The sequence below is a fragment of the Micromonospora sp. DH14 genome, from assembly GCF_029809455.1.
In the GTDB taxonomy this organism is placed as follows: Bacteria; Actinomycetota; Actinomycetes; order Mycobacteriales; family Micromonosporaceae; genus Micromonospora; species Micromonospora parva.
The window spans coordinates 1-56,385 of record NZ_JARVKT010000016.1 but is presented as its reverse complement, the minus strand read 5'-3'; the positions used below and the strand labels follow the sequence as shown (position 1 = coordinate 56,385).

At 72.3% G+C, this 56,385-nt stretch carries 48 protein-coding genes, 2 tRNA genes and 3 pseudogenes; 24 read left to right on the top strand and 29 right to left on the bottom strand.

All coding sequences use genetic code 11. The annotated features are described in order from the left end of the window. The first annotated feature begins 55 nt into the window (after positions 1-55). The gene (locus tag QCZ28_RS21075; protein WP_279518250.1) at positions 56-637 is read left to right on the top strand and encodes a helix-turn-helix domain containing protein; all 582 of its coding nucleotides are present in this window, start codon (positions 56-58) and stop codon (positions 635-637) included. A gap of 409 nt (positions 638-1,046) precedes the next feature. Here the strand turns inward: QCZ28_RS21075 and QCZ28_RS21070 are convergent, their stop codons facing one another. Continuing rightward, a complete protein-coding gene (locus QCZ28_RS21070; RefSeq protein ID WP_030336096.1) occupies positions 1,047-1,289 on the bottom strand; it encodes a DUF6458 family protein in 243 nt (80 codons plus the stop codon). A gap of 148 nt (positions 1,290-1,437) precedes the next feature. Here QCZ28_RS21070 and QCZ28_RS21065 point away from each other — a divergent pair. Together QCZ28_RS21065 and QCZ28_RS21060 are read left to right on the top strand one after the other, a co-directional pair. Then, positions 1,438-1,510 (top strand) — tRNA-Gly (locus QCZ28_RS21065). Positions 1,511-1,540: 30 nt separating this feature from the next. Further along, positions 1,541-1,615, top strand: a tRNA-Val gene (locus QCZ28_RS21060). Here the strand turns inward: QCZ28_RS21060 and QCZ28_RS21055 are convergent. Then, complete coding sequence (locus QCZ28_RS21055) at positions 1,586-1,918, bottom strand: hypothetical protein (protein WP_279518249.1); 333 nt, start codon at positions 1,916-1,918, stop codon at positions 1,586-1,588. The genes QCZ28_RS21060 and QCZ28_RS21055 overlap by 30 nt on opposite strands. A gap of 216 nt (positions 1,919-2,134) precedes the next feature. Here QCZ28_RS21055 and QCZ28_RS21050 point away from each other — a divergent pair, with 216 nt between their 5' ends. Beyond that, on the top strand, positions 2,135-3,028 hold the full coding sequence (locus tag QCZ28_RS21050) for an NlpC/P60 family protein (RefSeq protein ID WP_279518248.1): 894 nt from the start codon (positions 2,135-2,137) through the stop codon (positions 3,026-3,028). Here QCZ28_RS21050 and QCZ28_RS21045 read toward each other — a convergent pair. From QCZ28_RS21045 to QCZ28_RS21025, 5 genes are all read right to left on the bottom strand, one after another. Beyond that, a complete protein-coding gene (locus QCZ28_RS21045; RefSeq protein WP_279518247.1) occupies positions 3,025-6,315 on the bottom strand; it encodes a BTAD domain-containing putative transcriptional regulator in 3,291 nt (1,096 codons plus the stop codon). The two genes, QCZ28_RS21050 and QCZ28_RS21045, sit on opposite strands and share 4 nt — an antisense overlap. A 130-nt stretch (positions 6,316-6,445) precedes the next feature. Continuing rightward, positions 6,446-9,205, bottom strand: coding sequence for an FtsX-like permease family protein (locus QCZ28_RS21040; RefSeq protein ID WP_279518246.1), 2,760 nt, complete (start codon positions 9,203-9,205; stop codon positions 6,446-6,448). Then, positions 9,202-12,369 (bottom strand): permease, encoded by a 3,168-nt coding sequence (locus tag QCZ28_RS21035; RefSeq protein WP_279518245.1) that lies wholly within the window; start codon positions 12,367-12,369, stop codon positions 9,202-9,204. Before QCZ28_RS21035 ends, QCZ28_RS21040 begins: the two co-directional genes overlap by 4 nt. A gap of 7 nt (positions 12,370-12,376) precedes the next feature. Next, positions 12,377-13,099 carry an ABC transporter ATP-binding protein gene (locus QCZ28_RS21030; protein ID WP_030336090.1) on the bottom strand — a complete coding sequence of 241 codons (723 nt, stop codon included), beginning with the start codon at positions 13,097-13,099 and terminating at the stop codon, positions 12,377-12,379. After that, a complete protein-coding gene (locus QCZ28_RS21025) occupies positions 13,096-14,028 on the bottom strand; it encodes an ABC transporter ATP-binding protein (protein WP_279518244.1) in 933 nt (310 codons plus the stop codon). The genes QCZ28_RS21030 and QCZ28_RS21025 overlap by 4 nt, the downstream gene beginning before the upstream one ends. 294 nt (positions 14,029-14,322) lie before the next feature. Between QCZ28_RS21025 and QCZ28_RS21020 the strand changes: the two genes are divergently transcribed. The 3 genes from QCZ28_RS21020 (at position 14,323) to QCZ28_RS21010 (ending at position 16,386) form a co-directional block, all read left to right on the top strand. Next, positions 14,323-14,841 (top strand): sigma-70 family RNA polymerase sigma factor, encoded by a 519-nt coding sequence (locus tag QCZ28_RS21020; protein ID WP_279518243.1) that lies wholly within the window; start codon positions 14,323-14,325, stop codon positions 14,839-14,841. Beyond that, positions 14,838-15,302, top strand: a complete 465-nt coding sequence (locus QCZ28_RS21015; RefSeq protein WP_279518242.1) for a hypothetical protein — start codon at positions 14,838-14,840, stop codon at positions 15,300-15,302. The genes QCZ28_RS21020 and QCZ28_RS21015 overlap by 4 nt, the downstream gene beginning before the upstream one ends. 91 nt (positions 15,303-15,393) lie before the next feature. Beyond that, positions 15,394-16,386 (top strand): NAD-dependent epimerase/dehydratase family protein, encoded by a 993-nt coding sequence (locus tag QCZ28_RS21010; RefSeq protein WP_279518241.1) that lies wholly within the window; start codon positions 15,394-15,396, stop codon positions 16,384-16,386. 15 nt (positions 16,387-16,401) lie between these two features. Here QCZ28_RS21010 and QCZ28_RS21005 read toward each other — a convergent pair whose 3' ends face one another. Next, the gene (locus QCZ28_RS21005) at positions 16,402-17,376 is read right to left on the bottom strand and encodes a nitroreductase (protein ID WP_279518240.1); all 975 of its coding nucleotides are present in this window, start codon (positions 17,374-17,376) and stop codon (positions 16,402-16,404) included. A gap of 192 nt (positions 17,377-17,568) precedes the next feature. Here QCZ28_RS21005 and QCZ28_RS21000 point away from each other — a divergent pair, with 192 nt between their 5' ends. After that, the gene (locus QCZ28_RS21000) at positions 17,569-18,207 is read left to right on the top strand and encodes a response regulator transcription factor (RefSeq protein WP_279518239.1); all 639 of its coding nucleotides are present in this window, start codon (positions 17,569-17,571) and stop codon (positions 18,205-18,207) included. Between the two features lie 15 nt (positions 18,208-18,222). Here the strand turns inward: QCZ28_RS21000 and QCZ28_RS20995 are convergent, their stop codons facing one another. From QCZ28_RS20995 to QCZ28_RS20960, 8 genes are all read right to left on the bottom strand, one after another. Next, positions 18,223-19,953 (bottom strand): GAF domain-containing sensor histidine kinase, encoded by a 1,731-nt coding sequence (locus tag QCZ28_RS20995; protein WP_279518238.1) that lies wholly within the window; start codon positions 19,951-19,953, stop codon positions 18,223-18,225. Positions 19,954-19,994: 41 nt separating this feature from the next. Further along, entirely contained in the window at positions 19,995-20,978 is a 984-nt protein-coding gene (locus QCZ28_RS20990; RefSeq protein ID WP_279518237.1) for a nitroreductase, read from the bottom strand. Positions 20,979-21,118: 140 nt separating this feature from the next. Continuing rightward, positions 21,119-21,976 (bottom strand): universal stress protein, encoded by an 858-nt coding sequence (locus QCZ28_RS20985; protein ID WP_279518236.1) that lies wholly within the window; start codon positions 21,974-21,976, stop codon positions 21,119-21,121. Between the two features lie 11 nt (positions 21,977-21,987). Further along, positions 21,988-24,381, bottom strand: a complete 2,394-nt coding sequence (locus tag QCZ28_RS20980; protein ID WP_279518310.1) for a phosphoketolase family protein — start codon at positions 24,379-24,381, stop codon at positions 21,988-21,990. 66 nt (positions 24,382-24,447) lie between these two features. Continuing rightward, complete coding sequence (locus QCZ28_RS20975; protein WP_279518235.1) at positions 24,448-25,308, bottom strand: universal stress protein; 861 nt, start codon at positions 25,306-25,308, stop codon at positions 24,448-24,450. Between the two features lie 102 nt (positions 25,309-25,410). Then, a complete protein-coding gene (locus QCZ28_RS20970) occupies positions 25,411-27,174 on the bottom strand; it encodes an FtsX-like permease family protein (RefSeq protein WP_279518234.1) in 1,764 nt (587 codons plus the stop codon). Between the two features lies 1 nt (position 27,175). Beyond that, positions 27,176-27,904, bottom strand: a complete 729-nt coding sequence (locus tag QCZ28_RS20965) for an ABC transporter ATP-binding protein (protein WP_279518233.1) — start codon at positions 27,902-27,904, stop codon at positions 27,176-27,178. After that, on the bottom strand, positions 27,901-28,443 hold the full coding sequence (locus QCZ28_RS20960; RefSeq protein WP_279518232.1) for a PadR family transcriptional regulator: 543 nt from the start codon (positions 28,441-28,443) through the stop codon (positions 27,901-27,903). The genes QCZ28_RS20965 and QCZ28_RS20960 overlap by 4 nt, the downstream gene beginning before the upstream one ends. A gap of 127 nt (positions 28,444-28,570) precedes the next feature. Between QCZ28_RS20960 and QCZ28_RS20955 the strand changes: the two genes are divergently transcribed. The 7 genes from QCZ28_RS20955 to QCZ28_RS20925 all read left to right on the top strand — a co-directional run bounded on the left by QCZ28_RS20955 (position 28,571) and on the right by QCZ28_RS20925 (position 34,950). Next, a complete protein-coding gene (locus QCZ28_RS20955) occupies positions 28,571-28,807 on the top strand; it encodes an HTH domain-containing protein (protein ID WP_030336062.1) in 237 nt (78 codons plus the stop codon). Continuing rightward, positions 28,807-29,385: a Clp protease N-terminal domain-containing protein gene (locus QCZ28_RS20950; protein ID WP_279518231.1), complete on the top strand. Its 579-nt coding sequence runs from the start codon at positions 28,807-28,809 to the stop codon at positions 29,383-29,385. The genes QCZ28_RS20955 and QCZ28_RS20950 overlap by 1 nt, the downstream gene beginning before the upstream one ends. 93 nt (positions 29,386-29,478) lie before the next feature. Beyond that, complete coding sequence (locus QCZ28_RS20945) at positions 29,479-30,483, top strand: diacylglycerol kinase family protein (RefSeq protein WP_279518230.1); 1,005 nt, start codon at positions 29,479-29,481, stop codon at positions 30,481-30,483. After that, positions 30,476-31,477: a YihY/virulence factor BrkB family protein gene (locus tag QCZ28_RS20940; RefSeq protein WP_279518229.1), complete on the top strand. Its 1,002-nt coding sequence runs from the start codon at positions 30,476-30,478 to the stop codon at positions 31,475-31,477. The genes QCZ28_RS20945 and QCZ28_RS20940 overlap by 8 nt, the downstream gene beginning before the upstream one ends. A gap of 69 nt (positions 31,478-31,546) precedes the next feature. Continuing rightward, a complete protein-coding gene (locus tag QCZ28_RS20935; protein WP_279518228.1) occupies positions 31,547-33,037 on the top strand; it encodes a phosphatase PAP2 family protein in 1,491 nt (496 codons plus the stop codon). A gap of 11 nt (positions 33,038-33,048) precedes the next feature. Continuing rightward, complete coding sequence (locus QCZ28_RS20930; protein ID WP_279518227.1) at positions 33,049-33,858, top strand: endonuclease/exonuclease/phosphatase family protein; 810 nt, start codon at positions 33,049-33,051, stop codon at positions 33,856-33,858. A 66-nt stretch (positions 33,859-33,924) separates the two neighbouring features. Further along, positions 33,925-34,950, top strand: a complete 1,026-nt coding sequence (locus QCZ28_RS20925) for a hypothetical protein (RefSeq protein WP_279518226.1) — start codon at positions 33,925-33,927, stop codon at positions 34,948-34,950. Between the two features lie 11 nt (positions 34,951-34,961). On the opposite strand, the gene QCZ28_RS20920 is transcribed toward QCZ28_RS20925, so the two are convergent. Further along, positions 34,962-35,090 (bottom strand): hypothetical protein, encoded by a 129-nt coding sequence (locus tag QCZ28_RS20920; protein WP_256443305.1) that lies wholly within the window; start codon positions 35,088-35,090, stop codon positions 34,962-34,964. Between the two features lie 71 nt (positions 35,091-35,161). Beyond that, positions 35,162-36,124, bottom strand: a complete 963-nt coding sequence (locus QCZ28_RS20915) for a TIGR03557 family F420-dependent LLM class oxidoreductase (protein ID WP_279518309.1) — start codon at positions 36,122-36,124, stop codon at positions 35,162-35,164. A 374-nt stretch (positions 36,125-36,498) separates the two neighbouring features. Between QCZ28_RS20915 and QCZ28_RS20910 the strand changes: the two genes are divergently transcribed. Next, a complete protein-coding gene (locus QCZ28_RS20910; protein ID WP_279518225.1) occupies positions 36,499-37,830 on the top strand; it encodes a cellulase family glycosylhydrolase in 1,332 nt (443 codons plus the stop codon). A gap of 54 nt (positions 37,831-37,884) precedes the next feature. Here QCZ28_RS20910 and QCZ28_RS20905 read toward each other — a convergent pair whose 3' ends face one another. After that, positions 37,885-38,205 (bottom strand): multidrug efflux SMR transporter, encoded by a 321-nt coding sequence (locus QCZ28_RS20905; protein WP_279518224.1) that lies wholly within the window; start codon positions 38,203-38,205, stop codon positions 37,885-37,887. 228 nt (positions 38,206-38,433) lie between these two features. Here QCZ28_RS20905 and QCZ28_RS20900 point away from each other — a divergent pair, with 228 nt between their 5' ends. Further along, complete coding sequence (locus QCZ28_RS20900) at positions 38,434-38,715, top strand: hypothetical protein (RefSeq protein WP_279518223.1); 282 nt, start codon at positions 38,434-38,436, stop codon at positions 38,713-38,715. Positions 38,716-38,908: 193 nt separating this feature from the next. On the opposite strand, the gene QCZ28_RS20895 is transcribed toward QCZ28_RS20900, so the two are convergent. The 4 genes from QCZ28_RS20895 to QCZ28_RS20880 all read right to left on the bottom strand — a co-directional run bounded on the left by QCZ28_RS20895 (position 38,909) and on the right by QCZ28_RS20880 (position 43,652). After that, a complete protein-coding gene (locus QCZ28_RS20895) occupies positions 38,909-40,201 on the bottom strand; it encodes a sigma-70 family RNA polymerase sigma factor (RefSeq protein WP_279518308.1) in 1,293 nt (430 codons plus the stop codon). Between the two features lie 3 nt (positions 40,202-40,204). Beyond that, the gene (locus tag QCZ28_RS20890) at positions 40,205-40,606 is read right to left on the bottom strand and encodes a YciI family protein (protein WP_279518222.1); all 402 of its coding nucleotides are present in this window, start codon (positions 40,604-40,606) and stop codon (positions 40,205-40,207) included. 107 nt (positions 40,607-40,713) lie between these two features. Further along, positions 40,714-42,849, bottom strand: a complete 2,136-nt coding sequence (locus QCZ28_RS20885) for an alpha-galactosidase (RefSeq protein ID WP_279518221.1) — start codon at positions 42,847-42,849, stop codon at positions 40,714-40,716. After that, positions 42,846-43,652 (bottom strand): carbohydrate ABC transporter permease, encoded by an 807-nt coding sequence (locus QCZ28_RS20880; protein ID WP_279518220.1) that lies wholly within the window; start codon positions 43,650-43,652, stop codon positions 42,846-42,848. Before QCZ28_RS20880 ends, QCZ28_RS20885 begins: the two co-directional genes overlap by 4 nt. Here QCZ28_RS20880 and QCZ28_RS20875 point away from each other — a divergent pair. The 4 genes from QCZ28_RS20875 (at position 43,644) to QCZ28_RS20860 (ending at position 49,000) form a co-directional block, all read left to right on the top strand. Beyond that, complete coding sequence (locus tag QCZ28_RS20875; RefSeq protein WP_279518219.1) at positions 43,644-44,720, top strand: beta-galactosidase trimerization domain-containing protein; 1,077 nt, start codon at positions 43,644-43,646, stop codon at positions 44,718-44,720. The two genes, QCZ28_RS20880 and QCZ28_RS20875, sit on opposite strands and share 9 nt — an antisense overlap. Positions 44,721-44,757: 37 nt before the next feature. Further along, positions 44,758-45,531 carry a DeoR/GlpR family DNA-binding transcription regulator gene (locus QCZ28_RS20870; protein ID WP_279518307.1) on the top strand — a complete coding sequence of 258 codons (774 nt, stop codon included), beginning with the start codon at positions 44,758-44,760 and terminating at the stop codon, positions 45,529-45,531. 119 nt (positions 45,532-45,650) lie between these two features. Further along, positions 45,651-46,397 carry an ABC transporter ATP-binding protein gene (locus tag QCZ28_RS20865; protein WP_279518218.1) on the top strand — a complete coding sequence of 249 codons (747 nt, stop codon included), beginning with the start codon at positions 45,651-45,653 and terminating at the stop codon, positions 46,395-46,397. Beyond that, the gene (locus tag QCZ28_RS20860; protein WP_279518217.1) at positions 46,394-49,000 is read left to right on the top strand and encodes an FtsX-like permease family protein; all 2,607 of its coding nucleotides are present in this window, start codon (positions 46,394-46,396) and stop codon (positions 48,998-49,000) included. The genes QCZ28_RS20865 and QCZ28_RS20860 overlap by 4 nt, the downstream gene beginning before the upstream one ends. 23 nt (positions 49,001-49,023) lie before the next feature. Here QCZ28_RS20860 and QCZ28_RS20855 read toward each other — a convergent pair whose 3' ends face one another. The 4 genes and pseudogenes from QCZ28_RS20855 to QCZ28_RS34540 form a co-directional block, all read right to left on the bottom strand. Then, positions 49,024-49,683: a response regulator transcription factor gene (locus QCZ28_RS20855; RefSeq protein WP_279518216.1), complete on the bottom strand. Its 660-nt coding sequence runs from the start codon at positions 49,681-49,683 to the stop codon at positions 49,024-49,026. A 271-nt stretch (positions 49,684-49,954) separates the two neighbouring features. Beyond that, positions 49,955-50,194: pseudogene (locus QCZ28_RS20850) on the bottom strand (histidine kinase); the annotation flags it as partial. A 726-nt stretch (positions 50,195-50,920) separates the two neighbouring features. Beyond that, positions 50,921-51,142 (bottom strand): annotated as a pseudogene (locus QCZ28_RS20845) (hypothetical protein); the annotation flags it as partial. A gap of 86 nt (positions 51,143-51,228) precedes the next feature. Then, positions 51,229-51,502: pseudogene (locus QCZ28_RS34540) on the bottom strand (DivIVA domain-containing protein). Here QCZ28_RS34540 and QCZ28_RS20835 point away from each other — a divergent pair. Next, positions 51,485-51,682 carry a DUF397 domain-containing protein gene (locus QCZ28_RS20835; RefSeq protein WP_279518215.1) on the top strand — a complete coding sequence of 66 codons (198 nt, stop codon included), beginning with the start codon at positions 51,485-51,487 and terminating at the stop codon, positions 51,680-51,682. The pseudogene QCZ28_RS34540 and the gene QCZ28_RS20835 sit on opposite strands and share 18 nt — an antisense overlap. A 463-nt stretch (positions 51,683-52,145) precedes the next feature. Then, entirely contained in the window at positions 52,146-53,108 is a 963-nt protein-coding gene (locus QCZ28_RS20830; RefSeq protein WP_279518214.1) for a sporulation protein, read from the top strand. A 68-nt stretch (positions 53,109-53,176) separates the two neighbouring features. Here QCZ28_RS20830 and QCZ28_RS20825 read toward each other — a convergent pair whose 3' ends face one another. Together QCZ28_RS20825 and QCZ28_RS20820 are read right to left on the bottom strand one after the other, a co-directional pair. Continuing rightward, a complete protein-coding gene (locus QCZ28_RS20825) occupies positions 53,177-53,545 on the bottom strand; it encodes a hypothetical protein (protein ID WP_279518213.1) in 369 nt (122 codons plus the stop codon). Positions 53,546-53,724: 179 nt separating this feature from the next. Then, entirely contained in the window at positions 53,725-55,767 is a 2,043-nt protein-coding gene (locus QCZ28_RS20820; protein ID WP_279518212.1) for a glycerophosphodiester phosphodiesterase family protein, read from the bottom strand. A gap of 191 nt (positions 55,768-55,958) precedes the next feature. On the opposite strand from QCZ28_RS20820, the gene QCZ28_RS20815 reads away from it, so the two are divergent. Beyond that, complete coding sequence (locus QCZ28_RS20815) at positions 55,959-56,378, top strand: hypothetical protein (RefSeq protein WP_030333582.1); 420 nt, start codon at positions 55,959-55,961, stop codon at positions 56,376-56,378. The last annotated feature ends 7 nt before the right edge of the window (positions 56,379-56,385 follow it).

Here is a 56,385-nt window from a genome sequence, read left to right as displayed (position 1 = left end):
GGTTGTGACCGGCGGTACTTTGTCGATCGTTCCAGATAGTGGGTAGGGTTCGGTCATGGCACGTACCCGTGAGTTCGACCTCGACGCCGCGGTCAACGCTGCCATGGACGTGTTCCGGAGAAAGGGTTACGAGGGCACCTCCATGCGGGACCTCTCCGAGGCGACCGGCCTGGGCAGTGGCTCGATCTACGCCGCGTTCGGCAGTAAGGACGGTCTCTACCTGGCGGTGCTCGACCTGTACCGGCAGCGCTACGCCGCCCCGATGGTCGATCTGCTGCGCTCCGGCAACGACGCGCGAGCGGTCATCCGGGAGGTCTTCATCGGCGCGGTGGACGACATCACCGGCGACGGCCGGCACCTCTCCTGCCTCATCGTCGGCGCCTCGATGGAACGCGCGCACCAGGACGTGCGGGTCGCCGAGCGGCTCCGCTCGACCACCCAGTCCCTGGAGTTGGCGCTCTACGACCTGCTCGCCGAGGCGCAGTTGCGAGGTCAGATCACCACCGACCGCAGCGCCACCGACCTGGCCGGTTTCCTGGTGACCAGCCTCCAGGGTCTGCGCGTGATGGGCGCCATCAACCCGGACCGGGCGGCGCTGACCCGGTACGCCGACGTCGCGCTCACCTGCCTGGACTGACCACCGAACAGCGGTAACCCGGAGGTGGTCATCGATCCTGCCGTCGGCACCAGCCGAGCCTGCCGACCCACCTGTGCGCGCCCCGCCGTCGACCTCATCGGCCGGGTCGCCGCCGCCGTGTCGGTGCCGGTCACCGCGGACATCGAATCCGGGTACGAGCGGAGGCCGCGTACACGGTCGCCCGCCGCGCGGCGGATGAGGCGCTCGGCGCGGGCACGTACGGCGCGCTGGCGGACGCGCTCGACTACGGCACCCTCAACGCGCTGATGCGCTGAGTGGTGTGGCTGCGTCGCGCGCTGTCCGGCGTACCCAGGGTTGTCGTGCGACGAGCCGGCCGTCCCTCAACAGGGCGGCCGGCTCGTCGTCACGGTGATCCGGGCGGCGCCGTCAGCGGCGCCGGGGGACCGGGTCACAGCGGCGGCGCGATGTCCCGCCGCTCCTCGACCTGGCGGTACTCCACCGGCTGTTCGGTGGTGGTGACCACCTGGCGGCGCCGACCCCAGATCAGCGTGGTCATGATCAGGCCGAGCAGCCCGGCGCCCATCAGGATCCAGCCGACGACGTCGAGGTTGATGCCGCCGACGCTCGCGTCCAGTGCGAAGGTGAGGATCGCGCCGAGCGCGATCAGGAAGATGCTGGTGCCGATACCCACGACAGCCTCCTTAAGGGGGTGTGGTGCGCTGTCGAGCCCTTCAGTACCCCGGTGGTGACCAGCGCAACCGCCGACCGGCCAGGGTGCCGTGCCAAGCGATCTTGGCATCGGGTAGAGTTCACCTGTCGCCGACGCGAGTCGGGGACGTGCGGACGTAGCGCAGCTGGTAGCGCATCACCTTGCCAAGGTGAGGGTCGCGGGTTCGAATCCCGTCGTCCGCTCGCGATCCGCCCCCGACGGGGGGCCACCACGGGCGATTGGCGCAGTGGGAGCGCGCTTCCTTGACACGGAAGAGGTCACTGGTTCAAACCCAGTATCGCCCACCATGTATCGCTGATGCACACCAGATCGGACAAGATCAACGTCCGGTCTGGTGTGTTTTTGTAGATCAAATTTGGCGTCTGGCGATGTAGCCGTCGAGGCGGCGTCGTCATCGACGTGCTGCCCGGCTGCTGGCACATGTGTCGGCGCAGGGCCGAGAAGCTGCCGGGACGGCTCCGCTCGAACTCGGCCTCACTGATCGAGGTCACGATCCCCTGCCTGAAGAACTGGGGCATCCGGTCCGGGATCTCCACGCAGGACTCACCGTCCGGGATGCTCATCTGTGCCAACACCGCCGGATCCGACACCACCCAACCCTGGCCCACGGTGTACCGCACCGACAGGGAGAGCTGGATGGTGGGAGTCCCGGTCGGCGCACGGGCCGGTATGCGGTGACGCCGTCGTGCCCTCGTGCGTCGGCGGTGTCCCGGTACGGGTGAGGTACGGGAATCGGCGGCGCCAGCCGGATTCCTAGTCTCCCGGATGTCCGATCAAAGAACGGACGAACCGAGGGAGAGAATCGAATGCTCACGAAGACGCCCGGCCGCCGACGCCGGTCACTTCCCGCGCTGCTGCTTGCCATACCGGTGTTCCTGGCCACCAGCGTCGCCATGGCCACGCCGGCTTCGGCCGCCCCGATCGACAACCCGAGCTTGGAGATCCCGGTCGGCTGCCCGGGCGCCCGTGCGGTCATCCAGGTCGAGTGGGAGGGTACCCGCACCGCCAAGGTGCACTGGGAACTCACCGACACCAGCTCGGACGGCAGGTCGCCATTGATCAAGATCGCCGCCAGGGATGACTCTGGCAACGGCCGGAGCTGGGTCTTCCGGAACGACGAGGTGGTGTTCGGCGTCGACGGCGGCTACGGCGCCTCCGCCAGCGGCGGCGGCATGTCCTGGGACCCGGCCGGGATCGCCCAGTTCAACCACCTGGAGGTGAAGGTCAGCAACGGTACGAGCGAGCAGGGCACCGAGTGCTCGGTGACGAAGAAGACCTACAACTACACCCGGCTCGCCTACCAGTACGCCCTCAACCAGGACGGCAAGCCCTACGTCCTGGGCGCTGACGGTCCGGACGCGTTCGACTGCTCGGGCCTGGTGAAGTTCGCCTACGAGCGGGTGGTCAACTTCCCCGGCTGGGGCGGCGTCAGGTCGTCGGCGCAGCAGTACGACTGGGCGCGTTCGGAGGCCAACAACAACAATGCCGACCTCACCAACCTGAAGAGCCGCGATGCCATCCGGGTCAGTCGGAGCCAGCTCAAGGTCGGGGACCTGGTCTTCTACGACGGCCACGTCGGCCAGTACGCGGGCGGCGGGCAGTTGTACTCGGCCATGACCCCGGCGTCGGGGATCGGTTACATGAGCGTCGACTTCAAGCCCCCGCTGGGCTACTACCGGATGGTCGGCGTCACCGGTTAGTCGGGAGCCGGCGGGTCCGCCCCGATCGCCCTCGCCTCCGTCGCGAGGGTCCCGAACCCCAGGTCGTGGGCGACCCGCTCGGCCCGGCCGGCCTCGTGCCGCGCCGCGTCCGGCTCACCGGCCAGCGCCAGGGCACCGGCCAGGCCCACCCGTGCCCTGGTCTCCAGGTAGCGGTACGAGTGCCGCCGCGCCATCGCAACCCCGTCCCGGAGAACGTCGAGCGCCTGTGCGATCTCACCGTTCTCCCGGAGCGCGTTTCCGAGCGTGCCGGCGGTCATCGTCTGGGCCCGCCGGTCGTACGTCTTGACCGCGAGATCGTGTGCCTGCCGGGCCAGGCTCAACCCGATGGCGAGGTTCCGCCGGTCGATCTCCAGCCGACTCATCTCGTCCAGGGTGGAAAGCTCGCCGCGCAGGTCGCCGCGCCGCCGGTAGCCGCGCAGGACGGTGTCGAGCTGCTCGGCCGCGTCGACGAGTTCACCACGCTGCCGGAGTACGCTCGCTAGGTTTCCCCGGTTGACAAGCGCGGAACGCAGGCGCCCTGTCGCCTTGTTGATCTCCAGCGCGGCGGTGAGGCTCGTCGCGGCGTCCTCGCGGCGACCACGGTCGAGCATGATCATGCCGATGCCGTTCAGGACCGCCGCGCGGATGTGCCCCAGGGGCTCGGACGCGGTCAGGTCGAGGGCTCGGCCGAACCACGTCTCGGCGTCGGCTAGCCGGCCGAACTCGTAGTACTGCCAGCCGACGTTGTGGGAGAGGTAGGCCGCCGCCGCGTCCCAGCCGCACTCCTGCGCCAGCCGCAGGGCGGTGAGCGCGTCCTCGAGACCTTCGAGGTCGCGACCGACCATGCTCCGGACCTGCCCCCTGGACATCAGCATCGCCGCACGCGCCCGGCGGTCGGCGGAACGCTCCGCCGCCGACCAGCCGGCCCCGACGATCCGGGTCCAGCCGTCCACGTGCGGGTTGACCAGGAAGTAGCCGCGCAGCTGGTCGGCGATCCGCCAGGCGAAGTCGGCGAGCCCGTTGTCCCGGCCCGCCTGCTCAGCCAGCAGCACCAGCGCAGTCGTCTCGGCGGCGAGCCAGGCCGCCGCCCCCTTCTCGTCCGGGAACTGGCCCTCCGGCCGGGGATGGCCGGTGAGCCGGACCATCTGGGGCAGCACCCAGTCCATCGCGGCGGTCACCCGTTCGGCGTACGAGGCCAGCAACCGTGCGAAGGCGTCGTGCCGGGACCGGCTGATCTCCGCCTCGACCAGCTTGCCGGCGTAGAGCCGGAGCAGGTCGTGGAACCGGAACCGGTGCGCCGAGTACTGCAGCAGCATGTTGGCGTCGAGCAGTTCGTCCAGGATCCGCTCGGCCGTGGCGTCGTCCGTGTCGAGCAGGGCGCCGGTGGCGGTCACTCCGAAATCCTGCGCGGGGTGCAGCGCGCAGAGCCGGAACGCCCGCCGGGCCGGCTCGCTGAGACTGTCGTAGCTGAGCTGGAAGCTGGCCAGTACGCTCGTCGACCCGTCGTCGAGCTGGGCGAGGCGGCCACTCTCGTCACGCAGCCGCTGCACCAGGTCGCCGATCGCCCACGACGGACGGCTCGCCAGCCGCGCCCCCGCGATCCGCAACGCGAGCGGCAGGTGACCGCAGACGCCCGTCAGCTCCTGCGCGGACTGGGCGTCGGCTGCGACCCGCTCGCCGCCGGCCGCGGCCGCGATCATCTCAAGCGACTCGGCCGCCGTCAGGGTGTCGAGCGGCACCGAGGCCGCGACCTCCAGCCCGCGCAGCAGCCGCCGGCTCGTGACCAGGACGTCACTTCGGCCGGTACCTGGCAGCAGCGGCAGCACCTGCGCCGCGTCGCTCGCGTTGTCGAGCACGACGAGCATCCGGCGCCCGGCCAACTCGGTGCGCAACAGGGCCGAGTCCTCGACGAGGTCGCCACCGATGCGGTCGACGGGCACGCCGAGCGCCCGCAGGAACCGGCCGAGGACCGCCGTCGGGGAAGCGGGCTCGGCTGAGGCGCCACCCAGATCGGCATAGAGCTGGCCGCCGGGATATCGCAGGCGCAGCCGATGCCCGGCGGTGTGCGCCAGGGCCGTCTTTCCCGATCCGGCCGCACCGTGTACGAGGACGACCCGCGACGACGCGTGCCGCAGCTCGTGCCCCGTACGCGCGACGGCGGCGACGATGCGGGCGAGTTCCGGCTCCCGGCCGACGAACCCGGCCGGGGCGGCCGGCAGCTGCTGGACCACGTTGCGGGCCTCCCTCCCGGGTACCCGCCCGCGCTGCTGGAGCACACCTACGTGGGCGTCCCGTAGCAGCTCCCCGGGATCGAGCCCGAGCTGTTCGCGCAGGTTGGCCCGAACGCGCTGGTAGGCGGCCAGTGCCTCCGCCTGCCGTCCGCTGGCCGCCAGCGTGACGATCAGTGCGGTGTGCAGCGGCTCGTGGAACTCCAGCCGATCGGCCAGCTCGCGCAGGCGCGGCAGCGGCCGCTCCGGCTCGCCGACGTCCCGGGCGACCTCGGCGAAGCGCCGCAGCAGGGTGGCGTACTCCTCGGTGACCGAGGCGAGCAGCGGGTCACCGGCCAGCTCGTCCAGGTCGCACCCGCCCCGCCACAGCTCCGCCGCCTTGGCGAGGAGCGTGAGTGCGTACTCGGGCGACGCGTCGCGCGCCTGCGCCGCCAACTGCCGGAGTCGGGCCAGGTCGAGCTGTTCGGCGGTGGCGACAAGGCGGTAGCCCGACGGGGTCGGGACGATGAGGCGCTGGCCCGAGGGCTCGACCAGCCGGCGTAGTCGGGTGAGGTGCGTACGCAGTAGCTTCGTCGCGTCCTCCAACGAGTAACGGCCCCGCAGCAGTTCGCGGAGGGAGTCCCGCGGGACCGGTTCCGGGGCACCGAGGGCGAGCTTCGCGAGCAGGACCCGTTGGGTGGCCGAGCCGACGGCGACGGTTTCGTTCCCGCGTCGAAGTTCGAGCGGCCCCAGCACCCGGATCTGTGCGGGCGCACCGGGGTCGGCCTCCCGGCGCGGATCGCACGCCCGCGTCGTCGCGGCGACTGAGGTGTGCAGCGCTTCCCTGGCCCGGTCGTCGAGGCCGAGCGCTGCCGCGATAGCCACCACCGAGGCGTGTCTCGGCCTGGTGCTCCGGCCCTGTTCCAGGTCCCGGAGCGCGGCGATGCTGAGGCCGGCACGGACCGCCAGCTCGCGCTGGGTCAGCCCGCTGTGCAGGCGGTACGTCCGGAGCAGCCTGCCCACCGTGGGTCGGCCGGACGGCGGTTTCGGGGCATCCGCCGAGGCTGTGCCGTTGCCCATGCGGCGATGGTAGGACATTGATCCACGCCCGACCATGTGCGCTCGGTGAAGGCAGCGCTACCCGTCCGCCGCGCGGGTCGGGGCCGTTCGCGGCCGGTGAGCTGCGGCACCGCCGACCTGCGGCTCCCGCTCACTCGCCGGCGCGGAGCACCTCACTGAGCCGGTCGCGTCGCCGCAGCGCCGACTCGACCGGGACGACAGTGGCGGCCACCGCCAGCAGCACCACGCCCACCAGGCCGAGCAGCCACCACGGCAGGACCGTCGCCGGGTCGCCGGTCTGGCCGGTGAGCAGCCGCAGGTCGAGCGGGCCGAGCGTCAGGCGGGCCAGCAGGGCCCCGAGTAGCGGGCCGTACCCGGCGGTGACCAGGACCGGCGGCAGCAGCTCTCCGGCGGCGACCCAGCGGGCGTCGCGGGGCCGCAGGCCGAGGGTGCGCAGCCGGACCAGTGTGTGCCACCGCTCCGAGGTACCGGCGGCGGCGGCCAGTAGGAGGCCGAGCAGCCCCAGCGCCACCAGCACCGCGGCGGCCGTCCACGCCAGCCGGAGCAGCCCCGCGGTCAGCGGAGCCACCCGCTGCGCGCGCAGGACGTCGGCGCGCAGCACGATGTCGGCGGCGACGTCGCTGTTCGTCACGGCCCGCGCCGCGCCGGGACCGGTCACCCATACGGTGTTCGGGACGGCGGGCAGTCCGGCGGCGGCGAGGGCCGTGGCGTCCACGACGACGACGTCGCCGGCACCGCCGACGGCGGGCGCGGTACCGACCGCGGCGAGACGGATCGCCGGAGCGTGGTCGCGGGGCAGCTGCAACCGGGCGCCGGTCCGCAGTTCGCTGTCGTTCGACAGGACCAACGCCGGAACGTCCCCGGGGGCGGGAGCCGGTGCGGTGAGCCGGGCCAGCGCCGGCGCGTCGGGCAGCGGGGTGCTGGCCAGCAGGCGCTGGAACGCGGCGGCGTCCACGACGACCAGGCGGGGCGTGAACAGCGTCGATTCGGCGAAGACGCGCGCCGAGTCGGTCACCTGCGCGACGACGACCTGCTGCACACCGGGTGCGGCGGCGACGCGTTCGGCCAGTGCGGGCGTCGCCGCCTGCGCGTCGGCGCCGAGGTCGAGGCGGGCGTCGGCGCCGACGGTGCTCCACGCGCCGTCGGCCAGACCCCGGGTGACGGTGCTGCCGAGGATGAGCGCGAACGACGCGAGCGCCGTGGCACTGACCAGAACCAGCAGCGGCAACGCGCGTCCGGCCGTGGTGGCCGCCCGGGCGGCACCGAACACGGCCAGCGGGCGACGCGAGCGCAGCGCCTGGCGGAGCGCGAACCGCGCCCCGAGGGGCAGCAGCCGGAGCAGGACCAGCGCGCCGACGAGCCCACCCAGAGCGAGGGCGCTGATCGGCAGGACCAGGTCGCCGGTCAGCTCACCGGTGTCGCCGTCGGCGGCGTCCGGCAGGAGCCCACGCTGGTGCAGTGTGACGAACCCGGCGACCGCGGCGATCAGGACAGCCGCCTCCACGGCGGCGCGGCGCAGCTGGCCGGTGGCCCGGATCCAACGCCGAGCGGCCGGGTTGGCGGGCTGGCGTCGGTCGCGACTGGCGCGGGCGGCGGCGAGGGTGCCGAACGCCGGCCCGGCGACCGCGCCGGCCAGGACCACGGGAACGGCCCAGGTCCAGGAGACGCCCGGAGTGACCGCGCGGGCGAGCGCGAGTCCGACGGCGGCGGCCGACACCGACACCACTGTGGACTCGATGGTCAGCTCCGCGGCCAGGTCGGGTAACGCCGCCCCGCGCTGCCGGGCGGCGCCCAACGCCGGGGTACGGCGGTGGACCAGTAGCGCGGCGGCGAGCAGCAGGACCAGCACCGTGACGGTCAGGATCCCGGTGAGCAGGACGGCGGCCTGCGCGGAAGCGGCGTTGCCGCGCGTACGGGCGTCGCGCAGTGTGGTGTCGAGCTGCGATTCCCAGCGCAGGGACCCGTCGCGGGCACCTGATGAGCCGGAGGTCGCCTTGAGCGCGACCACCTGGTTGGCGAGCGTCGCCGTGGTGTCCCAGGTGAGCGCGCCGGGTTCGGGGGCGAAGTGGACGGTTCGCCGCAGTTGGTCCTGGTCGACGGCCAGCCGGGCGTCCGGTAACGACTCGCGTGACAGCAGGCCGCCGAACCGGGTGATCCCCACACCGTCGGCGCCGGGCAGGGGGCCCAGGAGCGCCGGGGCGAGTCGCCAGGTGCTGTCGGTGCTGTCCGCGGGGCGGTAGATTCCGCTGATCCGCACGTCCCTGTCGCGTCCCTGGCCGTCCTTGACCGGGAGCCGGTCGCCGGGGCCGAGGTTGAGTGCGGCGGCGGCCGGCTCGGCGAGGCCGACCTGCACCGGCCAGGGCGGCCCGTCGTAGGGGGCCTCGACGGGCTCGTCGGGCAAGGGGGAGCCGGGCGCACTGCCGGCGATCCAGGTCACGGCCGGGCCGTCGCGGTCGTCGGCCAGGTAGGTGAACTGGAAGGTACGCGGCACGCTGCCCTCGGTGATGCTGAGGATCGGGCCGCTGACGACGGCGACGGGCGGGAGCAGCGCGGCGTCCAGGTCGGGCCCGAGCGCGTATGTCGCCCGGGCGCGGAGGTCCTCGACGTCGTCGGCGAGACCGGCGGTCCGGATCCGCCCGCCGTTCGGGCCGTCGTCACGTTCCCAGTCGGCGTGTACGAGGACGTTCGCGTCGTGGCCGGCGCGGCGGACCGCGTCCTGGACGGCGTCGTCGGCGGCGGCGCGCAGCAGCGCCGGCACGGCGCCGGCGAGCAGCGCGACGGCCGCGATGACGGCGGCGGTGAGCAGCAGCGGACCGGCGTCGGCGCGGGCCCGGCCACGGATGCTGGGCCAGTGCGGCGCCGGCCACCGGCGGGTCAGCCACGGGTTCATGGCGCCACCCGCAGGTGCGCGGCGTCGGCCCGGCGGACCTGGACGGTGACCACGAGGGCGATCGCCAGCAGGCAGCCGGCCAGCAGTACGGCGAGCAGTGCGGCCTCGGCTGGCCACGGCCAGTGTGGCTGGGCGGCCGGGATGGGCGCGGCGCCGGTGTCGGAGCGCACGAGCAGCGGAGCGACGACCCCGGTGGCGAGTGCGCCGACGGCCGCGCCCGCCGCGAGCAGGGGCAGCAGCACGCCGGCGTGCTGGCCGAGCAGCACGGCCCGGATGCCGCGCCGGGACATTCCCAGGCCGCGCAGCCGCGCCACCTCGACGGCGCGGACCTGCAGGTCGCAGGTGACGTGCAGGACGACGCCGGCGAGCAGCAGCAGGGCCGCGGCCGGGACGATGAGCCGGAGCGCGCCCGGCACCCCGGCGCGCAGTGGACCGCCGATGAGGCGGGCGGTCTCCGACTCGCGGGTCGTGACGGTGCCCAGGTGCAGGGCGGTGGCCCGCTCGACGGCACCGGGGCCGGCGGGGTGGCCGACCCACCAGGCGTCGACCGGGAACGTCAGGTCGCCGGTGACGGCGCGGGCGCGCGACAGCATGTCCAGGTCGGCCAGGACGGCGACGGCGCCCGGGGCGGACGGCACCGTCGGCACGACCTCGGTGACGATGACCGGGACGGGCGTGAGGCCGACGGTGACGCTGAGCGTGCTGCCCGGGCGGGCACCCACCTCGCTGGCGAAGCGGGCGGACACGGCGACGGGCACCGGGCCGGGGTCCGGGAAGGCGGTGGCGACGAGGGTCCGGGCGGCGTCCGGGGCGCCGTCGAGCTCGACGGTCGCGGCCATCCGCAGCGCGGTTCCGGCCGGTGTGGCGGACAGCGTGACGCTCGGGTTGGTCACCTTGTTCGGCACCGGCGGCGCGGACGTCGCGGTCCAGTCCGATCCGTCAGCGGGTGTCTCGGTCGACGCGGGGGACGGCACGGTGAGCGTGACGGCCACGGCGACGGTGCCGCCGGCCGGGTCGGCGGTGACCGGCAGGGCGACCGCGACGAGGCGCAGCCCGTCAGCGGTCGCGCAGCTGGGCAGCCGGAACTCCCGGCCGTCGAGCGGGAGGGCGGGGCCGGTGCAGGACGTGCGGAGGCCGGTGGCGTCCTGCAGCAGCAGCCGGGGCGTCACGGCGAGCGGGGTGTCGCCGGCCGCGGTTCCGCTCAGGACGAGCGGGGCGTTGGCCGCGACGGCGAGGCCGGTGACGCGGGTGGGTGGGGCCAGCGTGGCACCCAGCTCCGCCCAGCCGCGGTCGCCGTCCAGTCGCCCGCGCAGCAGCGCGTCGGCGCGGGTGGTGTCGACGGCGACCAGGCGTGCCGGATCGCCGGCGGTGCCGAGCCACTGACCGACGGCGGTACCACGGTGCAGGACCGGGCTCACCGCCCCGGCGGTGGCCGCGCTGACGACCGCGCCGTCTCCGGGCACCGGTGCCGTGCTGAGGGCCAGTGCCAGGTCGGTGCCGACGGACAGCGCCCCCTGGTCGCGCTGCGACTGGTGCCACGTGCTGTCGAAGGCGACGCCGAACGTCCCGGCCGCGCAGGCCAGCCCGACGAGCAGCCCGGCGGCGACCGCCTGCGGCCGGCGGGCGGCCTCGGAGAGCGCCAGCGGAAGCGCCAGCCCGCGGGCGCGGTACGCCAGCCGGTCGGCGCCGCGCAGGGCGGGTAACACCACCCGGAGCGCCAGGGCGGCGCCGGCGGTGAGCAACAGCGCCGGCGCGAGCACCCGGACCGCGTCGGCGCGGGGGCTGGCGGCGGTGGGCTGCGCGTACAGCTGCCACCAGCCGGCGGCGGCGAACACCGCGAGCATCAGGTCGGCGCCGGACCGGGCCAGCATTTCCCGGCGGGTCCGCCGGTCGCCGGCCGCCGCGACCGGCCGGACCGCCAGGACGGTGAGTACGGCGGCGAGCGCCAGCGCGCCGCCGACGACCGCGAGGACCTGGGCGCCGGTGACGCCCGGCCCGACGGTCAGGCCGGCGCGGTCCAGCGGCGGCAGGTGGGTGAGGCCGGCGTGCACCACCGACGAGGCCGGTGTCGCGAGCGTGGCGGCGACGGCGGCGACGAGCCCGGCCTCGAGTGTCGCGCTGGCGGCGAGTTGGCGGCGGCTGGTGCCCAGGGCGGACCGCAGGGCGGTCTCGTCGGCGCGCAGGTCCGCGGTCAGCCGACCGGCGAGGACGAGTGCCGTCGCGGCCAGGACACCGCCGAGGACGGCGATGGCGAGCACGACGGCGGCGGTGACGTGCTGCTGGTCGTCGGCTGCCCGCACTGTCGACGACAGGTCGGAGGAAACCCGGGCGAGCTGGACGCGGTCACCGAGGGTGCCGGCCAGCCGGCGGTCGGCGTTGCGGATGGCCCCGGCCACGGTCTCCAGGTCGCGGCGGTTGGGGTTGGACAGGTCCGGGTGGGCGGTGACCTCCATCCGATCCACTGTGGCGCCGGTGGTGACCAGGTCGGCGAGGTCGACGAGGAACGGGCCGTAGGCGTTGACCGGCTGCATGAAGCGACCGTCGCGGTAGCCGATGGCGGAGCCGGCCGCGGCCAACGGGTCGCGGTCCCAGCCGCGCCCCGGCAGCGGGCGAACCACGCCGACGACTGTCACATCGACGGCCGGGACGGGGGCGTGGGCCAGTTCGGCGCCGAGGCGCACCTGGCGGCCGGGGGTGAGGTTGAGCAGTTGGGCGGTGGACTCCAGCAGCACCGCGTCGCCCGGGTGCCGCGGCCAGCGTCCGGTGATCAGCTCGGCTCGGGCCGGCAGGTCGTCCAGCCCCGACAGGTACGCCTGGGCCGGCACTGTGGTGCCCGGGGCGAGCGCGGGCGGCAGCGCCCGCAGCACCGTCGACGCCCGCGCGGTCGTCGTCGCGGGGAACGGTGCGAGCGCGGAGGTCACCACGGTGCGGGTGTCGGCGGCGACGGACCGCGCGTCCGGGCCCTCGACGGTGCCGGTGTAGACGGTCACGTCGACGGCGGTGGGGGCGGCGTCGGCCATGGCGATCTCCAGCGCCCGCTCGGCGGTGCGGGTGACCAGCAGGGTGCAGGTGCCCAGCAGTGTCGCGCCGATCGTGACGACCCCGAGGAGAGCCGCCAGCAGCGGCCACTGCGCGCGGGCGCGCCGGCTGACCAGCCTCAGCATCGACGCGTCACCTGGCGTCCGGCACGGGCTCGTACGGCTGCCCGGCCGCCTGTTCGTCGAGGTGCCCGTCGTGGATGCGGATCACCCGGTCGGCCAGGGCCATCATCACCGCGTCGTGCGTGGACACCAGGACGGTGACGCCTTCGGATTCCACGATCCCGCGCAGCAGGGCCATCACCGACAGGCCCGTCTCGGCGTCCAGCTGCCCGGTGGGCTCGTCGGCGAGCAGCAGCCGGGGCGAGGCGGCCAGCGCGCGGGCGATCGCCACCCGCTGCTGTTGGCCGCCGGACAGCTCGGCCGGCCGCTGCCGGGCGTGGTCGGCCAGGCCGACCAGCTCCAGCAGCAACCCGACCCGCCGCTCGCGCTCGGCCGGGGCGACGCGGGCCAGCCGCAGCGGGGCGGCGACGTTCTCCGCCGCCGACAGCACCGGGATCAACCCGAAGCTCTGGAAGACGTACGACACCGTCTCGCGCCGCAGCCGGGACAGGCCGTCCTCGTCGAGCGCGGCGACGTCGGTGCCGTTGACGTGCACGGTGCCGGCGTCCGGGCGGTCCAGGCCCCCGATGACGTTGAGCAGTGTGGTCTTGCCCGAACCGGACCGGCCGACGAGCGCCACCATGGCACCGGCGGCCACGTCGAACGACACGCCGCGCAGGGCGTGCACGACGGTCGGCCCGGTGCGGAAGCTCCGGTGTACGTCGCGTACGCGCAGCAGCGGCTCGGCACTCATGCGCTGGTCTCCGAATCGGGGCGGATCGTGATGTGGTCGGGTTCCAGGGCCAGCCGGACCCGTCGGGTCAGCGCCAGCGCCTGGCGGAAGTCGCGGGGCACCTGGACCCGCCCGGCCCGGTCCATCACCGCGTACTCCTCGGCGATCATGTGGGTGTCGCCCGCCGCGTCGGTGGTGGTGCGGCGCAGCACCTCGCTACTGGTGCGCCCGTCCCGGATCGCGACCGTTCGTTCGACCTGGTCGCTGACCGCCGGGTCGTGGGTCACCACGACGACGGTGACGCCGTAGCGCCGGTTGACGTCGCGCAGCACGCCGAAGACCTCCGCGGACGTGGCCGCGTCCAGCTCACCGGTCGGCTCGTCGGCGAGCAGGACGCGCGGCTGGTTGGCCAGCGCCACCGCGATCGCGACGCGCATCTGCTGCCCTCCGGAGAGTTGGCCCGGGCGGCGATCGGCGCAGTCGGCGACACCGAGGCTGTCCAGCAGTTCGGCCGCGCGCTCCCGACGTTCCTCCTTCGCGGTGCGGGCCGCCGTCATCGGCAGGTCCACCATCTCCCGTGCGGTCAGGTAGGGGATCAGGTTGCTCGCCGTCTGCTGCCGTACGAACCCGACGGTGTGTCGCCGGTAGTCCACCCGGTCCGCGCGGGACATCGCCAGCAGGTTCCACTTCTCGACCCGGACCCGCCCGGCGGTGGGCGCGTCGATGCCGGCGAGGATGGAGAGCAGCGTGGACTTGCCCGACCCGGAGGCGCCGACGACGGCGACCAGCTCACCGCTCTCCACGGCCAGGTCCAGGCCCTGCAGTGCCTGCACCTCGATCGAACCGGTCTGGTAGATCCGCACCAGGTTCTCGCAGACGATGAGCGCGTTCCCGCCGAACTCGGGGGCCCGCGCGGACGGCTGCGGCAGGGACAGCGGCGTGCCTGACATCTCCCCTCCATCCGGGTTGTGCCGACGTCGAACCGGCCTCGGGTAGCGGTCCGGCACGTGACGTCACCTGGGCGGCACGCGTGGTCACCAATTGCGTCAAGGGCCTCGATTGCCCGTGCTGACGCAGATTGAAGCAGTTTCGCAATCGGCGGCTCCGTTGACCATGCCCCTGGGTGGCTTTCCTGCATCCTGGACGAGGTCGGCGACCCCGCCACCCGCCCGACGCCGGTCCCGCTGTGGCGCGTCGTGAACCTGCCGGACGCCCGCAGCGACTGAACAGGCGAAGGAGGGCCGATGAGCGATGAGTTGCTGGTGGTCCGCTGCCAGTTGGGTGAACGGGAGGCGTTCGCCGAACTGGTGCAGGGCTGGCATCCGGCGGTCGAACGGTACGTCGGGCGGATGCTCGGTGGGTCCGACGACGATGTGGTGCAGGAGATCTGGTTGGCGGTCCTCAGGGGGCTGCCGAGGTTGCGGCAGCCGGACCGGTTCACGCCGTGGCTCTTCACCATCGCCCGCCGGGCGGTGATGAACCGGCTGCGGGACGCGTACGCCCGCCCGGAACCCGAACCGATCGACGACCTGCCGGGCCACGACGAGGCCGAGGGGGTCGTCAACCGGGAGGCCCTCGCCGGCGCGCTGGCGGAGCTACCCGCCCGGGAACGGGAGGTGCTGCTGCTGTTCTACCTGGAGGATCTGCCGCTGGACGCCTGCGCGCAGATCTGCGGCGTCCCCGTCGGCACCGTCAAGTCGCGGCTCAACCGGGCCCGCACGTTGTTACGCCGTGAGCTGGTGCGGAAGGGGTACGAGGCATGACTCCGGAAGAGGTACTGGCGCGTCTGGACGCGCCGTTGTCGTTGCGCAGGCGGGTCGGTTACCTGGCCGTGGGCCTCACCGGTCTCACCGGGAGCGGCCTGATCGGTCTGCTCTGGGCGACCGAGCCCGAGCTACCGACACGCACCAGCGTGGCCTTCGCCGCGCTGGTGGCGATCGGCCTGTGCTGGGCGGCGTTCGGCGGCTGGGCCGTGACCCGACGGACCCCGCTGTTCGCCCGGGACCGGGTGGTCGCCGGTTGGCTCGGCGTCGGCGCCTGGCTGGCCTTCAGCGTCGGTGCGCTGGTCATCAGCGTGGTGCGGCACGAGCTCGAGCCGGTGCTGCCGGGGGTGGTGCTGGTGCTCGGCGTCCTGGCGGGCGCACACCTGCGGGCGGCCCGCCGGGCGAGGGCGGCACTGCTGCACCGCCGGACCGCGCTGGCCGCGACCGGCGAGGGCGGGTGAGTGACCGCGCCCCGCTGGTTCTGCCACGGGCAGATCCGCTGCCGGTGAACAGGGGTGTGCCGCACCGCCCCGGGTCGGCACTGTGGAACGCATGAGATTGCTGGTGCTGGGCGGTACGGGCTTCGTGGGCGGGGCCACTGTCATCGAGGCGGTGCGCCGTGGCTGGTCGGTGACGGTGTTCAACCGGGGGCGGCACGGCGCGGTGCCGCCCGGCGTACACCGGTTGCGGGGTGACCGCACCGCGCCCGACGGCCTGGCGGCCCTGGCCGGCGGCGAGTGGGACGTGGCGGTGGACACCTGGGACGGTGCCCCGCGGGCCGCCGGCGCCGCCGCCCGCGCACTGCTCGCCTCGGTCGGCCACTACGTGTACGTGTCCAGCGGGTCCGTCTACACCGACCACGCCGCCGCCGGGTTGCATGAGGACTCCCCGGTGGTGGACGCCGACCCGGACGCCGTCGACGGCGACTACCCGCAGCTCAAGGCCGGTGCCGAGAGTGCCGTGCGGGGGGTGTTCGGCAGGCGTGCGCTGATCGCCCGGGCCGGTCTGATCCTGGGCCCGGGGGAGGACATCGGTCGGCTGCCCTGGTGGCTGCGGCGGATCGAGCGCGGCGGGGACGTGCTCGCCCCCGGCCCGGCCGACCTGCCGGTGCAGTACGTCGACGTCCGCGACCTGGCGGGGTGGATGCTGGACGCGGGGGACCGCCGGGTCAGCGGCACGTTCAACGCGGTCGGTCGGCCGACGCAGACCACGATGGGCGAGCTGCTCGACGCGTGCGTGGCCGCCACCGGTGCCGCCGCCCGGCTGCGCTGGACCGAACCGGAGACCATCCTCGCCGCCGGCGTGCAGCCGTGGAGCGACCTGCCGATCTGGATGCCGCGCGGCCACCCGTACCGGGGGTTGCTGGAGCAGGACGTGACCCGCGCGCTGGCCGCCGGGTTGACCTGCCGGCCGGTGACCGGGACCGTCGAGGACACCTGGCGTTGGCTGCGCGAGGTCGGCGCGGTTCCGCCGCGCGCCGGGCGACCGGAGCGCGGCCCGGTCGGGCTGGACCCGGCCCGGGAGGCCGCCGTCCTCGCCGGCTGAGCGTGCCCCGGCGGGTCAGGCGGGCACCACCGGCAGGTCCAGCACCTCGTCGACGTCGCGTCGGGGGGTCGGTCGGCCCGGTTGGCCGTACCCGATCCGCAGCACCATCTGGGGGGTGCCGAGCCGGCCCAGTGACAGCCGCAGTTGCTCCCGCGCCGACGGCACCTCGATCGGCTGGGAGAGCATCGACACGCTGAGCCCGGCGTCCGTGGCGGTGAGCAGCAGCCGTTGCAGGGCCTGCCCGGCGATCACCTGGTCCACCGCGGTGTTACCCGCCGAGCCCAGCACCCCCACCAGGGGTTCCGGTTCGAAGTCCCGGCCGGGGGCGCGGTCGCGCCCACCGTAGCCGCGGGCCGGCAGGACATCCTGCGGCTCGCCCTGCGGGCCACCGGCCGAGCTGGGTACGCCGTCCGGGGCGAACTCGCGACGCAGCCACCGTTCACGCTCGGCCCGGTACGCGGGGTCGCGTTCCAGCACCCGGTGCGCTCCGCGCGCGATCTCGCCGAACGCGGAGACCGCGCTCACCCCGATCAGCAGCTCCAACCAGCACTGTTCGGTGCGGGCCGCCTCGCCGAGGCGCCACCGGGCGTCGGCGGGCACCGGGTCCGGCCAGAACGGCAGTCGGTTGCTGAACCGGCGGGGGATGGCTGTGTACAGGCTCTGCTCGGCCGGGGTGGGCCGGCGCGGGAGGTCCGGCACCAGCCGGGCCAGCAGGTCCGGTTGGGCCGGGTCGGGGCGCAGCCGCACCCGGGCCGGGGTGCCGGCGACGGCCAGGGCGATCCGCAGGTTGAACAGCGCCGCGCCGCAGGCGACCCGGACACCCCACCCGCTCGGGTCGGTCGCCGGCAGCCGGCGGCCCGGGTCGGCCAGCACCTCGATGCCGCCGTCGCGCAGCCGTAGCCGCCACGGTTGGGTGTTGTGCAACGACGGTGCCCGGACCGCGTCCACGGCGGCCGTCCGCAGCTGGGTCGCGGTGTAGCCGATCTCCATGGCGGTGCTCCTCTCCCGGTGCGGCCGGCGGCGGGTGGTGCCGTGGTGGCCGTACCTTCACGGTCCACGCTTCGGCGGTCGCCGAGCAGGGCCGGACGTCCCGACCGGTCGGGACCGAGCGCCCGCCCGCGGCCCACTGGTCGGGACCTTCGGCCCGTGCGCCGGGCCCCGGGCAGCGGGTAGAAACGACTGATGATCCGTGTGTTCCTCCTCGACGACCATGAGGTCGTCCGTCGTGGCCTGGCCGACCTGTTGCAGAGCAGCGGTGACATCGAGGTGGTCGGCGAGTCCGGCTCGGCGCAGGAGGCGGCCCGTCGCATCCCGGCGTTGCGCCCCGACGTGGCGATCCTCGACGCGCGACTGCCCGACGGCAACGGCATCGACGTGTGCCGGGACGTCCGGGCCGTCGACTCGTCCATCAAGGGCCTGATCCTCACCTCGTACGAGGACGACGAGGCGCTGTTCGCTGCGATCATGGCTGGTGCCGCCGGGTACGTGCTCAAGCAGATCCGGGGCACCGACCTGGTCGACGCGGTGCGCCGGGTCGCGGCCGGGCAGTCGCTGCTCGACCCGGCGATCACCACCCGGGTGTTGGAACGCATCCGCAACGGCGTTGAGCAGCCGCGCGAGCTGAAGTCGCTCACCGAGCAGGAGCGGCGGATCCTGGAGTACGTGGCGGAGGGGCTGACCAACCGGGAGATCGCCGGTCGGATGTTCCTCGCCGAGAAGACGGTGAAGAACTACGTCTCCAGCGTGCTGGCCAAGTTGGGTCTGGAGCGCCGCACCCAGGCCGCCGTTCTGGCCACCCGCCTGCTCGGCAAGAACCCCTGACCGGGGTCGCGGAGGTCAGTCGCGCAGCGGCACGGTCCAGCGCAGCTCGGTGCCGTGCGGTTCGACGCCGAGGATCGTGAAGGTGCCGGCGAGACGGCTGGCGCGTTCGCGCAGGTTGACCAGACCACCCCGGGCGGCGGCCGGGTCGCAGCCCACCCCGTTGTCGCTGACCGTCACGGTGACGTGGCCGGCGTCGACGCGTACGGCCACGTCGACGCGGGTGCACTGGGCGTGGCGGACGACGTTGGACAGCGCCTCGCGCAGCACCGCGGTCAGGTCCGGACGGATGGCGTCGGGCACGGCGCTGTCCACCGGCCCGGCCAGCTCCAGATGCGGCTTGAAACCCAGCGACTCGGCGGCCGCCTCGATCGCCGCCCGGATCTCGGTGCGCAGCTCCGAGGTCATCGGCGTACGCAGCTCGAAGATGGTCCGGCGGATGTCCCGGATGGTGGCGTCGAGATCGTCGACGGCGGCGTTGATCCGCTTGGCCACCTCCGGGCGGCCCATCGGTGCGGCGCTCTGCAGTTGCAGACCGGTGGCGAAGAGCCGTTGGATCACGACGTCGTGCAGGTCACGGGCGATGCGCTCCCGGTCCTCCAGGACCACCAGCAGTTCCCGTTCCTCCTGGCCCCGGGCCCGTTCCATGGCCAGCGCGGCCTGCCCCGCGAAGCTGCCCAGCAGCGCCAGGTCCTCCTCGCTGGCACCCCCGCCGCGCTCCGGCCGGTGCGCCACGATCAGCACGCCGTGCAGGGTTTCGGCGGTGGCGAGTGGTGAGATCATCGCCGGGCCGGTGTGCAGCAGCGCCGGCCACGGCGCGGCGTGCGCCAGATCGTCGACCTGGTCGTGCCGGCCCTCGGCGACGGTCGCGCCGAAACTGGTGTCGGCGGCGGGCAGCACCGCGCCGACCAGCGGGTGGGCCTGCGCGTCGGCGCCGTCGACAACCTCCACCGAGAAGTGCTCGGTGTCGCTGTCGTAGAGCAGCACCAACGCCAGCTCGGCCTCGGCGACCTCGCGGGCCCGGCGGGCGACCAACGCCAACGCGTCGGTACGGCGTACCTCGCCGAGCAGCACCGTGGTGATCTCGGCGGTGGCGGCGAGCCAGCGTTGCCGCCGGTGCGCCACGGCGTACAGGCGGGCGTTCTCGATGGCCACGCCGGCGGCGGCGGCGAGCGCGACGACGATCTCCTCGTCGTCCTCGGTGAACTGCGCGCCGCCCTGCTTCTCCGCCAGGTAGAGGTTGCCGAAGACCTGGTCGCGGATGAGGACCGGCACCCCCAGGAAGCTGTGCATGGGCGGGTGGTTGGCCGGGAAGCCGTAGGAGCGGGGGTGCTGGGTGATGTCGGGCATCCGCAGCGGGCGGGGGTCGTCGATGAGCAGACCGAGCACGCCCCGCCCGTGCGGCAGGTCACCGATCTGCTCATGCTGCTCGGGGGTGATGCCGTGGACGATGAAGTCGTGCAGCAGCCGGTCCGGGCCGACCACGCCGAGCGCGCCGTACCGGGCGCCGACCAGCTCGCAGGCCGCCTGCACGATGCGTTGCAGGGTGGTACGCAGATCCAGGTTGGTGCCGATGCCGACCACCGCGTCCAGCAGGGCCCGCAGCCGCTCCCGGCTGGTGACCACCTCACCGACGCGGACCAGCATCTCCTGCAGCAGCTCGTCGAGACGGACCCGCGACAGCGGGCTCAGCCCGAGCGACGGTGTCGTGGACGGTTCCTGCCGGGGCGACGGGGCGTTGCTGGTCATCGGGGGATGGTAGCGCTGGCGTCGCCCGTCGTCAGGGCCCGTCAGCGGACGGCCGAGGTGTCGACCACCTGCGCGGTGGTCAACCGTGGCGTGTGCGGCGGGCCGGACCGGGTCGGATCCGCGATGCCCAACCGCAGCACCAGGTACGGGAAGCCGATACCGGAGAGCAGCTGACGCAGGGTCTGCCGGGTGCCCGGCACCTCCACCACCGCGCTGAGCGGCACCACCGACACGCCGAGCCGGGTGGCGGTCAACCAACCGGCGGAGAGCGCCTCGCCGGCGCGCAACCAGCTGTCCCGTTCGTCCTCGTCGCCGTGCAGCATCGCGTACACCGCCATCCGGTCGTGCCCGGGACCGACCGGCAGGCTGCCGGGCCGACCGAAGTCCCGCCCCGGGACGGTGGTCTGCGCGGGCTGCTCGGGCAGCACCTCCGCCGGCAGACCGGTGCCCGAGCCGGCCCGGCTGGTCCAGTACGCCAGCTCGGTACGCATCTCCGTGTCCTCGGCCTCGACCGTGTCGGCGTGCCCGGCGGTGGCGGCCAGCTCCAGCACCTGGTCGCGGTCGAGGATCTGCAACCGGCAGCCTTCCGCGCTGACCGCCCGGGTGATCTCCTGGATCGCCGTGGGCGGCACCGGCTCGTCGCTGACCGGCCGGCGATCGGTGTGCCGCACCTGCATGCACTGCACCATGCGCATGGCGTCCGGGTCGGCCGTGGTGTGGCTGAGGTCGGTCAGCCGGGCCAGCAGCTCGCTGTCGTCCGGGTCGGGCAGCCGTTCCACCACGGCGCGCCACCCCTCGGCGGCCAGCGCCAGTCGGGCGTGGTGCAGGGCGGTGCCGCAGCTGATGGCGAGCAGTCGCCCGTCGGGGTCGCTGGCGGCGAGCTGCCGGTCGGCGACGGAGCGCAGCTCCAACGCGTCGGGCAGCACCCGCCAGCGCCACGGCTGGGTGTTGTGCACCGAGGGGGCGTGGCCGGCGGTGGCGGCGGCCTCCGCCAGCGCGGTGGTCAGCTGGCTTTCCTGACTCATGGTCACGACCTTTCCGTCTCTGCTCATCGTGCCGCACGGCGCGCCGCCGCGCCGGGGTTGCCGCCTCATCCTGCGACACTCGGTGGTGTCCCCGCAGGGCCACAGGTCCCGTCCCCGCCGGGTCGTTACGCCCGCGGTGTTCAGCGTTCGCGGACCACCGCGACGGGGCAGTGGGCGTGTTGGATGAGCTGCTGGCTGACCGAGCCGAGCAGCATGCCGGCCAGCCCGCCGCGGCCCCGGCTGCCGACCACCACCAGCAGTGCTTCCCGACTCGCCTCGATCAGCATCGCCGCCGGACTGGTCGACACCAGGTCGACGGTCATCGGCAGCTCGGGGAAGGTCCGTCGCCACGGCTCCAGCGCCTGCTCCACGGCGGCCCGCTCGTCGGGCACCCCGGCAGCCCCGCCGGGGCCCGGTGTCCAGGCGTGCAGGACGCGCAACGGCACCTGCCGCTGCACCGCCCGCTCGGCCGCGAAGCCGAGCGCCACCAGCGAGGGTTCCGAGCCGTCCACCCCGACCGCCACCGGGCGGCTCGACGTGTCGGTGGCGGCGCTGCCGACCCCGTCGCGGACCACCACGACCGGGCAGTGGGCGTGCGCGGCGACGGACACCGCCGTCGACCCGACCAGCAGGCCGCCGAACCCGCCGTGGCCCCGGCTGCCGAGCACCAGCAGCCCGGCCTCGGCCGAGCGTTCCTGCAGCACCAGCGTGGGCGGCCCGTCGTACACCTCGCCGGTGATCTGCAACCCGGGGTTGGCCGCGGCGGCGTCCGCCGCGGCCTTGCGGACCAGCTCGTCGACCTGCCGGCGGGCGGTGTCGTCGGGCCACACGCCGGGCGCCACCCCCGGGCCGACCCAACCGGCCACCGTCAGCCATTCGAAGACGTACGCCAGCCGCACCGGCTGGCCGCTGTGCCGCGCCTCCTGCACCGCCCAGTTCAGGGCCAACGAGGCGTCGGTGGAGCCGTCGTAGCCAACCAGGATCTCCGCGTCGCGCACGTCGTCCTCCTTCAGGGGGTGGTCGGGTCGGTTTCGCGGATCCAGCGCCACTCGGCGACCTCGGGGTCGTCCTCGCCGTACTGGCGGGTGTAGTCGCGGGCCGCCTGCCGGGCGTCGATCATCCGTTGACGCAGGTGCGCGGCGCTGGTGGCCAGCCCGGGCACCCGGTCGATGACGTCGATGACCAGGTGGAAGCGGTCCAGATCGTTGAGCATCACCATGTCGAACGGGGTGGTGGTGGTGCCCTCCTCCTTGTAACCGCGCACGTGCAGGTTCTCGTGGTTGGTCCGGCGGTAGGTGAGGCGGTGGATCAGCCACGGGTAGCCGTGGTAGGCGAAGATGACGGGCCGGTCCTCGGTGAAGATGGTGTCGAACTCTCTGTCGGTCAGACCGTGCGGGTGCTCGGTGTCCGGCTGGAGCCGCATCAGGTCGACCACGTTGACCAGGCGCACCTTCAGATCCGGGAGGTTCTGGCGCAGCAGCTCGACGGCGGCCAGCGTCTCCAGGGTGGGCACGTCGCCACAGCAGGCGAGCACCACGTCCGGTTCGGTGCCGCCGTCGTTGCTGGCCCACTCCCAGATGCCCAGGCCGCGCCGGGTGTGCTGGATCGCCTCCGCCATCGTCAGCCAGTTCGGCGCGGCCTGCTTACCGGCCACCACCACGTTGATGTAGTGCCGGCTGCGCAGGCAGTGGTCCATCGTGGCGAGCAGCGTGTTCGCGTCCGGTGGGAGGTAGACCCGCACCACTTCGGCCTTCTTGTTGACGACGTGGTCGATGAAGCCCGGGTCCTGGTGGGAGAAGCCGTTGTGGTCCTGCCGCCAGACGTGGCTGGACAGCAGGTAGTTCAGCGAGGCGATCGGCTGGCGCCAGGGGATGGCCCGGGTCACCTTCAGCCACTTGGCGTGCTGGTTGAGCATCGAGTCGACGATGTGGATGAACGCCTCGTAGCTGGTGAACACGCCGTGCCGGCCGGTCAGCAGGTAACCCTCGAGCCAGCCCTGGCACAGGTGCTCGGAGAGCACCTCCATGACCCGCCCGTCGGGGGAGAGGTGGTCGTCGCCGGGCACGGTGGGGGCCACCCAGGCCCGGTCGGTCACCTCGAACGCGGCGCCCAGCCGGTTGGAGGCGACCTCGTCCGGGCCGAACAGCCGGAAGGTCTCCGGGTTGGCGCTGATGACGTCGCGGATCCACGGGCCGAGCACCCCGGTCGCGCCGGCGATCGGGGTACCCGGTTCGGGGACCTCCACCGCGTAGTCGCGGAAGTCCGGCAGGGTCAGGTCGCGCAGCACCACGCCGCCGTTGGTGACCGGGTTGGCGCTCATCCGCCGGTCACCGCGCGGCGGCAGCGCCAGCAGCTCCTGCACCGGCGCGCCGGTGGCGTCGAACAGCTCCTCCGGTCGGTAGCTGCGCAGCCAACGCTCCAGTTCGGCCAGGTGCGCCGGGTTGTCGCGGACCCCGGACAGCGGCACCTGGTGGGCGCGGTAGGTGCCCTCCACCTGGACGTCGTCGACCTCACGGGGGCCGGTCCAGCCCTTCGGCGTCCGCAGGATGATCATCGGCCAGCGGGGCCGTTCGACGACACCGCCGGAGCGGGCCCGCTGTTGGATCTCGGCGATCTCCGTCAGCACGCGGTCGAGCGTCGCGGCGAGGGTCCGATGGACCTGGGCGGGATCGTCGCCGGACACCACGTACGGCTGGTAGCCCGATCCGCGCATCAGGTCGAGCAGGTCGGCCTCGGGGATCCGGGACAGCACGGTCGGGTTGGCGATCTTGTAGCCGTTGAGGTGCAGGATGGGCAGCACCGCGCCGTCGCGCGCCGGGTTGAGGAACACGTCGGAGAGCCAACTGCCGGCCAGCGGCCCGGTCTCCGCCTCGCCGTCGCCGATGACGCAGGCCACCAGCAGGTCCGGGTGGTCGAACGCGGCGCCGTAGGCGTGGCTCAACGCGTACCCCAGCTCACCGCCCTCGTGGATCGAGCCCGGCACGTCCGCCGCCACGTGGCTGGGAATGCCGCCGGGGAAGGAGAACTGGCGGAAGAGCCGGGACATCCCGACCTCGTCGCGTGCCACGTCGTGGTAGCGCTCCGACCAGGTGCCCTCCAACCAGGTGTTGGCGACGATGGCCGGGCCGCCGTGGCCGGGGCCGGTGACCAGCATCGCGTTCAGGTCGCGGGCCACGATCACGCGGTTGAGGTGGGCGTAGATCAGGTTGAGGCCGGGGCTGGTGCCCCAGTGCCCGAGCAGGCGGGGTTTGATGTCGTCGGGGGTGAGCGGCTCCCGCAGCAGCGGATTGTCCAGCAGGTAGATCTGCCCGACGGTGAGGTAGTTCGCGGCCCGCCAGTAGGCGTCCAGCCGGCGCAGCTCGTCGTCGGTGAGGGCGCGGTGCACGTCGAGAGCGGTGTCCATCATGGTGCCTCTCGCGGTAGGTGTGGGGCGTCCGGTGTTCAGCCTGGTCGGTGTGGACGACTCGGGTCAGGGCCGTTGGTCCCGCGTCGGCCGGGCACCTGGCCCGGTCAGTGGCGCCTCGGCCAGGCCGCGGACGACGACAACCGGGGCCGGTGAGTGGTACAGCAGGGACTGGGCGACCGCGCCGAGCATGGCCCGGCCCGGTTCGTCGCCGCGGGCGGCGACCAGCGCCACCTGCGCGTTGCGGGACGTGTCGATCAGCACCTCCGCGGGGTCGCCGCGTACCACGCGGCACTCGGTCGGCACCGCGCCGTGCTGGTCGGCGTGCTCGGCCAGTGCTTCGCCGAGCTGCTCGGCGACCGCGTCGGTGTCCTCGTCGTACTCGACCACCCGCAGCGCCAGCAGTCGGGCATTCCGGTGGGCCGCGCACCGCACGGCCCACCGCAGGGCGAGGTTCGAGCTGGGTGAACCGTCCACGCCCACCAGCACCGGACCCTGCGGCGGTGGCTCCCGCCGGACCACCAACAGGGGGCAGTCGGCCCGCGCGGCCAACTGCACGGCGGTCGTCTCGGCCGGAATGCACTGGCCGCTACCGGCCATGCCGCTGTCGCCGACCGCCAGCAGGAAGGTGCCCGCCGAGCGACGGATGAGGGTGGGCAGCATGGAGCCCTCGACGATCTCGCCGCGTACGGTCAGCCCCGGCTCGCTCTGGTGGGCGAGTTGGGCGGCGCGGGCGATCAGCTCTTCGGCCTGGTCGCGGGGTGCGGCGACGGTGTCCGCGGCGAACGCCGCGTGCCAGTCGAAGGTGTGCAGCAGGTGCAGTGGCCGGTCCTGTCCGGCGGCCTCCTGCGCGGCCTGCTCGACGACCGGGAGGTCGAGATCCGACCCGAGGCCGACCAGCACCGCTGCGTCGGCGGGTGCGGCCATCCGATATCACCTCCCGGGCGTCGCGCCCGGCACGACCAAGCTGTCCCTGACCGAGGGTAGTCGGAAGGGCACGGTGGCGGGCGGGATCGGGTGGCTCGGCGGTCAGGTCGGTGCGGACCGGAATGTGTCCACGACCGGACGCCGGGTGGCAACCATCGCGGGGATGGCGGTGAGCGCGGCGATGGCGAGCAGGACTCCGAGCGCGGTGGCGAGCAGCGAGAAGTGGGGTGGGTACTGGACCTCGCCGGTGCTGACGAACGTGACAAGCCCGACGCCGGCCGGGATGCCCACGGCGACGCCGGGTATGGCGGGAAGTAGTTGCGCCACCGCCAGGCCCAGGCCGGCCTGCGCGGGCGTCGCACCGAGCGTCCGCGCGACGGCCAGTGGCTGCCGAGCGTCGAGGACTGCGGTCCAGGCGCTCACGACGGCGTTGATGAGCGCAAGGACGCAGAGCACGACGGTGAGCACGAGCGTGGCCTGCTCGCCCCGTTCCACCCGGGGATTGGCGAGTTCGGTGTAGCCGAGGTCGAAGTGCACCGCCTGGGAGTTGACCATGAGAATGCCGACGAGGGTGGTCGTGGTGATCAGGGTGTTCACGGTGACCAGCCGGGCGCGGCGCGGCCGGCGCGCGTTGATACGCACCCCGATGAGCAGGGCGGTGGGCAGCCGCCGCGACAGCCAGATGCGCCACCGCCGGCGACGCGGTGGTGTGGCGGTGTCGGCAAGCGCGTGAACGGTGCTGGTGGCGGCGGCGCGCAACACCGGCACCAGAGTCGCCGCCACAGCGATCGCGAGAGCAAGGACCGTGACGGCGAGCACCATGCGCAGCGCGGGTGGCTGGGCGTTGACGGAGCCGATGAGTCCGGCGCTGGGGCGGATCAGCGCAGGTGCGGCGAGCCAGCCCGTGACCAGGCCCGTCGCGGCGGCCGCGAGCCCGATCGCGAGGTACTCGGCGAGGTGGACGGCGGCGATCATGGCAGGTCCGGCGCCGACGGCCTTGAGCAGCCCCACCCGGCGACGCTGCCCGATGATCCGGCCCGCGACGATGCCGGCGACGCCGGCCAGCGCAAGGCCGTTGAGCAGCCAGCTGCCGACGAGTAGGGCGATCTGCGCGTCGCTGTACAGCCGACCGTTGAGGTAGCTGATCGCCTGCCAGGTGGTGAGCTGGTCGCCGATGGGGTACGTGCTGCTGGCTGCCGGGTCGGCGAGTTTGAGATTGAGGGTGTACGACAGCGGCTGGCCGCCCGCGAGCGTGGCGATGTCGCTGTGGTCGACCCAGACCAGGCCGCCGCGCTCGACCAGGACGCTCCCGGGGTAGTGCCACCCGGCGTAGGGGTACGTCGCTCTCGCGGCGGTGACGGCGGTCCCGATCACGCGCAACAGGTGGCCGCCGATGTCGACCGTGTCGCCGGTGCGGATGCCGAGGGCGTCGGCGAAGGCGCGCTCGACGACCACGCCGCCGGGGCGTACCCAGGTGCCGTCGGTCACGGCGGGTCGGTCGATCGACGCGGGTGTGGTGTTCCGGCCCGCTACCACGGTGTGCGCGGACTTGCCGCCCGCTGTCATCGTCAGGTAGGCGATCGGGAAGGGGCCGCTGTGATCGGTGACGCCGGCCCCGGTGGTCAGCGATGCGAGCTCGTCCAGTGCGGCCTGGCCGGTGACCCGGGGTGTCACGATCACGTCTGGGCCGGCGGTGGCGGTCCGGGTCTGCTGGTACGGCCGGTCGGCGACTTCGTTGAGGCTGAGGCCGATGGTCAGTGTGGCGGTGGCGGCGGTGATCGCGGTCAGGAGCAGGATGGTTTCGGTTCGGCGGCGGCGCAGGTCCCGCATCAGCAGCCGGCAGACGAGCAGGAGGCGGCCGGCCATGTCAGCGCCGCCCGTCGTAGAGGGTGCCGGTGGTGGCGCTGGCAAGTCGGTTGTCGTCGACGAACGCGCCGTCACGCATGGCGATCACCCGGTCGGCGACCGCCGCGATGCGGGGGTCATGGGTAACCACCACGAGGGTCTGTCCTGCGGTGCGCAGCTCCTCGAACAGCCGCAGCACGTCCAGGGTTGCGGCGCTGTCCAGGTTGCCGGTGGGCTCGTCAGCCAGCACGACCAGCGGCTCGTTGCTCAATGCGCGGGCGATGGCGACCCGCTGGCGCTGCCCACCGGACAACGCCGAGGGCAGGTGCCTGGCGCGGTCGGCCAGCCCCACCCGGTCCAGCAGGTACATCGCCCGCTTGCGGGCCCGCCCCGGTGACTGGCCGGCCAGCAGCGCGGCCAGCTCCACATTCTCCACCGCGGTGAGTTCGTCCATGAGCTGGAACGACTGGAAGACGAACCCGAGGTTGTCACGCCGCAGCCGGGCCAGGGCGCGTTCGCTCATCGTGTCGATCCGACGGTCGCCGAGCCACACCTGCCCGTCGGTCGGACGTTGCAGCCCGCCGAGCAGATACAGCAGGGTGGACTTGCCGCAGCCGCTGGGCCCCATCACCGCCAGCGACTGTCCGGCCGGCACGTCCAGGTCGATCTCGTCGACCGCCCGGACCAGCGCGCGCTCGCCGCCGTACAGCATGCTCAGCCCACGCGCCCGCAACACCGTCGACCCGGTCACGCCCCCGCCTTCCGTCCGGTCGGATCATGTTCAGCCCACACGCGTTCACACGCCTCCAGCCATGCCAGGTCGGCCCGCAGCCGCAACACGACACCCTCGAGCAGCAACCCGGCAACCGGATCCACCGACCGGTCCAGCGCGGCCCGTTGGGCGTCGCGAAGCCGGCGCAGCACCTCCCGCCGCTGCGCGTCGACCAGGGCCACCGGATCTGCCAGCCGGGCGGTCGCGGCAGCCACCAACTTGAGGTGAAACTCCGCGAGGTCCGGCTTCGGCCAGTTCACTTCGGCCAGCCAGGTGGCGACCCGCTGCTGCCCCTCCGGGGTCAGCGCGTACACCCGGCGTTCGGGCCGGTCCGGCAGGCCCTCGGCCCGCTGCGAGGTCACCAGCCCTGCCTTGCCCAGGCGGGTCAGCGTCACGTAGATCTGCCCGGCGTTCATCGCCTCGCCCAGCGGGCCGAGCGCGGCACGGAGCCGCCTGCGCAGCTCGTATCCGTGCGCCGGCTCCTTGGCCAGCATGGCCAGCACCACGTCCTGCACCACGCACGTCCTTCGTCTAGATCGTTAATGGATAACGGCTAGCTATAGCGCTGTCAAGTAGGGAGCGGCAGGCGGCACCCGTTCGTCAACCAGGGTTGACACGGCAGGATTGTCAACGTATGTTGACAGCATGAGTCAGGCGACAGAACTCGCGGCGGCAGCCGGCAGCACCGACCCCCGGGTCGGGCTCCGCGCCGTCCGCGCGCTCCGCCGGCTGCTCGAGCGGCTCGAGGTGGTCCAGGTGGACAACGCCCGACGACAGGGCTGGTCCTGGCAGGAGATCGCCGACACGCTCGAGGTCAGCCGACAGGCAGTGCACAAGAAGCACGCCGGGCGACCGGCGGTCAACTCATCCTGGGAGGCGTGATGTTCGAACGGTTCACCGACCGGGCGCGCGACGTGGTGCGACGGGCGCTGGAGGAGGCACGGGCCGAGGGGCAACGGCCGGTCGGCACCGAGCACCTGCTGCTCGCCATGCTCGCCGACGACAACGGGCTGGCCAGCCGGGTGCTCGCCGACGCCGGGGTGCGCGCCGACGACCTGCGCGAACGCATCCGCCGGCACACCGTCAGCGGCGGCGCCGGTCTGGGCGACGCGGACGCGGCGGCCCTGCGGGAGATCGGCATCGACCTGGCCGCGATCGTGGCCCGCATCGAGCAGTCCTTCGGCCCGGACGCACTACGGGAAGCGGTGCCGGCGCCGCGCCGCCGCTGGGGGCGGAAGCGCTACCTCGGCGGCCCGTTCTCGCCCCGCTCGAAGAAGGCGCTGGAGCTGTCCCTGCGGGAGGCTCTGCGCCTGCGCCACCGCCACATCGGCACCGAGCACATCCTGCTCGGGGTGCTGCGGGAGGGCGGCGGGCTGGGCGCGTTGGCGCTCACCGAGTCCGGAGTCGACCTCGACGATCTGCGCCGGCGGGTGGAGGTCGCGCTGCGGGCGGCGGCCTGACGGGTGGAACCGTGTTGAAACCTGTCTGTGGCACTTCCGACGCCGGCCGTTCGCCGGGTCGCTGAAGCCGTCCGGGTGCTGCACACTGGCGCCGTGGATGCTGGACAGGACAGGCGGCCCGCGGGCGGCGACGGCGGGCTGCGCTCCGCCGTGGTGGTCAACCCGGTGAAGGTCGACGATCTCGACGAGCTGCGACGCACCGTCGACGACGCCCTGGCCGCGGCCGGTTGGCCCGCGCCGCAGTGGTACGAGACGACAGCCGACGACCCGGGTCGCGGTCAGACCGAGCAGGCCGTCAAGGCCGGCGTCGACCTGGTCTTCGCCTGCGGCGGTGACGGCACCGTGATGTCCTGCGTCAGCGCGCTCGTCGGCACCGACGTGGCCCTCGCCGTGCTGCCGCAGGGCACCGGCAACCTGCTCGCCGCCAACCTGGGGCTCTCCACCGACCTGGCCGCCGGGTTGCAGGTCGCTGTCGAACGCGGCCGACGGCTGCTCGACGTCGGCGCGGTCGAGGATCAGTACTTCACAGTGATGGCCGGCATGGGCTTCGACGCCCAGATGCTCGACGCCACCTCCGAGACCACCAAGGCCCGCATCGGCTGGCCGGCGTACGTGATGGGTGCCGCCCGTCACCTGCGGGACCGGCCGATGCGGGTGCAGATCCGCATCGACGACCGGCCGCCGGTGCGCCGCCGGGCCCGGTCGGTCCTGATCGCCAACGTCGGCCGGTTGCAGGGCGGCCTGACCCTGCTGACCGAGGCGGAGCCGGACGACGGCTGGCTCGACGTCGCCGTGCTCACCCCACGCAACCTGCGGCACTGGCTCGCGCTCGGCTGGGCGGTGATCCGCCGCCGCGGCGAGGTGCCCCGGATGGAGGTGTTCCGGGGCCGACGCGTGGTGATCAGCAGCAACCGGGCGCAGCCCCGGGAGCTGGACGGCGACCTGATCGCCCCGGGCCGGCAGTTGCGCGCGGAGGTCCGGCCCCAGGCGCTGTGGCTCTGCGTCCCCCAGCCCGAGGACGCTCCCGACCTGGCCGTCGACGTGCAGAGCGCCGGGGAGCGGGGCGAGCAGCTGATCGAGGAAGCACGCCGTGAGTAGCACGCGGATCGTGCCGGAGACCCGGCTGATGGCCGACGAGGAGCTTTCCGCCGACGACGCCTGGCACACGCTGCGCCGGCAGGGCGGCTGGCACCTGCTGCGGGACGCGTTCATCCGGTTCCGCTACGGCGACGGGTTCAGCCACTCCCGGGCCTTCGCGCTGCAACTCTGCCTCGCCGTGGTGCCGTTCCTGATCGCCCTCACCGGCCTGATCAGCGAGTTGGGTGTCGCGGAGGGCGGCGAGGTGGTCGCCGACACCGTCCTGGCGCTCACCCCCGGCCAGAGTTCGCAGATGGTCGCCGAGCTGCTCGGGGAGGGCGAACGCGTCGAGGACGCCGGGGAGGTGGCGCTCACCCTCGGTCTGCTCACCGGCCTGTTCGCGCTCACCACCACGATGGCCCAGATCGAGCGGGGCGCCAACCGCATCTACGGCGTCGAGCGGGACCGTCCGGCGCTGCGCAAGTACCTGCGGGCGGCCGTCCTGGCCGTCACCGCCGGCGTGCCCGCGCTCGCCGGCTTCCTGATCCTGGTCGGCGGCGGTGCGATGGGCGAGTCGGTCCGCGAACACTACGAGTGGGGCGCGGTCGCCAACGGCATCTGGGACGTGATCCGCTTCCCGCTGAGCCTCGGGCTGACAGTCGTCGCCGTCGCCGTGCTGTTCCGACACGCGCCGCGCCGCAACCAGCCCGGCCTGTCCTGGCTGTTCTTCGGCGCCGGCACCGCCACGGCGTTGTGGTGGCTGGCCAGCCTGCTGCTCGCCGCGTACGTGCGCTTCAGCGACGGTTTCGGGCAGACCTACGGCGCTCTGACCGGCATGATGGCGCTGCTGCTCTGGGCCAACCTGACCGGGATGGCGCTCTTCGGTGGGCTGGCCTTCGCCGCCCAACTGGAGGCGCTGCGCATCGGTGTGCAGGAGCCCGCCCAACCGGACCTGTGGGAGCCCGACCCGGACCGCGCCGAACTGTACGACACCGGGGACATGTCGGCCCTCTAGCGGCACCGGCGTGTACGACGGACGCGGATCGGGTAAAGCGCCTCGCCAGACAGACAAGGGAGGTGCGGGGTGGCCGCGGTCAAAGAGGTGGCACACCGTCCGATCGGTCATTTCGCCGAACGGAGCATTGCCGGCCTGGTGGCCGTCACCGGCGCCGGGGTGGCCTTCGGGCTGCTGTTGTTGCTCGTCCGGGTGCGGTGGAGCCCGCTCCAGGACGCCGACCACGCGCTCGCCGAGTGGTTCAACGGGCTCGTCGCCCCGCACCACGCGCTGGTCACCGTGCTCCAGGCGGTGACGGACCTGGGCGGTCGACCGATCCTCATCTGGCTGGTCACCATCGCCGTGGTCGGGCTGCTGATCCGGCGGCAACCCCGACTCGCCGTCTACCTGATCATCACGGGGGTCGGTGGCCTGATCCTCGACCCGTCGCTGAAGGCGCTCGTCGGTCGGCTCCGCCCGGTGGTGGACGTGCCGATCGCCAGCGCGCCCGGCAACAGCTTCCCGAGCGGGCACGCGCTCGGCTCGTTCGTCGCGTACGGAGCGCTGCTGCTGGTGTTCCTACCGGCGATGGCGCCCCGCTGGCGCAAGCCGGCCATCGTCGGCGTCGGTCTGCTGGTGGTGCTGGTCGGCCTGACCCGGATCGCGCTGGGCGTGCACTTCGTCTCCGACGTGCTGGGCGCCTGGCTGCTCGGGGCCGCCTGGCTGGGCGTCACCGCATACGCCTTCCGGCTGTGGCGACGGGAGCGGGGCCGGCCGGTGCCGCCGTTGACCGAGGGCCTGGAGCCGGAGGCGGGGCACGACATCGCCCCCGCCCCGGCCGAGGAACACGTGTTGGCCCATCCCCGCTCCGCCGTGGCCGAGCTGCTGGTCGGCTGGGTGATCGTGTTCGGGGCGCTGTACGCCTTCGGCATGTACGTCAGCTACCACGCCAAGGGCACCTTCTTCGACACCCTGGACACCGAGGTGCCGCAGTGGTTCGCCGAGCGGCACACCGGGGCGCTGACCGAGGTCAGCTGGTGGTGGAGCAAGTTCGGTGACACCCACGCCATCCTGCTGATCTCGTTGGTGTTCTGCCCGCTGGTGCTGGCGGTGTGGCGGCGCTGGCGTCCGGTGCTCTTCGTGGCGCTGGCGATGGTGGGTGAGCTGACCCTCTTCCTGGCGTCGGCGCACGTCGTCGACCGGCCGCGTCCGCGGGTGGAGAACCTGGACGGGCAGATGCCCACCTCGTCGTTCCCGTCCGGGCACATCGCGGCCACGATCTGCATCTGGCTGGCGATCACCCTCATCGTCTTCCCGCGTACCGACCGGTGGTGGCGGTGGGTCTTCGTGGCGCTGGCCGTGATCATGCCGGTCGGGGTGGCCACCTCCCGGATGTACCGGGGGATGCACCACCCGACCGACTTCATGGGCGCGATCCTGCTCTCCGCGCTCTGGATCGGGTTGCTCTACCTGGTGATCCGCCCCAACGAGGACCTGAAGGAAGGCAACCAGCCGGCCATCGAGTCGGAGGACGTGGACACTCTCGACGACGAGCTGGCGCGGGCCGGCCGAGCCGACTAGGTGTCGCCGTCGTGCTGCGGGTGATGACCTGGAACATCCGCACCGGCGGTCGGGATCGTGGCGGCTCCGACCGGCTGGATCAGGTGGTCCAGGTCATCAACGAGCAGGCACCGGACGTGCTGGCCCTGCAGGAGTTGCGCGGCTTCGACCGGGACGGGTTGCTGGCCACCGTGGCGGGCCGGGTGGGGATGACGCCCCACCTGGCCCGGTCCTGCTTCGGGCAGCCGGTGGCGGTGCTGGTCCGGCCGCCGTACCGGGTCGTCGACGCCGGGTCGGTGCGCCGCCCGTTCCACCACGCCGCCGCCCGCGTCGTGGTGGCCACGTCCGCCGGCCCGTTCACCGTGCTCGGCACCCACCTCTACCCGTACTCGGGGGGTCGACGGCGGATGGAGGTCGACTGGCTGGTCGCGGCGATGCGCCGCAACGAGGGGCCGCTGGCGCTGGTCACCGGTGACCTCAACGCGCTCGACCCGACAGTCGACCACACCGCCCGGTTGGCCGGCATGCCCACTCTCTACCGGCGGCGGCACCTGCGTCGCTCCGGCGGTGCGGTGGACACCCGCGCGATCGCCCGGCTGCTCGCCGCCGGCCTCGTCGACCTGTGGCCGGCAGGCAACGTCGACGCACCGGAGGCCGACGGCCTCACCGTGCCCACCCGGCTGGGTGGGGCCGAGTTCGCCGGGATGCGGCTGGACTATCTGCTCGGCAGCACCGCTGTGGCGCAACGGCTGCACGGCTGTCGGGTGATCCGCGACGATGCGACGGCCACCGCCTCCGACCACTATCCGCTGCTCGCCACAGTGGAGCTGTCCGCCGGTTGACCGGCCGCCCGCCACCTCGTCGCGGCCCGCCCCCACGGCGTGGCGCGGGCCGATTACCGTGCCACCGTGACCGACCACCACCCCCTGCGCCCGCCGCTGCCCGGCCCGTCGGTTGAGCACCGGGCCGCGCCGACGAGGGCGCATCCGGCCGGCGACCCGCTGGTCTCGGCAACGGCGCAGCCGGCCACCGTCGCGCTTCCGCTCGTCGCGGCCGTCGCACGCGGTGTGGCGCTGGTCGTGGTGCTGCCCGTACGCCTGCTCTGGGAGCTGATCGCGGCTGCCGGCCGGCTGCTGCACCGGCTGTGCTGGCCCCCGCTGGCCTGGTGTGCCCGGCACCTGGTGTGGTTGCCGCTGGTGTGGGTGGGCCGTGGTCTGGCGTGGGTGGCCCGCACCGTGGTGTGGTTGCCGTTGGTCTGGGGTGCCCGGCACCTGGTGTGGCTGCCGCTGGTGTGGGTGGGGCGTGGGTTGGCGTGGGTGGCCCGCACTCTGGTGTGGTTGCCGCTGGTCTGGCTGGCGTCCGCAGTCGCCTGGGTGGCCCGCACGGTGATCTGGTTCCCGTTGGTCTGGTTGGCCCGGCGAGGGTTGCGTCCGCCACTGGTCGCGCTGGGGCGCGCGCTGGCGTGGCTCGCCGAGCACCTGGTCCTGCGGCCGCTGAGTTGGTTGGGTGCGGCGCTCGCCCCCGTCGGACGGCTGCTGCGGCGTGCCGTCGGCGCGCTCGACAGGGCGCTGAGTGCCGCGTTCGTCGGGCTCCTGCGCGGGCTCTGGTGGCTCGTCGCGGGGTCAGGTCGGCTGCTCGTCGCCGCGGTGCTCGGCGCGTGGCGGACGGCCGGCTGGGTGCTGCGACAGCTTTACCGGCTGGTGTTGCGTCCACTCGGGACAGGGCTGCGCTGGCTGTGGCGCCACACGGTGCGCCCGCTGCTGCGCGGGGTCCGGTGGGTCTGGTCGGTGACGGTCGTGCCGGTGGCGCGGGGCCTCAGGGCGATGTGGAAAGCCACCGTCGCGCCGGTGGCCCGCTGGGTCCGCCAGTCGGTGCTCGACCCGGCCCGGCTGGGCGCCCGGGAGGTGCTCACCGCCCTGGGCCTGCGCCGTTGAGGGGTGCGGTCTCAGAGCACCAGGTTCAGCAGGACGGTCAGCACCACCGATGCGACGATCGAGAAAAGGATCATCAGGAGGCAGCCGAGGCCACCGCCGAGCGGGCGGATCTCCGTGTTGCCGAAACGCATGATGGTCACCTGTCAGTGGATGCGGGTTGTGGGGCGAGGTCGGCGCTGTGGCGGGGCGACCCGGTCGACGACGTTTCGGTTCACAGCTCGCGCAACCGGGGCAGCAGTTGCTCGTGCGCCCAGTCCAGGAACATCGGCTGGGTCTCCCCGCCGACCTGGATGATCGCCACGTGGGTGAAGCCGGCGTCGACGAACTTGGCGAACGCCTCGACGTGCGCGTCCACGTCCGGACCGCAGGAGATGCCCTCGGCGACGTCCTCCTCGCGTACGAACTGGGTGGCGGCGGCGAAGGAGTCCGGGTTGGGCAGGTCGGCGTTGACCTTCCAACCCATCCCGAACCAGCGGAACTGGTCGTGCACGATCTTGCGGCACTCGGCCTCGTCGGGGCCGTAGCAGATGGCCACCTGGCCGTAGCGGGGTTGGCCGGCGCCCCCGGCGTCGTCGTACATCTCGATGATGTGCCGGTCGGGTTCGGTGGAGATGAGGCCGTTGCCGTACTCGGCGGCCAGTGTCGCGGACTGCCGACCGGACGCGGCGACGGCCATCGGCACCGGCCGTTCCGGGCGGTCGAAGACGTAGGCGTCGGGCACGTCGAAGTGGTTGCCGGAGAAGGTCAGCGTTTCCCCGTTGAGCAACGGCCGGATGATCTGCAACGCCTCCTCGAACATCTCGTGCCGCTGCTGGACGTGCGGCCAGCCGCCCACCACGTGCTCGTTCAGGTTCTCCCCGGCGCCCAGGCCGAGGGTGAACCGGCCGTCCGAGAGCGCGCCGACCGTGCTGGCCTTCTGCGCGACCACCGCCGGGTGGTAGCGGCGGATCGGGCAGGTCACGAACGACATCAGCTGCGCGCGGGAGGTGGCGTGGGCGACCGCGCCGAGCACCGACCAGGCGTACGGGGAGTGGCCCTGGGAGTCCAGCCAGGGGTAGTAGTGGTCGGAGACCACCAGTTGGTCGAAACCGGCCGCTTCCGCCCGCACCGCGTGGTCCACCAGTTGTTTGGGCCCGGCCTGCTCGCTCATCAGGGTGTAGCCGACGCTGACCATCCTGGTATCCCCTCTCACCGACGGATCGTTCCCGGGATACCCCGGTGCGCGCCGGTCAACCCTCTCGTCCGGTTCGGCCGACCCGGTGCTTGACGGATCGCAGTCACCTGCCTACCGTCGCTCTTAACCGGTTAAGAGCCGGGTGTGGCGCACATCCTGTGGTGGGGATGATCGCCCCGTGACGGCCTGCGTCCGCGTGGGCCGTTGCGGCTGTCCGGGCATCGGGTCCGCCAACTGAACCGGTTGCGATGACCATCCCATCGCCCTACGCTGATGCCTGCGCCGAGAGCCGGGCGCGGCTGCCGGGCTGCAGCCGCCTTCCCTCGTACGTCCCCACCCCTGTCGGGCACCGGGGGTCCTCCCTGAGGAAGGCCATGAAGACTCGACTCTCCGCCGCCGGCGCGACACTGCTCGCGTTGCTCGTCACCGTGCTGGCGTTCGGCCAGCCGGCGCACGCCGCGGCCGGTTTCTCCGTCGCCGGCGGCAAGTTGTACGACGCCAACGGCACCGAATTCATCATGCGTGGCGTCAACCACGCGCACACCTGGTACCCGCAGCAGACCAGCTCGTTCGCCGACGTCAAGGCGCTCGGCGCGAACACCGTACGGGTGGTGCTCTCCAGCGGCGACCGCTGGACCCGCAACACCAACGCCGACGTCGCCAACGTCATCTCACTCTGCAAGGCCAACCGACTGATCTGTGTGCTGGAGGTGCACGACACCACCGGGTACGGCGAGCAGAGCGGCGCGATCACCCTGGCCCGTGCCGTCGACTACTGGCTCAGCCTCGCTGATGTCCTCTCCGGTCAGGAGAAGTACGTCATCGTCAACATCGGCAACGAGCCGTACGGCAACCAGAACTACGCCTCCTGGGCCACCGACAACGCCAATGCGATCAAGCGCCTGCGTGCCGGCGGACTGAGCCACACGATCATGGTGGACGCGCCGAACTGGGGCCAGGACTGGTCGTTCACCATGCGCGACAACGCCGCCTCGGTCTTCGCCGCCGACCCGGCCCGCAACACGGTCTTCTCGGTCCACATGTACGGCGTGTTCGACACCGCTGCGGAGATCAGCGACTACCTGGGCCGGTTCCGCAGCGCGGGACTGCCCATCGTGGTGGGTGAGTTCGGCTTCAACCACTCCGACGGGAACCCGGACGAGGACACCATCCTCGCGTACAGCCAGGCCAACGGGATCGGCTGGTTGGGCTGGTCGTGGAGCGGTAACGGCGGCGGCGTGGAGTATCTCGACCTGGCCACCAACTTCAACCCGGCGAGCTTGACCGACTGGGGTCAGCGCCTCTTCAACGGTGCCAACGGGATCCGGCAGACCGCCCGGCAGGCCAGCATCTTCGACAGCATCCCCCCGCCGACCACGCCCCCGCCCACGACGCCGCCGCCGGCCGGTGGGTGCACGGCCACGTACACGGTGACCAACCAGTGGCAGGGCGGCTTCCAGGCTGAGGTACGGGTGACCGCCGGCGCGCGGGCGATCACCGGCTGGACCGCCGGGTGGACCTTCGCGAACAGCCAGAGCGTCACCCAGTCCTGGAACGTGGCCCTCACCAGCAGCGGCACCACCGTGACCGCCCGCAATGCCGAGTACAACGGGCGGCTGGCCGCCGGGGCCAGTGCCAGCTTCGGCTTCCTCGGTAGTTGGACCGGCACCAACAGCGTGCCGACGCTGAGCTGCACGGCGAGCTGACCGTCGGACCGGTGGTCGGGTCCGCGTCGGTCCCGACCACCGGAACCTGTCCGGTCAGTGCTCCCCGGCCAGGTTCACGATGACCACTCCGGCGATGATCAGCGCGATGCCGGTGAACTTGGCGAGCCCCACCGACTCACCCAGGAACACCGCCCCGATCGCCACGATGGCCGCGGTGCCCAGACCCGACCAGAGGGCGTACGCCACCCCCACCGGGATCTCCTTGACGGCCTGGGCGAGCAGGACGAAGGCCAGCGCGTAACCGCCGAGGCAGGCCACCGTCGGCCAGACGCGGGTGAACCCGGCGGTGCTCTTGATCAGGCTGGTCGCGAACACCTCGGCGAGAATCGCGATCCCCAGCAGCACGTACGCCATGCGTCCCCTTGGTCCTCCGTGGTCGACGAACCCATCGCTGCCCAGGCTAGTGCCGGCGACGCCCACGTCCGGCCGCCCGTCGGCGTGAGTCCGCCCGCGTCGTCAGGTGACGTCCGCCGTCTGGTCGGGGCGACCTCCGCGCGGCCCCCCACGTCTGCCACAGCACCCCTTTGGAGCTGATGTCACAAACGAATCGGATGCGCTGGGCGCCCGACACCGTCCCGGTGGATGAATCGTTTACGGCATCAGCTCCAAAGGCTGCCGCCGCTGCCGCTGCCGCTGCCGCTGCCGCTGCCGCTGCCGCCGCTGCCGCCGCTGCCGCTGCCGCTGCCGCTGCCGCTGCCGCTGCCGCTGCCGCTGCCGCTGCCGCTGCCGTGCCGGTGCCGGTGCCCGCGCCCGCACCCGCACCCGCACCCGCACCCGCACCCGTGCCGTGCTCGTGCCTCCGGCCTGTGCCGCGCCGGCCCCGGACGCGCCGCGCCGCGCCGCGCCTCCGGGGTGGCGGCATAGAAGGGAGTTGGCCGGGTAGATCTTGACACTTTCCGTTCTGAGCGGACGGAAACTGTCCAAGATTGCCAGTCGTGGCGGGTGGGGGGCTGACGTCGCAACCCGCGCGGCGTCGACTGTCAGGGGAGATGGCCGCGGTCGCGACACCTGCACGTTCGACGAGCGTTCAGCGGGCAGGCCCGCTGAGACGGATCGGCTACGGTTCGGCCTCGGCCTCTAGAGCAGCCGGCGGGCCGTCCGCGGGCTCGGCGGCCAGTCGGGCCGCCCGCATGGTCAGGTAGAGCTGTTCGGGGCGACTGCTCGTGTGGGCGGCGGCGGTCCGGTAGTCGGCGATCGCCCGGGCCCGGTCACCGGCCATCTCGTGCAGGTGGGCGCAGGCGGCGGCCAGCCGGTGGTGTCCGGCCAACTGCGGGTCGTGGGTCAGCCTGTCGAGGGCGGCCAGGCCGGCTGCGGGACCGTGCACCATGGCCGTCGCCACGGCCCGGTTGAGCGCCACCACGGGGCTGCCGGCGAGGCGTTCCAGCACCTCGTAGAGCGCCAGGATCTGCGGCCAGTCGGTCTGCTCGGTGCTTGGCGCCTCGTCGTGCACGGCGGCGATGGCGGCCTGCACCTGGTACGGGCCGATCGGCCCGCGTGGCAGGGCCCGGGTGACCAGTGTGATGCCCTCGGCGATCGCTGCGGCGTCCCAAAGGTTGCGGTCCTGATCGGCCAGTGAGATCAGCTCGCCGGAGGGGCCGGTCCGTGCCGGCCCGCGAGCCTCGGTGAGCAGCATCAACGCCAGCAGCCCGGCCGATTCGCTGTCGTCGGGCAGCAGCGTGTGCAGTGCGCGGGTCAGCCGGATCGCCTCCGCCGCGAGGTCGATCCGGCGCAGCTGCGGGCCGCTGGTGCTGGTGTGCCCCTCGGTGAAGATCAGGTAGAGCACCTGCCGGACGGCGACCAACCGGTCCGCCCGTTCCGCCGGCTCGGGCATCCGGAACGACAGCCCGGATGCCCGGATGCGCTGCTTGGCTCGGTTGATCCGCTGCGCCATCGTCGCCTCGGGCACCAGGAACGCGCGGGCGATCTCGGCGGTGCTCAACCCACCGACAGCGCGCAGGGTCAGCGCCACCGCCGACGTCGGCGCGAGCGCCGGGTGGCAGCAGAGGAAGAGCAGGACCAGCGTGTCGTCCCGCTCGGCGGCCAACTCCTCGTCCGGTGCCGGCGCGTACTGCCGGCCGTCCGGGGCCTGCCGGGCGACCAGGTCCTCCCGGCGGCGTCGGGCCTGCTCACCGCGGACCAGCTCGATCATCCGGCGGTAACCGACCTGGATCAGCCAGCCACGGGGGTTCACCGGTAGCCCCTCGGTCGGCCACTGGGTGGCGGCGGCCAGCAGCGCCTCCTGCACCGCGTCCTCAGCGGTGGCGAAGTCACCGAAGCGGCGGCTGAGCACGCCGAGGGCCTGCGGCGCCAACTCGCGCAGCAGGTCCTCGACGCGGGGTTCGGTGTTCAGCTGTCACAGCTCCGCTGGCGGAGCGGACATCACCGGGTGCACCTCGATCGGCATGTTCAGCGGCCGACCGCCGGGGCCGGGTGCGGTGGAGATGTACGCGGCCACCTCCACGGCCCGCTGCGGGCTCTCGCAGTCGACGATCCAGAAACCGGCCAGGAACTCCTTCGTCTCGGCGAACGGCCCCTCGGTGACGACCGGCGTCCCGCCCTCACCAGCCCGGACGATCCGGGCCTGCTGCGGGCCACCGAGGCCCTGGCCGTCGACCCACTCCCCGGCGGCGGTGAGCTTGTCGTTGACCTTGCCCATGAAGGCGATGTGCGCCCGCACCTCGTCCTGGGTCCAGGTGTCGATGCTCGGGAAGTCGGCCCCGGCGGCGCTGAACTGCATCAGCAGCATGTACTTCATGGTTGGCTCCTCACGCCCGCGCACCCTCGTCGGTGCTCTCACCCTGAGGTAGAAGCAGGCTCTGCCGTTCTCGACACCCCGGCCACAACTTTTTCCAGAGAATCCTGTCAGTCGACCGCGTCGACCTCCAGCACCAGGCTCTGCTCCGGGTGCAGGGCGGGCAGCTGCACACCCACCCGGGTCAGCGCCGCCCCGCTGAGGGTCACACCCGCCGCCAACCACGCGGGCGCGGACAGGTCGAAGGTCGCCGGGGCCGGTACGCCTGACACCTGCCGCACCCGGTACCGCCGGTCGGGGTCGAGGCCGGGTAGCCGTACCGCGCCGGGAACCTGCGCCACCGAGGTGGTCAGCCGGGCCACCGCGTACACCGCTCGGGTCTGCTCGTGATCGACCACGCCGTGCGCCCAGACGGCCGGGTCCTGGTGGTCGACCCGGACCACCCGGCCGGAGTGCAGCAGCGGGCGCAGCCGCTTGTGCAGTGCCACCCAGGCGGCCAGCTCGGCCTGCTCGGCGACGCTGATCGACGCGATGTCCCACTCGATGCCGTGGTGGCCGAAGAGCGCGGTCGCCGCCCGGAAGCCCAGGTCGTGAACGCGGCGGGTGGTGTGCGAGCGTTCCGGGCCGATGTGGGTGCCGACAAGCTCCGGTGGCAGCAGCAACCCCGTCCAGCGCTGGATGCTGAGCCGCTCCAGGGCGTCGTTGCAGTCGCTGGCCCAGACCCGGTCGGTGCGCGCGAGGATGGCCAGGTCCACCCGGGCCCCACCGGACGAGCAGCTTTCGATCTCCACGCCCGGGTGGCGACCGCGCAACTCGTCGAGGAGCCGGTAGACCGCCAGGGTCTGCCCGTGCACCCCGGGGCGGCCGTGGTGCCCGGCCTCGGTGAGGTCCCGGTTCTGGTCCCACTTGAGGTACCGGATCCCGGGGTGGTCGGTGAGCAGCGCGTCGAGGCGTTCCCGCACGTAGTCGTACGCCTCGGGGCGGCCCAGGTCGAGCACCTGCTGGTGACGCCAGGCCGGCGGCAGCCGCCCCGGCACGGCGAGCAACCAGTCGGGGTGCGCCCGGAACAGGTCCGAGTCGGGGTTGACCATCTCCGGCTCGACCCAGAGGCCGAACTGGAGACCCTGGCCGGTGACGTGGTCGATCAGCGGTTGCAGGCCGTCCGGCCAGACACCCTCGTCGACGTACCAGTCGCCGAGCCCGGCGGTGTCGTCGCGCCGGCCGCGGAACCAGCCGTCGTCGAGCACGAACCGCTCCACGCCGATCTGCGCGGCCCGGTCGGCGAGCGCCCGCAGGCGGTCCAGGTCGTGGTCGAAGTAGACCGCCTCCCAGACGTTGAGGGTCACCGGGCGGGGGGAACGCGGGTGCCCGGGGCGGGCCCGCAGGTGGGTGTGCAGCACGTCGCTGAGCCCGTCCAGCCCGGCGTCGGAGCAGACCGCGTAGAGCAGGGGAGTCTCGTACGACTCGCCGGGGCCGAGCCGGATCTCCCCGGCTGCCAGCAGCTCACCGCCACCGAGCGTCGACTCGCCGGTGGGCCGACGCTCGGCGAACGTGACGTGGTCGCCGCTCCATGCGGTGTGCACCGCCCAGACCTCGCCGTGGCCGAAGCCGAAGCCGCTGGTGCCGGCCACCAGCAGCAGTGTGGCGTCATGCCCGGTACGACCGCGCCGGCTCTCGCGGACCCAGGCGCCGTGCTGCCACGGGTGCCGCTGGGGGGACCGTTCCCGGCACCACCGGCCGGTCAGGTCGAGCAGTTCGGTGGCGACCGCCGGCACCGGCAGCACCGGTGTCAGCTCCCGCAGTTCGTACCCGCTGTCGCCGTCGTTGCGCAGCCGGTGCCGAACGGTCAGCAGGCCGTACGGGTCGAGCGTGATCTCGATGGTCACGGTCAGCCCGGCGGCCGGGTCCGAGGCCCGCACGGTCACCCGCGCCGCGCCGGGCTCGCCGTCCCGTACGTCCAAGCCGTCGAGGCGGAAGCAGGTGGACCAGTCCCGCCCGTCGCGGTGCCCGGCCAGCCCCGGGCGGCCACTCCAACCCGCGCTGGCCTCCGGCAGCACCGACAGCACCGTCAGTTCGTCGAAGCTGCTCGGCACCACCGGCGGTGCTGTCGCGTCGGTGAGCTGGCGCAGGCCGTCGTCGTCGAGGTCGCCGACGTCGCCGCCCCAGTGCACGACCCGGGGCAGCCCCGGGCCGCGCGCGTCGAGCACCAGGCTGGTCCGCGCGCGGCGCAGGTGCAGGATCGTCATCCTTTGGAGGCTCCCAAGGTCAGGCCCCGGACGAAGTGCCGCTGGAGCATAAAGAAGATCACCAGGGTGGGAATCGCGACGAGCACGCTGCCCGCCGAGACCAGGTTGTTGTCGGTGAAGAACTCACCGCGCAGGTTGTTCAGCGAGCTGGTCACCGGGAACTTGTCGCCGGTGCGCATGAGGACGGTGGCCCAGAAGAACTCGTTGTAGATCCAGGTCACCTCCAGCGTCGCCAGCGCGGCCAGGGCCGGCCGGCACAGCGGCATGGTGACCTGCCAGTACTGCCGCCAGATGCTCGCCCCGTCGACCATCGCCGCCTCGTACAGGTCGCGGGGCAGCGCCTTCATGTAGTTGCTGAGCACGAAGACGCAGAAGCCGCACTGGAAGGCCACGTTGATCAGGATGAGGCCCCAGTAGCTGTCGTAGAGCAGCTCGGAGTCGCTCATGAACTCCGGCAGCGGCACCTCGGTGAACAGCCGGAACAGTGGGATGAGCAGCGCCTGCTGGGGTAGCAGGTTGGCCGCGGTGAAGACCCCCAGCAGGACGAGGTTGAGCTTCCAACTGAACCGGGCGATGACGAACGCCACGCAGGAGGCGAGGAAGAGGGTCAGCAGCACCGCCGGCACGGTGATGTACACCGAGTTGAGGAAGTGCTGCCCGAACTCCGCCGTCCGCCAGGCGGTGACGTAGTTGTCGAAGGTCCAGCCGCCGAACGAGACGTACCCGTTGCGGGCGGTGTAGTCGTACGAGCGCAGCGAGGTCAGCACCGCCCAGGCGATGACCCGTGGTTGTTGATGGAGCACTCCACCAGCGCTGTCAACTGGCAGCCGCGCAACGTCGCCAAGCTGCCCGGGCAGCTGCGCCGCAACAGCCTCGCGCACGTCGCCCGCGGCGCCGACGGGGTGCTCTTCTTCCAGTGGCGCGCCTCCCGGGCCGGCGCGGAGAAGTTCCACTCCGCGCTGGTGCCGCACGCCGGGCCGGACACGAAGGTGTTCCGGGAGGTCTGCCGGCTCGGCGCGGACCTGAAGGCCCTCGCGGAGGTACGCGGCAGTCGGGTGGACGCCGACGTGGCGATCCTGTTCGACTGGGAGGCGTGGTGGGGCGTCGAGCTGGACTCGCACCCCAGCGTCGACGTCACCTACGCCGACCGGCTGAACGCCCTGTACGGCTCGCTCTGGCGCGCCGGCGTGACCGCCGACGTCGTCCACCCGTCGGCCGACCTCAGTGGCTACCGGCTGGTCCTGGTGCCGACCCTCTACCTGGTCAGCGACGCCGACGCCGACGCGCTGCACCGGTACGTCGAGGCCGGCGGCACCGCCGCGGTCACCTACTTCAGCGGCATCGTGGACGCCAACGACCACATCCGGCTGGGCGGCTACCCGGGCGCGTTCCGCGAGCTGCTCGGCATCCGCACCGAGGAGTTCTTCCCGCTGCGCGAGGGCGAGCAGGTCCGACTCGACGACGGCAGCACCGCCGACGTGTGGACCGAGTGGCTGCACGCCGAGGGCGCGGAGGTGCTCGCCTCGTACACCGATGGGCCGCTGCCCGGCGTGCCGGCGCTGACCCGGCGCCAGGTGGGCGACGGCGCCGCCTGGTACGTCGGCACCCGGCTGGACGAGCCGGCCACCGACCGCCTGGTGGCCCGGCTGCTCACCGAGGCCGGCGTCCGCCCGGCGGCGTCGGCGCCGCCCGGGGTGGAGGTGGTCCGCCGCCGCGACGGCGACCGGAGCTGGCTCTTCGCGATCAACCACACCGACACGGAGGTACGCCTGCCGGCGCACGGCGTCGAGCTGCTCAGCGGCGCACAGTGCGCCGGTGAGCTGACGGTGCCGGCCGGTGAGGTGGCTGTCATCCGTGAGGATCGGCAGTGATCCGTACGACCGGCACGGCGCGAAGGAGGTTCCCCACATGCTCGCCCAGCAGCGGCAGACCGCCATCCTCGATCTGATCCGCCAACCTGGCGGGGTGCGGGTGAGTCAGCTGGTCAGCCGGTTCGGCGTGTCCGACATGACGATCCGCCGTGACCTGGAGGTGTTGGCCGAGCGCGGCCTGGTGGACAAGGTGCACGGTGGGGCGACCCTCGCCGGGCCGGGCTCCGCCGAGGAACCCGGCTTCGCCGCGAAGTCGATCCGCCAGCAGGCGGAGAAGCGGGCCATCGCCGAGCGGGCCGCGACAATGGTGGAGCCGGGGATGGCCATCGCGCTCTCCGCCGGCACCACCACCGCCGCACTGGCCACGCTCCTGTCCGACGTACGTGGGCTGACCGTGGTGACCAACTCGATCCCGGTGGCCGACGCGCTGTACCAGAACCCGCGCGCCGACCAGACCGTCGTGTTGACCGGCGGCATCCGCACCCCGTCGGACGCGTTGACCGGGCCGGTGGCCGAAGCGGCGATCAGCGCGCTCAACGTCGACCTGCTGTTCCTCGGTGTGCACGGCCTGAGCCCACGCACCGGCTTCACCACGCCCAACCTGCTGGAGGCCGGGGTCAACCGGTGCCTCATCGGCGCGGCCCGCCGACTCGTGGTGCTCGCCGACCACACCAAGTGGGAGACGATCGGCATCGCCACCATCGCCCCCCTGGAAGCCGCCGACGTCCTGATCATCGACGCCGGCCTACCCGCCGAGGCCCGCACCACAATCGGCGAACAGGTAGGCGAACTGGTGATCGTGCAGCCCTGAAGCCCCGCCCCCGCCGTCGTGAGCGTTGTACTGCTTCACGGCACTACAGTCAGCTGTACCTCATCTCGGGTGGTAGGCGGTATCGGCCCAGGCTGCCACCGTTCCTAGCATCGGAACGCATGAGACCCAAGGGAGACCGGTCGTACGCGGTGCGTTTGGAGTCGGTGTCGAAGGAGTACGGGTCGGGCAGGAACGCGGTACGGGCTCTCGACGCGGTAACAGCCGACTTTCCGCGCGGTACGTTCACCGCCGTCATGGGCCCGTCCGGGTCCGGCAAGAGCACATTTCTGAACTGTGCGGCCGGTCTCGACCGGCCGACGTCGGGCCGGGTCATGCTGGGTGACACGGAGCTGTCCAGCCGGTCGGAGACCGAGTTGACCGAGCTGCGGCGGGACCGGATCGGGTTCATCTTCCAGGCGTACAACCTGCTGGGGGCACTGACCGTCGAGGAAAACGTCACGCTGCCGCTGCGGCTGGCGGACCGGAAGACCGACCAGGCGTACCTGCGAGAAGTGCTCACCGCAGTCGGCCTCGGCGAGCACGTCACGCGCCGCCCGAGCGAACTGTCCGGCGGTCAGCAGCAGCGAGTCGCGGTCGCCCGTGCGCTGATCACCCGCCCGGAGGTAGTGGTCGCGGACGAGCCGACCGGAGCGCTGGACACCCGGTCCAGCAAACAGGTTCTGGAACTGCTGCGACACGTTGTGAACGACATCGGCCAGACGGTGCTGATGGTCAGCCACGACCCAGTCGCCGCCTCCTTCGCCGACTCGGTTGTGTTCCTCGCCGACGGCAGGATCGCGGGCGAGCTGACCCGACCTACTCCGGAGCAGGTGGCATCGCACATGACGCACCTGGGCGAGTGGTGATCCGGGGCATCCGGCGGCTGGTCCACCTTGTGGTGCCGTACCGCAAAGATCTGTTGCTGGGATGGAGCACGATCAAGGGGCGTAAGGGCGGCTTTGTCGGCTCGTTCATCGCGATCGCTGCGGGCTCGGCAGTGATCACCGCATGCGGGATATTGCTGATGTCCGGGCTCGGCACCGGTGTGACCCCCGAGCGCTACTCGGGGGCGGCGGTGGTTCTCGGCGCTCAGCAGTCGTTCTGGCTGGACGAGTCCGCCGAGGTCCGCTACAGCGAGCGCGTCACGCTGCCCGTCGACAAGGTCGCCGCCGTCGCCGCGGTGCCCGGAGTTCAGTCCGCGATCGGAGACGTCAACGTCGAGGTCGGCGTGCTGACCTCGGACGGCGACGCGGTGGCTGGCCCGGACAGTTTCCCGGTGTTCGGGCACGGCTGGTCCGCTGCGGCGCTGGGTCCGTTCCGGGTCCGTGCGGGCCGCGCGCCCGCCGCGCCCGACGAAGTCGTGCTCGACGCCGACCTCGCCGCGCGCGGCGAGGTGTCGCTCGACGCGACGGTGCGTCTCGTGGTCGGCTCGATCCCGTCGTCCTACCGGGTGGTGGGCATCACCGTTGCGCCGGGGGATTCGTTGGACCGGCAGTCCGCGGTGTTCGTCACCGATGACCAGGTGATGAAGCTGTCCGGCCGTCTGGACCGAGTGGACGCCATCGGTGTGCTTTCCGCACCCGGTGTTACATCGGAGCAGTTGGCCGAGCGCATCACGGCCGCTGTGCCGGGCGTGGTGGCCCACACCGGCGTGGGACGCGGCGACGTGGAGTTCTTGGACGTGGGCGACGCGCGCAGCCTGGTGGTCGAGACGGCGGCCTCGTTCGGCGGCACCATGGTGCTGATCGTGGTGTTCGTGGTGGCCAGCACCCTCGCCCTGTCGGTGCGGCAGCGCAGGCGCGAATTGGCCCTGCTGCGCGCCATCGGCGCGACGCCTATGCAGATCCACTGGATGATCGGCGCTGAGATGACCTTGGTGTCGTCGGTGGGCGCCGTGGTCGGCGCGGTGCCCGGTGTGGCGCTCGCGTTCGTGATGCGCGGCGTGTTCGTCCTCGCGGACGCAATGCCCCCGGACTTCCAGATGCGGGTGGGGTTGTTGCCCGTCCTGGCCTCGCTGGTGCTGTGCATGACCAGCGCCCGGCTTGCCGGCTGGCTGGTGGCGCGCCGGCTGGCTAACGTCAGCCCGGTCGAGGCGTTCGGAGACGCCGGGGTCGAGCCCAAGAGGCTCGGCTGGATCCGGCTGACCATCGGCGTCCTACTCATTCCGCTCGGGCTTCTGTTGACCTTGGGCAACGTCGCGTCGCCGGGCGACTCGGCCGCCGACACCGCGGGGAGCGCGGTCCTGCTGTTCGTCGTGGCGCTCGGGTGTCTGGGGCCCCTGCTGCTTCGCGGCGCCATCGTGCTGTTCGGCTCGCGCCTGAGCCGGCAGTCCACGGCCAGCGGTTTCCTTGCCCAGGCCAACGCGCGGGCCAACGCGCGGCGGCTCAGTTCGGCCACCACACCGCTGGCCATGGGCGTGACCCTGGCCGCCGTGCAGGTATTTGGCGCCTCCACGACGATCGCGGGGGCGCAGCACCAACTCGAGGACGGCCTGCGGGCCGACCACGTGCTGACCGCGTCATCCGGTGCCGGGGTGTCCCCGGAGGTCACGGACGCCGTGCGCGGTGTGCCCGGCGTCGCCGTGGCGACGCCGGTGGCACGGATGCAGGTGCTGTTGACCTTCCCGTCCGAGGACAGCACCGCGACCAAGGTCTTCGCCGCCCAGGGTGTGGCGCCCGAACGGCTCTCCGAAACCATGGACCTCGCGGTGGACCAGGGCGACATCGCGGAACTGCGGGGTGAGGCGGTGGCGCTGAGCCGCGTCGCCGCGCAGACCGTCCGGGCGAAGGTCGGCGGAACGGTCGAGCTGCGGCTCGGCGACGGCACGCTGGTCAAGCCGCGGGTGGTGGCGATCTACGAGAACGGGTTGGGCTTCGGGGATGTCACCCTGCCCAACGACCTCGTCGTCACCCACAGCACCGCGCGGGTGGACACCGCGGTGCTGATCAGATCGGCGGACGAGACCGACCCGGAGGCGCTCGCCGGCGCGCTGCGTGGCGCCGTCGCACGCTACCCGACGGTTCAGGTCGACGACCGGCAGACGTTCCTGGCCGCCCCTGGGCCCGGCGGCTCGGGTGACTGGGCGCTGAACCTGCTGTTCCAGACGGTACTGCTGGGCTACATCGCCATCGCCGTGGTGAACACCCTGGTGATGGCGACGGCGGCGCGGGTTCGCGAGTTCGCGATGCTGCAACTCATCGGCGCCAGTCGAGACCAGGTCCGCGCGATGATGAACGGGGAGGCCAGACTCGTGGTCTCTTCGGCGCTGCTGTTCGGCTTGCTCGCGACGATCCCGCCGCTGATCGGTATCAGCCTCGGATTAACGAAGTCACCCGTTCCCAGCGTTTCCCTCACCGGGCTCATCGCGATCGTGACGCTCACCATCGCGCTCTCCTGGGGTGCCATCAGGATGGCCACCCGGTACGCGTTGCGACCCGCGCCGGTCGACGCGATCGGCGTTCGCGAGTGATCGACGACGGAGACGGGGTCAGGTCAGCGACCGCTCATCTGACCCGCGGCGTTGAGGTAGGCAAGGACGGCGAGGACGCGGCGATGGCCGCTGTCGGTCACGGCGAGCCCGAGCTTGGCGAAGATGTTGCCGATGTGCTTGTGGACAGCGTTGTCGGTGATGACCAGCTGCGTAGCGATGGCGTTGTTGTCGTGACCCTGTGCCATCAACGCGAGCACCTCGCGTTCACGGGGGGTGAGAGCGGCGATCGGGTTGCCGGCGCGTTGGACGAGCTGCGCGATGACCTCGGCATCCATGGCGGTACCACCGGCGGCAACACGGCGTAGCGCGTCGACGAACCCGTCCACCCGGCTGACCCGGTCCTTGAGGAGATAGCCGACGCCACCTCCGGTGGTGGAGAGCAGCTCGGCGGCGTACTGCTGTTCGACGTACTGCGACAACACCAGGACTGGTAGGCCAGGATGCTCCCGGCGGGCCTGCAGGGCGGCTCGGATGCCCTCGTCGCGAAACGACGGCGGCAGCCGGACATCGACGATCGTGACGTCCGGCCGGTGCTCCCGCACGGCGGCGAGGAAACCCGCCGCATCCTCGGCGATGGCGACGATCTGGAAGCCCACGCGGCCCAGCAGCAGTTCCAGCCCGGTGGACAGCAGCACGTTGTCCTCCGCGATCACCACCCGCACGGCAGCTCCACACTGATGGCCGTCGGCCCGCCGACCGGGCTGTCGACCTCGACGGTGCCGTCAAGCGCCAGTACCCGGCGACGGCGAAGTAGACGACGGCCTCCACGGCCGGCGGTACCCGTTCGAGGTCGCCGATGTCCAGCCGAGTCGGCACCCCGCAGCCGGTGGTCACGGCGGTCAGGGCTCCGTCCAAACCCCGGTCGGCGAGAATAGGCGGATAGACGGATCGGATCACCTCGCGCAGTTCGGTCATCGCCTCTTCGGCCCCTTCGTGTGCGTCCCGAAGAAGTCCTTCCACGAACTGCTCGTCTCGCGGATGGTCGGAGAACGCCTGCCGGGCCACGGCCAGCCGCATCGCGATGGCCACCAGCCGGGCCTGGGTGCCGTCGTGCAGATCACGTTCGATCCGGCGCAGCTCCGCGCCGTGAGCGTCGAGCACGTCCGCGCGGGTGCGAGTCAGCACAGCTACCCGTTCGGCAAGCTGTTCGCTCGTCGAGTGCGACAACACCATCAGGCAGATCCGGGCATGCGCGCGAGCGAGCGGCGGGAAGCCCACGTACGCCAACGCGGTGAGCAGGAGGATCTGCAGTGAACCGAGGGTGAGGGCGGTCGTCCAGCCGGTCACCGGAACGTCGATAAACAGCCGTGGTCGATCCTCCAGCCTGAACACCCACCATAGCGGCGTGCCGATCACGGCGACGACGATGTTGCCCACGCACAGCAGCGCGGGCAGGCCAAGCGCCACCCCGGTCATCACGTTCACCGGCAGCCACAGCAGGGCACGGGAGGTACGGACCGTGGCCGGATCGGCCCATACCCCGCGTCCCGTCGCGGGTAGAGCAGGACGCGACGCCAACGGCGCACCGAGCAGCCGACCGGCGCGCTCCCGGTGCCAGTTCGCCCAGAGCCGGGCGAGTCGCGGGATCCACAGCAGGGGCAGCGCGAGCACCGTCACGACCCCGGAGAGTAGCGAGCCCAGCAGGTAGACCCCGCTCCGCCGCACCTGCACCAAGCGTCGACCCCGCGTCACAGGATGTCGTTTCCCTGTACCCGCTGAGGAAGCTCGCCTTGCCGACACGGCGTCGAGTCTGCCCGGCGGCCAACGCCGATGCCATGACTGTCAGCGGGCGACCAGTCAGCGACGCGGCAAGTCGGTGAGCGATGTAGCGAAGTTCACAGCAGAACCCGCAAGATCGCGGAAGGGGGGCGGGGCTCGACCGCCTCGCTGGCCGTCGTTGGGCAGGCAGGCTCCAGCGTGGTCGGCCTGCCGCGCGCACCGGCGGTGGCCAGGCATGAGCCGGTCGCAGAAAACCCAGTGTCGTACGTGCTGCGCGTCCTCGGCCGAGACGGTGGTACCGCCGACGTCGACCTGCGGCGTGGAGGCCAGCGACCGGGCGATGGTCCGCGCCAGGTCCACTGCCTCGGCCAGGTCGGTGACCGCCACCGGCAGGTGGATCACATGCCGAGGCCCCTCCGTGTACGCCTTGAGAGCGAACCGCGGCAACGGCGTGAAGAGCCCGCTGTACTGATGCTCCCATCCCGGGCTCACGGCTGACGCCGCTCGGACCAGGTGCTCTGCCAGTCGCGCAGCGCTCGCTTCACCCGGGGCGTTCTCCTCGCTGAGCCGAGCCACGTCATGGTGCAGCGTCGCCAGGTCGAGCGCGACGCGGTGCAGGAACCGTCGTACCTCTGCGGGGTCCACGCCTCGTCGGCCGAAGCCGACGACGGTGAACTGCCGGTCGCGGACCTGGCTCGGGTGCAGCCGAGCCAGCCGAGCGCCGCCGTGGGGCGTGCCGAGTTCATGCCCGTCGCCTGGCATATCAGCACCAGAAGCCCCGACAACGGCGGCAACTGTGTCGAGGCCGGGCCCGTCCTGGACGGTTCCGGTCGAGTGGCGGTTCGCGACAGCAAGGATCGCGCGGCAGCGACCCTCGTCTACCCGGCTGGCGGCTGGATGGCCTTCGTCAACGGGGTGAAGGACGGCGATTTCGCGCCCTGATGCGTGATCGACTCGGGTTGCTGAAAGTCGGGGCGTCACCGCGACCAGGACACCCCGACTTCCGTGAACGCGAGTCGATCACCTCTGCCGGTGCCACCTTTCAGCATGCCGGCAGTGCGGAAGTCTGGCCTGGGCTGCGTTCGGCGGCCCGCGCCGTCGTCGTCGCTCTGACCAGTCTCCCGGTCCGTTTGGGCTGCACAGCGGAAGGTCGAACGCCTGATTCGTTTGCGACATCAGCTCCAAAGGCTCGTCAACGGGCATCCGCCCCTCCGCTGACGCTGAACGGGAGGCGGACATCGGGCGGCCGAGCTGGTGATCGCGGATGCGAGTCGATCAGGCGGCGCCGACGCCGACGGTGTCGGCGCGTCGCTTCACAGCCATCTCACAGGGGTGCTGGATAGGGTGCCGGTCGAGTCAACGTCCGACTCCAGCGTGGAGCGGTCGGCGTCGCACAGGAGTTCCGATGGTCTTCAAGAAGATGTTGAGCGCGTTCGGTGTGGGCGGTCCCAGCGTGGACACCGTGCTGACCAACCCCAACACCCGGCCCGGCCTGACCCTCGACGGGCAGGTGAACCTCGTCGGTGGCGACGCTGAGGCAGCCATCGAGCAGGTCGTGATCGGCCTGGTCACCCGGGTCGAGGTCGAAGGACACGACACCGAGTACGCGGGCACGATGGAGTTCCACCGCATGGCGGTCAGCGGGTCGTTCGTCCTCGCACCGAAGCAGCAACTCTCGCTCCCGTTCCAGCTGCCGGTGCCGTGGGAGACCCCGATCACCGACGTGTACGGCCAGCGCCTGCACGGCATGACCATGGGTCTGCGCACCGAGCTGGCCATCGCCCGTGCTGTCGACAAGGGCGACCTGGACCACGTGGCGGTGCACCCGCTGCCCGTGCACGAGCGGATCCTGGAGGCGTTCCAGCGCCTCGGTTTCCGCTTCAAGAGCGCCGACCTGGAGCGCGGTCACATCCGGGGCGTGCAGCAGACGCTGCCGTTCTACCAGGAGATCGAGTTCTTCGCCTCCCCGCAGTACGCGAGCACGATCAACGAGGTCGAGCTGACCTTCGTGACCAGCCAGCGCGGCGTGGAGGTCATCCTGGAGTGCGACAAGCGCGGCGGGTTCCTCAGCGCCGGGCACGACGCGTTCGGTCGGTACCAGGTGTCGCACACCGACGTCGACCGGGTGGACTGGGCGCAGGTCGTCGACGGTTGGCTGCGTGAGACCACGTCCCGCTACGGCAGCCTGCGCTCGCAGTACGGCCACGGGTACGGCCCCGGTCACGGTCACGGGCACGGCCGAGGCGGCATGGGGGTCGGCGGTGTGGTCGCCGGTGCGGCGCTCGGTGTCGCCGGCGGCATGATCGCCGGCGAGATGATCGAGGACGCGTTCGAGGGGGACTTCGGCGACTTCGGTGGCGACGAGTAGCCGTCGCACAAACGACGACAGTGGCCTCCGGGAGCAGTCCCGGAGGCCACTGTGCTACGCGTGACGCGTCAGTGCTTGCTGCGTTCCCGGCCGGACCGGCGCGCGGAACCAGCCTTCGACAGACCACGGCTCACCAGGTAACCACCGGTCAGAATCGTCAGGAACAGCCACGCCTGGCTCGGGTTGTTGATGTTCAACCCGTTGGCGGTGGTGCCCTTCCAGAACGCGGAGATCACCACGAGCGCGACAGCGGCGGCGTAGACCCAGAATTCCGTCGTCAGGAACGCCTGCTTGGTCTCCGTGCCCGGCGACGGCATCGGGTCTCGGTGCCCGTCCCGCATGGACGGCATCTGCTGCGTGTCCCGCATCATGGCGGGGTTCTGCGGGTCGTTCATGGGCCGGTTCATCGGCCGGGTGGAAGCAGCCTGCGTGCTCATCTGGTCCTCCTCAGGATGCGATGAGTCGTACCTGCATTCCCTCGCCCCGCTACCGCGTGTCGGCCACGGCACGGTTCGCTTTCGTGGCGGGGACAACCCCCGACTACCCGAGGCACCGGAGCAGGTAACACCGATCGCCGGCCGGAAAAATCCGGCCGGCGATCGGGTGGTTCGGCGGGTCAGCGCAGGCCGTTGCGGATGGCCACGCGCACCAGAAGGTCCGGGTCGTCGGTGATGATGCCGTCGACGCCGAGGTCGATGACCCGCTGCATCACCGTCGCGTCATCGACGGTGTACGGGATCACCTTCAGGCCGTCGCGCGCCTGCAGGGTCCGAACGTCCGGTCCGTGGAAGTACGCCGGGTTCTCCCGCAGGTACCAGTCGGCGGACGCGACGGTGCCCTGCTTCGGGTCGTGCACCTGCCAGTTGGCGGACACCGTGCCGGCGCCTGCCGCCCGGGTCAGCTTGCCGAGGTCCTGGTACTTCCACCAGTCCAGCCCACCGGTCCACGGGCTCTTCACCGCCGGGTTGCCGTAGACCGCCTGCAGCGAGCACTCGTCGGCCAGGGTCGTGCACTCGGCCGGGCCGTACTGCCAGACCAGGGCGACGGTGCCGATCCGCCGGTCGAGCTGCCGGGCGTACGTGATGGTGCGCCAGTCGAACGACTGGATGGTGGCCCGGTTGGTGAAGCCGGCCCGTTGGATCGCGTCGACGAGCTTGCGGGTGAAGCTGCGGTACGGCTCGGTATCGTTCACCACCGGGCTGATATTCGTTTCGATGTTCATGCCGATGTCGGTGCGGCCACTGGCCTTCACCAGGGCGAAGACCTCGTCCAGGGTCGGGATCCGGGCACCGGGCGCGGGCACCTGGGCGGGCAGCTCGGGCAGCGTCTTCGTGCCGCAGTCGACGGTCTTGAGTTGCGCCAGGGTCAGCTCGTGCACCGGCTTGCCCACGTACGGGAACATCCGGTCACCGGGGCGTACCGGCTTGGTGTCGACGCAGTGCGACCCGTTGACGGTGCGGTCGTGCAGCACCACGAGCTTGCCGTCGGCGGTCACGCCGGTGTCCAGCTCCAGGGTGGAGATGGCCCGGTTGGACAGCGCGTTCGAGAACGCCGGCAGGGTGTTCTCCGGCCGGGTGGCCCGGCCACCGCGGTGCGCCTGGATGTCGAACGGCGCGGCGTACGCCTTCGGCAGCCGGTAACCGCGCTGCGCCAGCACGCCGCGCAGCCGGTCCGGGTAGTCGGTGATGATGCCGTCCACGCCGTCGTCGATGAGCTTGGTCATGGTCGGCACGTCGTCGACCGTCCACGGGATCACCTTGATCCCGTACCGGTGCGCCCGGTCGACCATCTCCTTCGTGACGTACGGCTGGTAGCCCGGGTCGGTGACGGTGCCGTTCTGCGGCATGCCGTGCACCGGAGAGAAGGCACTGGCGCCGAAGCTGCGGATCGCCCTGATCGGGTCGCCACCGAAGTCGTCGATGTCCAGCCCGCCCAGCCAGGGCGAGGCACCCGGCTGGCCGGTCTGCAGGAAGTCGTAGTTGGTCAGGGCCACCAGCGGCAGCTTCGGCTCGACCTGACGCATGCGCATCAGGGCACCCCAGTCGAAGCTCTGGATGGTCACCTGCTTGAGCAGCCCGGCGGCGCGGACCTCGGCGGCGGTGACCCGGACGAACTGCTCGCGGGGGGCGGTCTCGGTCGGCGCACCCGCCTCGACCTTGGTTTCGACGTTGAGCTTCACGTCCTTCGCCCGGTACCGGTTGACCAGCGCGAAGACCTCACGCAGCAGCGGCATCCGGGCACCCGGGACGGCGACCTGCCCCGGCTTGTCGGCGAGGGTCTTCGAGCCACAGTCGAGCGAGCGCACCTGGGCCAGGCTGAGCGTGTTGATGTACTTCCCGACGTACGGGAACTCCGGGTCACCGGGCGTCACCGGGGAGGTGTCGACGCACTTGGTGCCGGTGACCTTCCGGTCGTGGGTGACGACGGCCTGGCCGTCCTCGGTGATCTGCACGTCCAGTTCGAGGGTGCTCACCCCGAGTTGGAGGGCGTTGCCGAAGGAGGCGAGGGTGTTCTCCACCCGCAGCCCGAGGCCACCCCGGTGGGCCTGCACGTCGAATGTCCGGTCCGGTCGCGGTTTCGCCTGGGCGGGCACCGCGAGCCCGGTCGTCACCGTCGCGGCCACCAGGGCCGCGACGGCGGTACGGCGTACTGTGCGCACGCTGTCATCCCCTCCTGCCGGCGGGCACCTCCCACCGGTCGCCGGACAGCATGGACATCTCGGGCTGCGGGCAGGCGGCCAGCGGGCGGCGCGACGGTGAACCGCCGTGGACGACCTCCCGGTCACACCGGGTTTGGTCGGCCGGTCGTCGGGCACGCAGTCAGTTCCACAGCTTCTGCGAGGTGATGGACGTGCGTGAGGACGACATGCGGCAGGACGCCGCCCGCGAGGCCGAGGACCGGATCGCCGGCGGCGTGTACGGCAAGGGCGCCCTCGACGAGGTGACGGTGCCCCGCACCGATGTGGAGAGTCAGATCCAGCGCGATGACCCGTTCGATCCCGCGAAGGAACGGATCGACCCGCAGGTGCTGCGCGACGGTGGCCCGGTCGGCGGTCAGGGCGCGGTGACCACCACCGGTGGCACCGCCGGGCCGGCGAGCGTACGCCGGGTGGCCCGACAGCCGGAACGACACCCGGGCACCGTCGCCCCGACGACGACCGGCGACGCCACCACCGGCGGCCTCAGCACGCCGAGCGGCGGTGGCACCAGCGACCAGTCCACGTCCGCAACGGGCCCGGCAAAGTCCATCAGGGACAAATCCAACGACTAACCCCACC

Coding starts and splice junctions, on each gene's coding strand:
- QCZ28_RS20830 (WP_279518214.1), top strand. CDS start 52,146: ATGGTCTTCAAGAAGATGTTGAGCGCGTTCGGTGTGGGCGGTCCCAGC.
- QCZ28_RS20875 (WP_279518219.1), top strand. CDS start 43,644: ATGGAGCACTCCACCAGCGCTGTCAACTGGCAGCCGCGCAACGTCGCC.
- QCZ28_RS20865 (WP_279518218.1), top strand. CDS start 45,651: ATGAGACCCAAGGGAGACCGGTCGTACGCGGTGCGTTTGGAGTCGGTG.
- QCZ28_RS21035 (WP_279518245.1), bottom strand. CDS start 12,369: ATGCTGAGGCTGGTCAGCCGGCGCGCCCGCGCGCAGTGGCCGCTGCTG.
- QCZ28_RS21050 (WP_279518248.1), top strand. CDS start 2,135: ATGCTCACGAAGACGCCCGGCCGCCGACGCCGGTCACTTCCCGCGCTG.
- QCZ28_RS21000 (WP_279518239.1), top strand. CDS start 17,569: ATGATCCGTGTGTTCCTCCTCGACGACCATGAGGTCGTCCGTCGTGGC.
- QCZ28_RS20915 (WP_279518309.1), bottom strand. CDS start 36,124: ATGGTCAGCGTCGGCTACACCCTGATGAGCGAGCAGGCCGGGCCCAAA.
- QCZ28_RS21020 (WP_279518243.1), top strand. CDS start 14,323: ATGAGCGATGAGTTGCTGGTGGTCCGCTGCCAGTTGGGTGAACGGGAG.
- QCZ28_RS21010 (WP_279518241.1), top strand. CDS start 15,394: ATGAGATTGCTGGTGCTGGGCGGTACGGGCTTCGTGGGCGGGGCCACT.
- QCZ28_RS20980 (WP_279518310.1), bottom strand. CDS start 24,381: ATGGACACCGCTCTCGACGTGCACCGCGCCCTCACCGACGACGAGCTG.
- QCZ28_RS21005 (WP_279518240.1), bottom strand. CDS start 17,376: ATGGAGATCGGCTACACCGCGACCCAGCTGCGGACGGCCGCCGTGGAC.
- QCZ28_RS21075 (WP_279518250.1), top strand. CDS start 56: ATGGCACGTACCCGTGAGTTCGACCTCGACGCCGCGGTCAACGCTGCC.
- QCZ28_RS20870 (WP_279518307.1), top strand. CDS start 44,758: ATGCTCGCCCAGCAGCGGCAGACCGCCATCCTCGATCTGATCCGCCAA.
- QCZ28_RS21015 (WP_279518242.1), top strand. CDS start 14,838: ATGACTCCGGAAGAGGTACTGGCGCGTCTGGACGCGCCGTTGTCGTTG.
- QCZ28_RS21025 (WP_279518244.1), bottom strand. CDS start 14,028: ATGTCAGGCACGCCGCTGTCCCTGCCGCAGCCGTCCGCGCGGGCCCCC.
- QCZ28_RS20950 (WP_279518231.1), top strand. CDS start 28,807: ATGTTCGAACGGTTCACCGACCGGGCGCGCGACGTGGTGCGACGGGCG.
- QCZ28_RS20975 (WP_279518235.1), bottom strand. CDS start 25,308: ATGGCCGCACCCGCCGACGCAGCGGTGCTGGTCGGCCTCGGGTCGGAT.
- QCZ28_RS20900 (WP_279518223.1), top strand. CDS start 38,434: ATGAATCGTTTACGGCATCAGCTCCAAAGGCTGCCGCCGCTGCCGCTG.
- QCZ28_RS20885 (WP_279518221.1), bottom strand. CDS start 42,849: ATGACGATCCTGCACCTGCGCCGCGCGCGGACCAGCCTGGTGCTCGAC.
- QCZ28_RS21030 (WP_030336090.1), bottom strand. CDS start 13,099: ATGAGTGCCGAGCCGCTGCTGCGCGTACGCGACGTACACCGGAGCTTC.
- QCZ28_RS20905 (WP_279518224.1), bottom strand. CDS start 38,205: ATGGCGTACGTGCTGCTGGGGATCGCGATTCTCGCCGAGGTGTTCGCG.
- QCZ28_RS20970 (WP_279518234.1), bottom strand. CDS start 27,174: ATGGCCGGCCGCCTCCTGCTCGTCTGCCGGCTGCTGATGCGGGACCTG.
- QCZ28_RS21040 (WP_279518246.1), bottom strand. CDS start 9,205: ATGAACCCGTGGCTGACCCGCCGGTGGCCGGCGCCGCACTGGCCCAGC.
- QCZ28_RS20990 (WP_279518237.1), bottom strand. CDS start 20,978: ATGAGTCAGGAAAGCCAGCTGACCACCGCGCTGGCGGAGGCCGCCGCC.
- QCZ28_RS20955 (WP_030336062.1), top strand. CDS start 28,571: ATGAGTCAGGCGACAGAACTCGCGGCGGCAGCCGGCAGCACCGACCCC.
- QCZ28_RS20995 (WP_279518238.1), bottom strand. CDS start 19,953: ATGACCAGCAACGCCCCGTCGCCCCGGCAGGAACCGTCCACGACACCG.
- QCZ28_RS20890 (WP_279518222.1), bottom strand. CDS start 40,606: ATGAAGTACATGCTGCTGATGCAGTTCAGCGCCGCCGGGGCCGACTTC.
- QCZ28_RS20835 (WP_279518215.1), top strand. CDS start 51,485: ATGCCCGTCGCCTGGCATATCAGCACCAGAAGCCCCGACAACGGCGGC.
- QCZ28_RS21045 (WP_279518247.1), bottom strand. CDS start 6,315: ATGGGCAACGGCACAGCCTCGGCGGATGCCCCGAAACCGCCGTCCGGC.
- QCZ28_RS20910 (WP_279518225.1), top strand. CDS start 36,499: ATGAAGACTCGACTCTCCGCCGCCGGCGCGACACTGCTCGCGTTGCTC.
- QCZ28_RS20825 (WP_279518213.1), bottom strand. CDS start 53,545: ATGAGCACGCAGGCTGCTTCCACCCGGCCGATGAACCGGCCCATGAAC.